Consider the following 55,811-nt stretch of genomic DNA (forward strand, 5'->3'; position numbering starts at 1 on the left):
GCGCCGACCCGGCGACGAACCGATCCACGGACACGGAGGACACATGAGCGAGCAACAGCAGCCACCACAGGAACAGAACCCGCCCGGCCGCACCGACGAGATGACCCCCACACCGCGCGACGAGATGCGCGACTACCGGGGACGCGGCCTGCTCGAAGGCCGCCACGCCCTCATCACCGGCGGCGACTCCGGAATCGGGCGCGCCGTGGCCGTCGCCTTCGCCAAGGAGGGCGCCGACGTCGCCGTTGCCTACCTGTCCGAACACGACGACGCCGAACACACCCTGTCGCTCGTGGAGGCGGAGGGCCGCCGCTGCATCCTGCTGCCGGGCGACCTGGCCGACGCCGCCCACTGCCGCGACGTCGTCGCGCAGACCGTCGACAACCTCGGCGGACTGGACCTACTGGTCAACAACGTGGCCACCCAGCGCCCCGTGGACGCACCCGAGGACATATCCGACGAACAGTGGCGCCACACCTTCGACGTCAACATGCACAGCTACTTCCGGGTGACCAACGCCGCCCTCCCCCACATGGGATCCGGCAGCGCGATCATCAACACCGGATCCGTCAACGGGCTGCGAGGCAACGCCTCGCTCATCGACTACGCCGCCACCAAGGGCGCCATCCACACCTGGACCTACTCCATGGCACAGACGCTCATGTCACGCGGCATCCGCGTCAACTGCGTCGCGCCCGGACCGGTATGGACACCACTGATCCCGTCCACCTTCCCCGCCGAGAAGGTTGCCGAGTTCGGCGCGCAGGCGCCCATGAAACGCGCCGCCGAACCCGACGAGATCGCACCCAGCTACGTGTTCTTCGCCAGCGACACGTTCTCGTCCTACTACAGCGGCGAGGTACTGGCACCGATCGGCGGAGAGATCGCTCCGGGCTGAACCCGAGCGCTCGGCGGCGTCAGTCGCGACGCCGCCGAGCGACCAGGCGCCCCACCGCCCGCTCGATCGCCTCACGCCGCTCCCCCGGTGACATGGCGGCGCGGGAACAGCGACGCAGCGTGGCCGCGATCGTCCTGCCCGACTCGAACGCGGCCACCACCCTGGGGTCCACGTAGGAGTCCCGGGCCACGGCCACGGTGTCGCCCAACGCGTCGGCCACCCGCCGCAACGCCACCTTCACCGCCTCTCCCGGATCCCCGTCACCCGAAGCCTCTCCCAGTGCCACCGCGGCCAGTACCGTGGCGTTCCAGGTACGGAAGTCCTTGGCGGTGAAGTCCTCGCCCGTCAGCTCCTTGAGGCGGGAGTTGATCGCGTCGGCGTGAACGGCGTGCCAGCCGTCGTCGGCCCGGTACGCCAACGCCCGTCCGGTGGGGTTACCGGCGCGGCGGACCGCCCGGAACACCCGGACGATCCGGCCGTCCGCGACACGGTACCGGCCGACGCCGCCGCCCTTGGCGGGGAACTCCAACCGCACCTCCTCGCCCGACAACACGACGTGCGAGTCCCGTAGGGTCGCCAGCCCGAAACTGCCGTTGTCGTCGGTGTACTCCTCGTTGCCCGGACGCAACGCGATCGCATCCAACAACAGCAGGGCGGCGGCCAGCACCCGGTCACGGCCGGGGCCGCGCGCCGCCACGTCGGCGTCGAGCCTGCGGCGCAACGCCGGCAACGCCTTCGCGAACCCGCTCATCCGCGCGAACTTGGCCTCGTCGCGTTCCTCCCGCCACTGCGGATGGTAGATGTACTGCAGCCTGCCCTTCGAATCCCGGCCCACGGCCTGGATGTGCCCCTCGGGATACGCGCAGATCCACACCCGGCGCCACGCCGGCGGTATCACCAGGTCCTCGATGCGGGCCAGCGCGGCGGCGTCGTCCAACGTGGAGCCGTCGGCGTCGCGGTAGCGGAATCCGCGCCCGTACCGTCGGCGGGTGATGCCCGGTTCGGAGGGGTCGCTGCGTCGCAGTTCCATGCCAGGGTCCTACCCCGTGTCGCCGGAACACTCCCCTCGCCGGGTCGCGGTTCCGGGCGGCAGGCGGGGCACCGTCTGCCCGGACGGTGCCCCTTTCCTACCTACCTATCCCCTGGTTGACGCCGATCACGGTGTGAAAAGGCCCGGTTGTCGGTACCGCGATCGTGACGATGACCGGATACCCGGTCCCGCCGGAGATGAAACCTCTCGCGGCGGAATTTCATGTCGGTGCCCGATCCTCCGGGTTTCGGGACCGACAGGAACGCATCGTGGCCGATGTACATCATGTTGGAGCCGGGGCGCGTCGTGTCTCGGCTACCGCCAGCGCGCTCACCGCCGCCAGCAGCAACACCGTCCCGGCGACGGTCGCGCCCGTCAACCGCTCCCCCAGCACGGTCACCGCCAGGATCGCCGCCGACACCGGCTCGATGAGCATCACCACCGACGAGGTCGCCGCCCGCACCACCGCCGCACCCGCGAAGAACAACGGGTAGGCCAGCGCCGTGGGCACCGCACCCAGATACACCAGCAACCCGACCACCTCGGGAAGCCGATCGGTGACGGGGAACAGTCCCTCCCACAACGCCGCCGGGGCCAGCAACAGCGTGCCGACCGCGAAGGACCAGACCGTCACCCGTACCGAATCGCCACCGGCGAGATCGGAGGCCCACCGCGTCAGCAGGGTCGTGGTCGCGTAACCGGCCGCCGACAACAGCGAGAGCGCCACCCCGGCGGGACGTACCGCGCCGATCGGGTCCGCCGCCACCAGTACGACCAACCCCAGTACCGCACCGGCCACGGCGCACACACCCGTGCCGCCCAGCCGTTCCCGCAACAGGAGTCGGCCCCCCAGGGCGGCGATGACCGGTGCCGCGCCCAGGGTGATGACCGTGGCGACCGCGACTCCCGTCGCGGCCACCGCACCGAAATAGGCGGTCTGGAAGACCGCCAGCCCGAGACCGGTCCCCAGGCGCAGTGACACGACCCGGCGGCGTCCCGCCGCGCCTGCGGGCGGTGCCGGCGGCACACCGCCTCGCCGGAGCAGCGACACCCCGGTCAACAGCGTCAGTCCTATGGCGAAGCGCCAGAAGGAGACGGTGAACGGTCCGGTGTCGGACGAGCGGTACAGCAGGTCGACGGCCGCGCCGGTGGTCCCCCAGGTGAGACCGGCTACGGCGAGGAAGGCCAGGCCACGGGACGTGGACGGGCCGGCGGTGGATGTGAACATGAGGTATCGCGCTCTCTCGCGTCAGAGGATGGCCGGGTGGCGACGAAGCCGCGGGCACGGCGCACCGGCCATCGGCGACCGATCACGACGTCGGCCGATGGTCCTCCGAGCGGGGGCCCGCGGTCAGCGGGCCGGCGGGGCGAGAGCGCCTGAGATCATCGCAACAGTGTAGGCGCCGCCGAGGGGTTCCCCGACGCGCGTCTCACGACGTGGAAGGTTCACCGGCCGTCCCAGTGCCCGGGGCGGTCCAACCACTCCGGGATACGTGTCGCGGCGTCACCGGCCGCCGCGTCCAGCTGCGGAGGAGTCAGGAACAACGCGGTGGACAGGTCGGCGCCGCGCAGATCGGCCGCCCGCAGATCCGCGCCGAGCAGGTCGGCGCCGCGCAGATCGGCGTTGCGGAGGTCCGCGCCCAGGAGATACGCGCCCCGTAGCACCCCGTCGCGGAGATTTCTGCCCCGCAGGCGCGCGCCGATCAGGTCGGCGCCCCGGTGGTCGGGACCGCGCCTTCCCGTCCTGACGGCGGCGACGGCCGAGTCCAGCAGTTGCCCGACCCGACGGCGCAACGGTGCCACGTCGAATCCGGTGAGCGCGTCGGCGTCCTGCTCGGTCAGTCGCGCGGCGTGGTCGGCGACGGTGGTGACCTCGCCACGCAGGGGCTCGGGCAGTGCCCACTCCAGGGCCTCGGCCAGATACCAGCGCAGTTCGTTGAGCTGGCGCATCACCCCGAACACCTGGAACATCGCCGCCGAGTCCGCCCCGCTCCGCCAGTCCCGGCCGCCGAAGGTGTGACCGACGACCTGCTGGCCGGCACCGAAACAGTCGAAGACCGTGCAACCGACGAACCCACGCGGCCGCAACCTCTCGTGGATGCCGCAACGGAAGTCGTCACGCAGATTGCCGCAGGCCGTCCCGGCCGGTTTGTCGATCGGGAAGTCCGCCGACTTCGCGAAGGCCGGGGCCACACAGCACAACCCGGCGCACCGTGCGCAGTCGGCACGCAGATGCCGCCGCGCCAGTCGCTCCACGCGCCGCCCCGTCTCCCCCTCGCTCATGAGGCCAACCCTAGCCCGGGCTCTCGGAGTGGTCTGCGACGGCGGCGGCCACCCCGTCCAACAGCATCGACATGCCCCGGCGGTACGCCCTGCGGGCGGGGGCCTCCAGGAACGGGCCGTCGTCTTCGGTGACGGGCTCCGGATCGGCGTGCAACCGCACGGTGGCGGGGAAGCGTTCCACGAAGTCCGGGACGACCTGTCGCAGCGCGGCGGCACGTCGGCTCCACCACTGCCGATCTGTCTGGCCGGTCACCGCCGCGGCGGCTCGGGCCTCGGCGACGGTGGCGGCGGTGCCGCGCACCTGGTGGAACAACGCGGCCACCACGCCGCGACGTGAGGACGGGGGCAGGCCGGTGTCCTCCAGGGCGACCGCGAGTGATTCCAGGGCGGACTGCTCGTGGGGCCCCATCACCGGGCGGGCGAAGGAGACGCGCAGCGTCCAGGGATGACGCAGGTGCATCGCCAGCAGCCGGTCGGCCCAGTCGGAGACCGCGGCCCGCCACGGACGGGACGACCCCGGAGCGGCCGCGAGCTCCTCGTGGACCCGGTCGTACATGAGCTCGGTCAGCGAGTCCCTGCCCGGCACGTAGGAGTACAGCGCCATGCCGGTGCGTCCCAGCCGCTCTCCGACCGCCCGCATCGACACCCCGTCCATCCCGCGCGCGTCCGCCAGCTCGATCGCCGCGTCGACGATCGCGTCGACGGTCAGCGCGGGTTTGGGGCCGGGGCGGGGCGGCGGGTCCTCGCGCCACAGCAGGGACAGCATCCTGCGCGGCTCCGAACGGCCCGCGTAACCGGTCATGTGGCGACTCCTTACTTCGTAAGCTAATATATCGGCTCGACGTTTTTACACCGTAAAGAATTCACTGTGGAGGAATGATGCCCACGGTCCGCCTCTCCGACGACACCCCGCTGGAGGTCACCGTCACCGGCCGCGGCCCCACGCTGCTCCTACCGGAGAACCCCGCCGAGGCCACCCCGGAGACGGCGGAGCGCCTGCGTCCCTGGGGCACCGACCCGCAACTCGGTCACACCCTCATGACCGGCCTCTCCGACCGGTTCACCGTGGCCGCGTTCGACTACGTCGGCCACCTCATGGCCCACCCACGACCCGACGACCTCACACCCGAGACCGTGACAGCCGACATGCTCGCCGTCGCCGACGCCGTGGGCGCCGAACGGTTCGCCTACTACGGGTACTCGTGGCTGGGACTGAGCGGCCTGCAACTGGCGATCCGCACCGACCGGCTGTGGGCCCTGGCGACGGGCGGCTTTCCGCCCCTCGACGGGCCCTACCGGGAGATGCTCGCCGTCACCACCGCCACACACCGCATGGCCGTCGAGAACGCCCGGGCGCCGGAAACCACCACGCGCGCCTCCCGCACCACCGCCGAGGACTCCGGAACGGGTGAGGACTACGACTGGGACGCCGCGGAGGCGACCATGTCCCCCGAGCAGAGCGGCCAGTTCACGACGCTTTACCGGGCGCTGGCCGACTTCGACGACCGCACCGTGCGATACCCGCCGGACCTACCGAGGTTGTGCCTGGTGGGTGAGTCGGACCGGATCGATTACGGCCCCCGGTGGGGTGGCGTCACCGTCGACCTGGCCGGTCCCGTGCTCCGCCACCGCGACACCCTGACCGCCACCGGATGGCGGGTCGCGATCCTGCCGGGACTCGACCACATGAAGGCGATGCAGCCGACCCACGTACTTCCGGTGCTCCGTCCGTTCCTCACCGATGCGGCCCCCTGACGCTCCGGCGATGACGGAACTACGGGCCGGGCCGGGTTCTCGAGTGGACGCCGGGGCCGCCCGGGAACCCGGCCCACGCCGGAAGCGGCCCGACCGGTGCCCGGCCGCCGCCACGACTAGATTCACGTGGTGACCGACTTCGTCATACCCGTGCTCACCGGCCTCGGAGCGGGACTCTCGCTGATCGTGGCCATCGGAGCGCAGAACGCCTTCGTGCTGCGGCAGGGACTGCGCACCGAACACGTCGCCTGGGTCGTCACGGTGTGCGCCGTGTCCGACGCCGTCCTCATCGTCGCCGGAGTGGCGGGCATCGGAGTGCTGATCCAGGCGGCGCCCGGACTGCTGACGGTGACCCGCTACGCGGGCGCGGCGTTCCTGCTCGGATACGCCGCGCTCGCCGCGCGACGGGTCTGGAACCGGCAGTCGATGACGACCCGGGCCGCCGGCGACCGCGCCGGGCTCGGCGCGGTGCTGGCCACCTGTCTGGCGTTGACCTGGCTCAACCCGCACGTCTACCTGGACACCGTGATCCTGTTGGGTTCCATCGCCAACTCCCATCCCGAACCCGACCGATGGCTCATCGGCGCGGGAGCCGTCGCCGGGAGCGTCGCCTGGTTCACGGCACTGGGCTTCGGCGCGCGGCTACTGAGCCCGCTGTTCGCCAGACCGATCGCCTGGCGGCTGCTCGACGCGCTCATCGCCGTCGTCATGACCGTACTGGCGGTGACACTCCTGCTCGGTACGTGACCGTCAACGCGACGGCGCGAACCCCGCGGTCAGCAGATGACCACCGGCACCCCACAGCGACGGCTCCGTCTCGTACCGCCGCAGTTCCCCCAGCAGCCGTTCCCGTGCCGGTGCGTCGTCGAGGACGACTTCGAGGCCGGGTATCAACCACACCGCGCCCTCCACACCGAACTGACGTACGCCGGTCAGGCCCGCCGCGTCACACTCGGCGCGGATCTCCTCGGGCCGGTGGAGATACGCACCGGTGAACAGCTCCCCCGACAGATGACCGGAGGCCGCCACCTCGTCCATCAGCTCCCCGGCCTCCACCAGGGCGCCCCTGCGTGCCATGTCGTGGAAGACCGAGAACCGGTTCACGGTCGCCACCACCACCGGGCCGCCGGGCCGGACGACCCGGATCGCCTCCGCGAGCGCCGACTCCCGGTCCGCGGGTTCCCGCAGGTGGTACATCGGTCCCAACAGCAGTACCGCGTCGACGTCGCCGTCGGGCAGGGGGAGCCGCCGCGCGTCACCGGTGACCGCGGTGACACCCGGCAACCGAGATGCCGCATCCACATGAGACGGCACCGGATCCACCAGGGTCACCCGGTGGCCGTCCTCGGCCAGCCAGCGGGCGTGCACGCCCATCCCACCTCCCACGTCGGCGACCGCCGACGGGGCCTCGGGCAACAACCTGCGCAACACGTCACGGGTACGCAGGAACTCCAACCGGCCCGGACCGTCCCTCTCAAGCCGGTCGGCCTCGCCGCCGCGTTCGTAGTACCGCAGGATCTCGGGTGCGATCGTCAACTCGTCCATGACGGGATTCTCCCGGACCCACAACGGAACACAACCGTTTATCCGGCCTCCACCACGGTCTCTCCCGTGGTCTGCCAGACCGCCGCGCCACCGGTCATCGACGCCAGCCGGGCACCCAGGCGCTCCGGATCGGGTGTGGCCACGTCGAACTCGATGTCGTCGCCGTACCGGACGTCCAGCAACCGGTCGGGTCCGCGCCGCAACTCCGCCTCCAGCCCGCCGCCGTCCCGGTAGTCGGCGACCACCGTCACCACCGGCAACCGCAGCAACTCCACGGTGCCCGCCAGGTCCACGGCCTCGGAGACGACACCTCCGTAAGCGCGGACGAGACCGCCGGCCCCCAGCTTGACCCCGCCGAAGTACCGTGACACCACCGCGACGACCTCGACCAGTTCCCGGTGGCGCAGTACCTCCAGCATGGGCAGTCCGGCGGTGCCACCCGGTTCGCCGTCGTCGCTCGACCGCCTGATCCGCCCGTCGCCGCCCACCACGTAGGCGGTGCAGTGGTGCCCCGCGTTCCAGTGCGCCCTCCGGCGCTCGGTGATGAAGGCGCGGGCCGCCGCCTCGTCGGCGACCCGCGCCAGAGCGCAGATGAACCGGGACCGGTGGATCACCAGTTCATGCACGATGTCGCCGCGGATCGTCCTCATGACGACAGCGACGATACGCCACGACCGGGCGCCGGCCGGTCAGCCCGGCAGCGGGAACCGGTCGGGGGTGATCGCGGCCAGTTCGGTCAGGTACGCGCGCTCCCGGGGGTCGTCCCAGCCGTCGGAGTCGATCAGCGACCACACGCCGTACTCGCTGAGCATGTACTCCACCGCGACCGGCCACAGCCGTCGCTCCTCCTCGGTGAGTGTCACCTGCGACAGGTAGCCCTCCGCGAACTCCCGCCATTCGGACGCGGTGAACAGCCGCGCCGGCGACGTCTCGTGTTCGATGTGGAACTGGATCGCCGCCAGCGCCAGGTCCAGTACGCGGGGGGCCCAGTCGGCGTTGTCGGGATCCACCAGCACCGGCCCCTCGGCGGTGTAGATGAGGTTGTTGGCCTTGTAGTCCATGACGGCGCCCACCTTGGGCAGGTCCGCCGACCGGATCTGCGGCAGGACCCTGGACATGAATTCGCCGACCAGGCGGCTCAACGGCTCCACCGACTCCGGGGCCGGACCGGCCAGGACCTTCGCCAGGCCCTCACGGTCCTCCTCGACCGACTCCTCGTCGTGGTCGGGCCACTGGAACGGCGGCGGCAGTACGGCGGGTCGCACCGCGTGGATGCGGCCCAGGAGTTCACCGGCGGCCCGTGCCTGTCCGTCGGCCGCCCGATACTGTCCACCTTCGATGAACGGGTACGCGACCCAGAAGTCCTCACCGACCTGGACGGGGTTGCGCACCGTGGTCGGCAGGGGCGACACGACCGCCACGCCCGCCTCCGCCAGTCCGGCGGTCCACCCCGCGATGGCGGCGGCGGTCTCGGGTTGGCTGCGGGTGCGTTTGACGACGGCCTCCCGTCCGTCGATCCGGCACGGGAACACCGGTGCGTACGGATATATCGACACCTCGGAGACGTCTTGGGCGTTGAAGTGCGCGAGCACCTCGGCGTGTTTCTCGGACGGTTCGGCGGTCATCGGCACTTCCTCTCAGACGACATACGTTTGCATATGAGAACACGTCGTCCGCGGATCCGGCAAACGGTTTAGGCGATCGCGTGCCGGTCCGGTTCGGATCCGGCCGTTCCGCCGGTCGACTACTGTCGAGTGCTCAGCCGTCAACACCACGCCGGGGAGCCTCCGATGTCAGTTCTGGTCGCCTTCAGTGTCACACCGCTGGGAATGGGCGAACACGTCGGCGAGGTGGTCGCCGAGGCCGTGCGGGTGGTACGCGAGTCGGGTCTGCCCAACCACACCGACGCCATGTTCACCGTGGTGGAGGGCGATGACCTGACCGAGGCGATGGCGGTGGTGACACTGGCCGTGGAGGCGGTCGCCGCCCGGGCTCCACGGGTGAGCACCGTGATCAAACTGGACTACTTCCCCGGGCGGGACAACGGCATCGATTCCAAACCCGCCGCGATCGACGCCTACCTCGCCGACGGACGATGACACGACCCCGGCGGCGGCCGGGTCGGCCGCCGCCGGGGTTCTCAACGGTTCACCTGAGCCGGGTCAACAGGCTCCCAGGCTCTCCCAGACGCCCCAGTCGCCGGTGGTGCCGGGCTCCTCGCCCTGCGTCCACCACTTGGCGCGGTACTCGGATCCGTTGTGGCTGACCACGGTGCCGCCGGTGTAGGTGCCCGAGGGGCTCCACGCCGGGGTGTCGCACTGGCCGGGCTCACCCGGCTCGCCCGGGTTGCCCGGGTCGCCGCCGAAGTTGACGTCGGAGCAGGCGTAGAAGGCGTTGCCGGTGTCGGCGACCGACCACACCGCCAGGATCACGTGGTGCCCGCTCTTGCCGGAGGGCAGCGTGCCGCCGTGGGTGTAGGTGTACGGCGGCTGGCCGCTGAACGGCACGGTCAGGAACGGCGTCAGTTCCAGGTCGGACCGTCCGATCGGGTCGAGCGGGTTCCAGCCGTCCTTGGTGATGAAGTACTCGAACTTGCTGGTGGAGTGCGGGGCGGTGAACTTCCAGCCGAACTGGAACTGGGCGCCCGCGGTGACGTTGGTCTTGGGCCAGTTGCCACCGCGCGGGTTGTCGAGCGGGGCGAAGCCTCCGTTGCCGCCGGCGCAGATCTGGCCGTCGGCCGGGCCGGCCTGCGGGAAGCCCTTGGGACCCTCCACGCTCTGCGGCTCGTACTGGATGGGGCCGCAGTCGGCCACGGTGCGCTGTGCACAGTGGAGCTGGCGGCTGGTCGGACTGGTGGTGTATCCATGCGCCGATACGGGCGTAGCACCGGCGACGGCGAGCAAAACCGCGACGACGCCGCCCACGAAGAGGGAGGACACCGCCTTCACGGTCCGTGAGAGTGCCATGAGGACCACTTCCATACATCGAAATTTATAAAAGGCTCCTTACGGTAACAAACAGCAAGGAATCTTGTCTATGGGTGAGCGCAAGACGAACAACCGCCGAACGACACCACCCGTCGCCCACCACCCGGCCACCGAGGACACGATCCGTCCCGCCACCACGCGTTTCGCACGGCCCGACCGACAAGCGGCCGGTCCCCACCCCAAGAGAGGTTTAAGGACCGCTTAACACGCACTTCAGTTCCCGCCGCACCGTTGCGCGACCGGAACCCGCGTGGCAGGTTCGACGGATGCGCCTGACCTTCCGGCTGTGCCGAGAGGCCGACCTGCCGGTCCTCGACCGCCTCAACCCCTCCCCCAGCGTCGAGTCCTTCCACCACCGGAGGTTCGCGACCCAGCGCGAGGGCGACGGCGACTACCTGATCGCCCGCCACCGGGGCAGACCGGTCGCCAACGCGTTGATCATGTGGCGCGGCTGCACCGCCGAAGAGGTACGGCGACACCATCCCGGCGTCCCCGAGATCAACGGCCTCGACGTCTTCCCTCCCGGACTGCGCGGACGGGGCATCGGCACCGCGCTCGTCGCCGCCTGCGAGCAGCGGGCCCGCGCGGCCGGAGCCGACCGGATCGGCCTGGGCGTGGCCGACGCCAATCCGCGCGCCGCCGCGCTGTACCACCGTCTCGGTTACCGCGGAGACGTGCGCTACATCGACCGGTACACCTGTGTCGACAGTCTCGGTACCCGCCACCGGTTCGCCGACCCGTGCGTGTTCCTGGTGAAAGACCTCGACCGAACGGTGCGTTCTACATCACTGAACGCATGAGCATCCGATCCGAATCCCGTGCAATCCGGACACTTCGCCGGTCCCTCGATTGCCATACACCACATGTGAGATACAGTGAGCGTCATGTCTGATTCCCCCGGACGAACCGAAGACCATCTGCGCCGTATCGGCACCCTCATCCGTGACGCCCGCAAGCACCGCGGCCTCACCCAGGCCCAGCTCGCCGACAGCCTCGGCACGAGCCAGAGCGCCGTGAACCGGATCGAGAAGGGACAGCAGAACCTCAGCGTCGAGATGCTGACCCGTGTCAGCGACGCCCTCGACAGCCAGATCGTGTCGCTGGGCACACCCGGCGCGATGCACCTGCGGGTACACGGCGGGGCCAAGCTCTCCGGCGCCATCGACGTCAAGACCTCCAAGAACGCCGGCGTCGCCCTGCTGTGCGCCTCACTGCTCAACCGCGGCCGCACCGTCCTGCGGCGCGTGGCGCGCATCGAGGAGGTCAACCGCATCCTGGAAGTGCTGGAGAGCATGGGAGTGCGGTACCGGTGGCTCAACGCCGACAACGACCTGGAGATCGTGCCCCCGGCGGAACTCGACCTGTCGCGGGTCAACGCCGACGCGGCCCGTCGCACCCGCAGCATCATCATGTTCCTGGGACCCCTGCTGCACGACCACCCGCAGTTCGCCCTGCCTTACGCCGGCGGCTGCGACCTCGGCACGCGCACGGTCGAACCCCACATGATCGCGCTGCGGCCGTTCGGCCTCGCGGTCAAGGCCACCACCGGGGAGTACCAGGCCAGCGTCGACGAAGGCGTCCGCCCCACCCGGCCGATCGTGCTGACCGAACGCGGCGACACCGTCACCGAGAACGCCATCATGGCCGCCGCCCGGAGCGAGGGCGTGACGATCATCCGCAACGCCAGCTCCAACTACATGGTCCAGGACCTCTGCTTCTACCTGCAGAAGCTCGGCGTGAACATCGACGGCGTCGGCACCACGACCCTCAAGATCGAGGGCGTGCGGCACATCGACCGCGACGTCGACTACTCCCCCGCCGAGGACCCGATAGAGGCGATGAGCCTCATCACCGCGGCCATCGTGACCGACTCCGAGATCACCGTCCGCCGGGTCCCCATCGAGTTCCTGGAGATCGAGCTCGCCGTCCTTCAGGAGATGGGGCTCCAGTACCGGATCTCCGAGGAGTACCTGGCGGCCAACGGCAACACCCGGTTGGCCGACGTCACCGTGCTCCCGTCGGTCCTGCACGCGCCCATCGACAAGATCCACCCCATGCCGTTCCCCGGCCTGAACCTGGACAACCTGCCGTTCTTCGCCCTCATCGCCGCGTGCGCGCAGGGTGCGACCCTGGTCCACGACTGGGTCTACGAGAAACGGGCCATCTACCTCACCGAGCTGGACAAGCTCGGCGCCCGGGTCACGTTGATGGACCCGCACCGCGTGCTCATCGAGGGACCGACCCACTGGTCGGGCGCCGAGGTGATCTGCCCACCCGCGCTGCGCCCGGCCGTGGTGATCCTGTTGGCGATGCTGACCGCCAAGGGGACCTCGGTGCTGCGCAACGTCAACGTCATCCACCGCGGATACGAACAGCTCGCCGAACGCCTGAGCGAGCTGGGCGCCCAGATCGAGACCTTCGGCGACGTCTGAGACCCGCCGCCGCCCGGTGTCTCGCCGGGCGGCGGCGCGGTCACCGGTCGCCCTTCACGGCCTTGCGGCGCGCGGCCGTGACCAGACCCACGACGAGCGTGACCGCGCCGATCACCATCAGGACCACGCCCACCTTGGACAACGTGAACACCGGAATCTCGACGTCTCCGGTGAACAGCCACAGCCCCGCTCCCACCAGGAACAGGAGCACTCCCTCGCCCACGCCCCGATTCATCCTGCCCATCGTCCCGCTCCTCTCCGACACCGTCGGGGTCCAAGACTAGGAACGGCGAGGCGGCGATCCGTCCCACCGGCGGACGAGATCGCCCGCCGCCCGGGTACGCCCTTCGATGTAGCCGGCGCGGGCTCAGTCGTCGAAGGACCATTCGCGCGGCCGGTCGATCCAGCCGGCCGCCAGGACCAGACCACTGTCGCGGTGCACCGCCAGGTACCCGAAGGGGCGCCCGAACGACACGGTGACCTCACGGCGGGTGCCCCGTGGCAGCAGCGCGCCGGCCGCCACCGCGCCCATCGCCGTGACGGCGGCCGCCTCGAAGCCCGCGGCGCTGAACCGGGCGACACCGTTCTGGCGTGCCTGTTCCAGCCGGCACGGCCGGTCGGCCAACCCGGTGAGTGCGAAGTGGTCCGGGCGAAGCAGTTCGGTCAGGCCGAACAGGCCGGCTTCCTCGGTCAGGTCGTGGTCGGCGGACACGTCGAAGGCGACGGTGACGATCGACAGACGCGGAGCCGGATCCGGCTCGGGGTCGGGGACCGTCCGGACGTCGACGCCGGGCGCGTCGGCGCCCTCTGCGAGATCCTCCCCGGTGACCGGTGGCGCGTCGGCGAGCGAGTCCACCGCCGATGCGAGGACGTCGCCGGGCGGGCGGTCCCGTGGTCCGATGGCCAGGACGACGTCCAGGTCCTCGACGGTGGGCACCCGCAGTGTGGACAGTCGGCCGGGCCACACGCGCAGTGCCGACAGGTCGGTGGATACGGCGGTGAGTCCGTGGCAGTCGAGGTCGCGCCACGGGCCCGAGGGGAACCGCCAGGGTGAGTCCGCGAACGGTTCGCGCCACCGGCCGCGCAGGCTCACCGCGGTGGCCAGTATCAGATCCAGCGGCCGTGACGTGTCCACCGGCATCCGGGGGATCATGCCGTCGGTCTGGGTGGCGGCCCAGGCGTCGACGGTCGCCCCGTCGGTGGCGGGGTCGCCGCTGAGCCGGCCCACCAGGCCCGCCGGAAGCGTGGCGAGCCAGTCGGAGTCCAGTGCCAGGTCGGGACTCGCCCACAGGCCGAGCGCGGCCCTCGCACCGTCCATCGTGGCGAGCCGGTCGAACAGCGAGCCCACGGCGGCGGCCGCGTCGGCGGGCGGGACCCCGGTGGCGCTTCGGAGTTCGGCCGCGGCGGTCTCGTCCGACGCGGTGCTCAGTGCCGCCAGCAACGGCCACACACCGGCCGCCGACAGCATCGCCGGAGGCGAGGCCGGGTCGCGCCGCAGCCATTCGCGGGTCAGTGCGTTGATCCCCGAGGTGACGTGTGCTTCCGGTGTGGTGTGCTCCGGTGTCATTCGCCGACTATACGGCCGGCGGGGCCGGCGTGGCCGTCGAATCCATCCAGGGATCGGCAAACCCCTATTCGTATACATCGGCGCCGATATACCGGGTTTCCGCACCAATGACACAGGTCTGGGCCATAATGGCCGCATGTTGAAGCTCGCGATCCTCGGATTCCTCCGCGACCATCCGCTGCACGGCTACGACCTGAAGACCCGGATCGCCGCCCTCACCGGCCATGTCAAGCCGATCGCGGACGGGACACTGTATCCGGCGATCAAGCGCCTCGAGACCGCGGGACTGCTCACCAGACGCTCCGCACCGGGGAAGATCGCCGCCCCGCGACACATGCTGGAACTCACCCAGGACGGCATCGACTACCTGCGGAAGCTGTTGCGAGAACCCGACGAACTGTCCATCACCGACGAGAACCGCTGGTTCACGCTCCTGGCGTTCCTGCGGCACCTGGAGAACCCCCGCGAACAGGCGATCGTGCTGCGCCGCCGCCTCGCCTTCCTGTCCGATCCGGTGAGCTACTTCTACGACGCCCAGGGCCGCCCGATGGCCGCCGACGAGTTCGACGACCCGTTCCGGCAGGGACTGCTCACCATCAGCCAGGCCGCCAACCGCGCCGAGTTCCGCTGGCTGCACACCACGATCGGCGAACTGGAGCGACACTGACCCGGTACCGGTGCCGTCCTCGCACCCGGCCTGGCAGACTGTGGGGCCGTGACCGACGCATCCGCCGAACTCGCCCGCTACACAAGTAGGAAGGGCCGCCGCCTCGCCGAGGACCTGATCCGCGACGGCGGCCTCGCCGACGTGGTCGCCTCGTTCAGCGCCGCGCTCGGAGAGATCCGCAAACGCCCCGAGGCCGCCGTCGTCGTCGACGGCTTCGGCAGGATCCTGTGGCAGCACGCGGTCGGCTTCACCGCCGGCGAGGGCCGGGGACGGGAACTGCCCGGCGACGACGACCGTCCGCTGTACTGGGCGCGGTTGGCCATGCTGTGGGAACTGCACGAGTGGCGGCCCCGCTTCCGGCGCGACGACGCCGAGAGCGCCGCACTGGCGCGCCGCCTGGAGTGGGCGTCCCGGGGAATCACCTCGACCACGTTCGGCGCCGACGACGAGGACGTCGTCAAGGTCCTGGTCAGCGGCTTCGACCCGTTCCGGCTCACCCACGATCCGGCCGCCTCCAACCCGTCGGGGGCGGTGGCACTGCGCCTGCACGGCCGGACCGTCCGGCACGCCGGCCGGGACGTCCGGTTCGCCACGGTCGTACTCCCGGTGCGCTACGCGGACTTCGACGGCGGCGTCGTCGAGAAGGTGTTCGGTCCACACCTTCGCCCCGGTCCACACCTGGTGGACCTGGCGGCGACCGTCAGCCAGGGCAGGCCCGGACGGTTCGACCTGGAACTGTTCAACGGCAGGCGTCGCCACAGTGGTACCACAAGGGACAACTCCGGGGTGGTCGGGGGAGCCGACGCGACCGCACCGGTCGCACCGGATTCTATGCCGCCCGGCCCGGAGTTCACGGCCTCCACGTTGCCCGTCGACGCGATGGCCGAGGCGGAGACCGGTGGTTTCCCGGTGCACCGCAACGCGACCGTCTGCCAACTGTCCGAGGACGGTCGACCGGTCGAACGGCCCGGAGGACCGGAGGGGGACGGGCTCTCGGTCTCCGGCGGAGGCGGCGGGTTCCTGTCGAACGAGGTCGCGTACCGGGTGACACGGCTACGTGACGAACTGGGCGCGGCGGTGCCGTGCGGACACGTCCACACCCCGAGCCTGGCGGGGACCGGCGACGACACCCCGCGCCTGCGCACCGAGATCGTCACTCAGACGACGGCCCTGCTCCTGGCGGCGGTCGCCGCCTCACCAGCCGGCGACCCGGTCACCCTTTAAAGTCGGGGGCCGTCCCTCGTAGGGCGTCGAGAGCACGATGGTCGTCCGGTGCGCGACGCCGGCGCGGGAACGGATGCGGGCCAACAGGTCCTCCAACGCGGCGGGACCGGACACCCGAACCTTCAGCAGGTAGTAGTCCTCACCGGCGACCGAGTGGCAGGACTCGATCTCGGGTAGGGACGCCAGGCGTTCCGGCGCGTCGTCGGGCGCGGCGGGGTCTATCGGCCGGATCGCGATGAAGGCCGTCAGTGACAGTCCCAGCGCCTCATAGTCGATCTTGGCCGTGTAGCCGGTGATGACGCCGCGCTCCTCCAGGCGCTTGACGCGCTGGTGCACGGCCGAGGTGGACAGGCCCACCTGGGCGGCCAGGTCGGTGAACGATATCCGGCCGTCGGCGGTCAGTGCCGCCACGATCGCGAGGTCGAGGTCCTCCACACCACTGAATCTACCGGGTGGGAAGCCCGGCCGGGTCCGCCGTCCCGGCGGCCGGTACGCCACGGCCGCCGGGACGTGCGGTCAGCCGGCCGCCTGCACCGCGGCGATGGTGCCGACGAGGTCGTTGTCGCGGTCTCCGAGCAACTGCCACATCATCATCCCGCCCAAACCGTTGTCGAGGGCGTACCGCGTCTTCTCGGCGATCGTCTGCGGAGTGTCGTACGACCACCAGTCGTCGCCGTCGTACTTGTACGCCGCGACCGCCTGGAAGTCGATGTACACGGCGCCCGGGGCGTCCCGGATCGCGTCGTACAGTTCGGCGTGCCCGTCGGAGCCGGCGGCGGGACCGGTCCCGACCTGGTAGAGCCCGAGGTTCGCGCCGGGCACACCGGTCCAGCCCTCGGCGTAGGCGGGCACGCCGAGCACGATCTTCTCGGCGGGCGCGCCGTGGGCGAGCAGGTACGTCACGGCCGTCGCGGCACTGGAACGCCAGTCGGGGTGCGCCGGATCGTCGGCGGGGCTGAACAGCTGGGCCTGGTGGTTGGTCTGGTAGTTGCCCGGTCCCCAGGCGGCGTGCAGCCCGTATCCCTGGACGGTGGCGAAGTCCACGGCGGCGAATATCTCCGCCACGTCGTAGTCCACACCGGTGGCGGGCAGGTCCACGAAACCCGGGAAGGTCGTGTTGAGACTGAAGTGCCGTCCCACCTCCGCCCCGTACGCGTCCAATGCTGCCCGGAACTCGGTGTGGAGCGCGGCGTAGTCGTCGCGGTTGTCGGGAGTGGACCACTCCCAGTCGATGTCGATGCCGTCGAACACGCCGTAGGCCGCACCGGGACCGCCCCTCGTGTGACCGAGGTTGTCGCCACGCAACGGCAGGTCGCCTCGGAGGAAGGTGTCGACGCAGTCCTCGATGAACCGGGCGCGCAGCGCCGGGTCGGCGGCGATCGCGGTGAACCGGGCGCCGGCGCCCTCACCGCCGACGCCGCCACCGCCGCCCAGCGAGATGGTGACCTTCAGGTCGGGATGCAACTCCTTCAGTTTGGCGAGCTGGTGGAACTGGCCGGCGAGCCGGTCGCCCGGTTGGTCGGCCACCCCGTCCACCGAGTGCTCGGCGGGCACGACGAAGTTGTAGTCACCCCAGTCGGCGGTTCCGCACAGTTCACCGTTCTCGGCCGGGTCCTGATTGTCGAGTTCCACTTCGGCGAAGGCGTACGCGAGGTGCGTCAGGTCGGCCGCGGCACCCGACTCGTGCACCTCCTTCAGGTAGAAGTCGTCGGCGTTTCCGACCACGTTGGACCGCGAGTAGTAGGCGAGGTTGATCGGTTCGGTGGCCGCTTCGGCGTTGGCGGTGGTCACCGCGAGGCCGGAGGCCGCGGTGGCGATCACCGCCGCGACGGCCAACGGGATCCTGGAACGCATCGGGTCTCTCCCTCGACGACATGAGATTCGCATTTGCAACATCATGTCCGCAGGAAGGCCCCGACGCAACGCGGCACCGTTGGCGCGTTTGGCCACATTGAGCACGTGAACTGCCGAGACGACGAAAACGACCGAAGGGGCGAAGCCCCTTCGGTCGTTCGGGTGTTTTGCTAACGCACAGGGAGGTGGGTCATTCGCCCTTCGCGAGACGGCGCGCGATCACCAACCGCTGGATCTGGTTGGTGCCCTCGACGATCTGGAGCACCTTCGCCTCCCGGAAGTACCGCTCCACCGGGTAGTCGCTGACGTAGCCGTAACCGCCCAGCACCTGCACCGCATCGGTGGTCACCCGCATCGCGGTGTCGGTGGCGAACAGCTTCGCCTGCGCCGCCGCCGTGCTGAACGGACGACCGGCGTCCTTCAGGCGCGCCGCGTACAGCGTCAGCTCGCGGGCCGCAGCGATCGACGTCGCCATGTCGGCCAGGAGGAACCCCAGGCCCTGGAAGTCGATGATCGGGCGCCCGAACTGTTCCCGCTGCCGGGCGTACTCGACGGCGTGGTCCAGGGCCGCCTGCGCCAGGCCCACCGCGCAGGCGGCGATGCCAAGGCGGCCGGCGTCCAAGGCCGCCATGGCGATGCGGAATCCGCCGTCCAACTCCCCCACCAACCGGTCGGCGTCCACCATCACGTCGTCGAACACGATCTGCGCGGTGGGCGATGAGTTCAACCCCATCTTGTCCTCCGGGCGCTGCGGCAGCAGGCCGGGTGCGTCACCGGGGACGTGGAGGCAGGAGACGCCGCCGGCACCGGGGCCGCCGGTCCGGGCGAACAGGGCGTAGAAGTCGGCGACCCCGGCGTGGGTGATGAACGCCTTGGTGCCGTTGACCCGGAACCGGTCGCCCTCCCGGACGGCGCTGGTCGACAACGACGCCGCGTCGGAGCCGCCCGCCGGCTCGGTCAGGCAGTAGCCGCCCAGCAGGTCCCCGGCGAGCAACTGCGGCAGGTAGGTGTCGCGTTGCCGGTCGGTGCCGGCGGTCGCGAGCGGGAAACACGCGAGGGTGTGGACGCTGACGGCCTCGGCGACCACGACCCACCGGTACGCCAGCTCCTCCAACACCTGCAGGTACACCTCGTACGGCTGGCCGGCGCCGCCGTCGGCCTCGGGGTAGGGCAGCCCCAGCAGTCCGGCCCGGCCGAGGGTGCGTAGGACCTCGCGGGGGAACTCGCCGCGGGCCTCGAAGTCGGCGACGCGCGGGGCCAGCTCCGCGTCGGCGATCTGGCGGGCCAGGTCTACGACCGCTTCGGCCTCTTCGGAGGGGAGGATGCGCTGCACTGTCATGAAGTGATGCCTCACAGGATGACGAGATCGGTGGACAGGGTGTTGAGTCGCCGGACGCCGGTCTCGGTGCACACGACGATGTCCTCGATGCGCGCACCGAACCGGCCGGGCACGTAGACGCCGGGTTCGATCGAGAACGTCATTCCGGGGGCGAGAACGGTGGTGTCGCCGGCGACGATGTAGGGCGGTTCGTGTCCGTCCAGGCCGATGCCGTGGCCGGTGCGGTGGGTGAAGTACTCGCCGTATCCGGCCGTCTCGATGACCTCGCGGGTCGCCGCGTCGACGGCCTCGGCGGTCGTTCCGGGCGCCACGGCGGCCACACCGGTCTGCTGGGCGTGCCGCAGGATCCGGTAGAGGGCGGTGAACTCGGGCTCCGGTTCGCCCACGCTGTAGGTGCGGGTGCAGTCGGAGCCGTAACCGCTGGCGAGGGTCCCGCCGATGTCGACGACGACCGGTTCACCGGCCTGGACGATCCGGTCGGACACGGCGTGGTGGGGACTCGCGCCGTTGGGGCCGGAGGCGACGATGACGAACGACACCTCGGAGTGTCCGCTCTCGACGATCGCCGCGGCGATGTCACGGGCCACCTGCGCCTCGGTACGTCCGGGCCGCAGCCACTCGCCCATCCGCCGGTGAACGCCGTCGATCGCCGCCGCGGCGGCCGCCAGTTCGGCCACCTCGTCCTCGGACTTCACCATGCGCATCGGCGCCAGGACCGTCTCGGCGAGGGCCATGCGCAGTTCCGGCGCCGCCCCGGTCAGTCCGTGCCAGTGGGCGGCCCACATGCGTTCCGACACCGCGACGAGTGCGGCGGGCCGGCCCAGCCGCTCCCGCAGCAGCGCGGTGACGGCACCGAACGCGTCGGCGCCGTCACCGTGGTCGTACAGCGCCACGCCCGCCGAGTCGAGGCCGAGCAGCTCGGCGGCGGGTCGTTCCAGCGTCGGCACGATCAGCACCGGCGCCCCTTGACGCGGCACCACCAACGCCGTCAGCCGTTCGGAGGGGTGCGCGGCCGACCCGGTGAGGTAGCGCAGTTCGGCGCCCGGCGTGATCACGAGAGCGTCGATGTCGGTGTGGGACAAGGCGGAGCGGACCGACTCGATGCGCGCGGCTGCGGAGTTCACGCTCGGAGCTTAACGGTTGTTCAGGTCGGCCGTGTGGCAGGCTGGCGGAATGCTGATGCTGGTAGACGCCCCCGGCCTGTGGTACCGGTCCTTCTACGGACTCCCCTCCTCGATGCGGGCGCCCGACGGCACCCAGATCAACGCGGTGCGCGGGTTCTGCGACGGCCTGGCGACCCTGATCCGCAATCGGCGGCCGGAGCGGCTGGTGTGCGCGGTCGACACCGATTGGCGTCCACCGTGGCGCGTCGAGCTGGTGCCGTCCTACAAGGCGCACCGCGCCAACCCCGACGGGACCGAGGAGGAACCCGAGGCGCTCGGTCCGCAGATCGAGATCATCCGGGAACTCCTCAGGTGCATGGGGGTCGCGACCGTCGGCGCGACCGACTTCGAGGCCGACGACGTACTGGCCACCCTCGCGGCGCGCAGCCCCGACCCGGTGGAGGTCGTCACCGGCGACCGCGACCTGTTCCAGTTGGTGGACGACGGGAAACCCGTCAGGGTCGTCTACATCGGGCGGGGCATCGCCAAGGCCGAGACCTTCGACGAGGCCGCGGTGGCCGCGCGTTTCGGCGTCACCCCTGCGCAGTACGCCGACTTCGCGGTCCTGCGCGGCGACCCCTCCGACGGGCTCCCGGGAGTCAAGGGCATCGGGGACAAGACCGCCGCGCGACTGGTCACCGAGTACGGTGACCTCGCCGGCCTCCAGGCGGCGGCGGCCGACCCCCGCAGCCGCCTCACGCCTCGGGTCCGCGGCGCGCTCGACGACGCCGCCGAATACCTGGCGGCGGCACCGCAGGTGGTGAGGACCGTGTCCGACATCCCCCTCGGCGAGGTCGACTCCGCGCTACCGGAGGGCCCGGCCGACGCCGACGGACTCACCGAGATCACCGCCCGCTACGGGTTGGCCAACCCGGTCACCCGGCTGGGCCAGACGATCACCGAACCGGAGCAGGCGGGCTGACGGGCCGGAGGTGGCCGTCCGCCCATGGGCATCATGGGAACATGACCGACACCTGGCCCGACCGGATCGAGATCCGCCCGCTCACCGCCGACGACGCCGCCCTGATCACGCGGTGGCGCTATGACGGGCCCTGGCGGGTCTACGACTCCGGGGAGGAGGCGTTGACGGCGGAGGACGGCTACCTGGCCGTCACCGGCGCCGACGGCGGCCCGCTCCTGGGCTTCTGCTGCACCGGCGTCGAGGCCCGCGTACCGGGTCTGACCGGGGAACCGGGACTGCTCGACGTGGGTGTGGGCATGGACCCCGCGCTGGTCGGGCGCGGCCACGGCCGGGCCTTCGGCGAGGCCGTGCTCGGCCACCTGCACCGGCTCGCGGACGGGCGTCGCCTGCGCGCGGTCGTGCAGAGCTGGAACGTCCGGAGCCTGCGCCTCGCCGCCGCGCTCGGTTTCGTCGCCACCGGTGTCCACACCTGTGAACAGGGTGGCCGTGACGTCGAGTACACGGTGCTCGTCACGACCGCGCGGGAACCGGGCCCGGACACGCCGCCGGGGACCGGTCGGTGAGACCGGTCCCCGGCGGGTCGTCGTCCGGCTAGACCTTCACCGGCTCCGGTGCGGTCTCCTCCTCCGTGACGTCCTCCTCGGCCGCCGCCGGGGCGACCGGCTTGCGGCGGAACCTCTCCTTCGTACGCTCCACCACGGCGTACAGGGTCGGCACCAGCAGCAACGTGAGCAGCGTCGACGAGACCAGGCCGCCGATGACCACGATCGCCAGGTCCTGGGCGATGAACCCGCCCGAACCGGTCAGGCCGATCGCCATCGGGATCAACGCGAAGATGGTCGCGATGGCCGTCATCAGGATCGGACGCAGTCGCCGGCGCCCGCCCGCGATCACCGCCTCCTGGATCCCCATGCCCTGCGCCCGGTACTGGTTGATCAGGTCGATCAACACGATGGCGTTGGTGACGACGATCCCGATCAGCATGAGCAGACCGATCATCGCCGGGACGCCCAGCGGCGTGTCGGTGACCAGCAGCAGGCCCAGCGCGCCGGTCGCGGCGAACGGGATCGACACCAGCAGGATCAGCGGCTGCACGAAGCTGCGGAACGTCGCGACCATGATCATGAAGACCAGGGCGACCGCGACGGCCATCGCCAACCCGAGGTCGGCGAACGCCTCCTGCTGATCGGCGCTGGATCCGCCCACCCGGTAATCGGTTCCGGCGGGCAGGTCCAGTTCGGCCAGCCGCTCGGTCAGCGTGCCCGAGACCGCGCCGAGGTCGTTGGGGTCGACTCCGGCGGTCACGGCGGCGCTGCGTTCACCGTCGATGCGGCTGATCTCGGTGGGGCCGTCGACGACGGCCACCTCGGCCACGTCGGACAACTCGACCATGCCGGTCGCGGTCGCCAGCCGCAGCTCCTCGATCTCGGACACGTCGGCGGGCGCGTCGCCGCTGGAGAGGACGATCTGGTTGGTGGTGCCGTCGATCGCGATCTCACCGACGGGTGCGCCCTGGAACGCCTGGGCCACGTACTGGCCGATCGCGGCCTCGGAGAGTCCGGCCTCGGCGGCGGCCTGCCGGTCCACCGTCACCTCGATGCGGGGAGCGGCGTCGGCGAGGTTCGACGAGACGTCCCGCAGTTCGGTGATGTCGGACATCGCCGACTCGACCAGCGCGGTGGCCTCGGCCAGCGACTCGGCGTCGCCACCCTGCACGATGACCTCGATGCCGTTGCCGCCCATGGCCTCCGCGCCGGCCTGCATGCCGACGACCACTTCGCCGACGTCGGAGAGTTCCCCGATGCGGTCCCGCAGTTCCTCCTCGACGACCGAGGCGTCGGCGTCGGTCTCCAGGGTCACGTTGAAGTTCGCCTTGTGGGAGTTCCCGCCCATTCCGCCGAACATCGGGTTGCCCGAGCCGATGTTGACCTGGTAGGCGGCCACGCCCTCGGTGTCGGCGAGGACCTGCTCGATCTCGGCCGCCGCGGCGTCGGTGGTCGCCAGGTCGGTGCCGGTGGGCAGGGTCTGGCTGATCGCCGTGGTGTCCTGGCCGCTGGAGTCGAGGAAGTTGGTCTTCAGGTTCGGCGCCAGCGCCATGGTGCCGCCCAGGACGACCAGGCCGATGAGGACCGTCACCAGCTTGTAGCGGGTCGCGAACCGCAGCACCGGCACGTACATCCGCTGGAGCGGGCTGCGCAACTCCTTGGCCTCGGCCTCCCGCCGCACCGCCTCGCGTTCGGCGGCGTCACCCCGGGGGGCGCGCAGGAACCAGTAGGCGAGCACCGGGATGACCGTGAGCGACACCAGCAGCGACGCCAGCAGCGCAACGGTCACGGTGACCGCGAAGGACGAGAACAGTTCGCCGACCATGCCGCCCACCAACGCGATGGGCAGGAAGACGGCGACCGTGGTCAGCGTCGAGGAGGTGACCGCGCCGGCGACCTCACGGACACCGTTGACGACGGCGTCCGACTTGGCCTCGCCGTACCCGAGGTGGCGTTTGATGTTCTCCAGGACGACGATCGAGTCGTCGACGACCCGGCCGATGGAGATGGTGAGCGCGCCGAGGGTGAGCATGTTGAGCGAGTAGTCGCCGACCCACAGCGAGATGAGGGCGATGACGACCGACAACGGGATCGACACCGCCGTCACCAGCGTGGACCGCAGCGACAGCAGGAACACCATGATCACGATCACCGCGAAGATCAGGCCGAGGGCGCCCTCGGTGGTCAGGTCCTCGATCGACCGTTCCACGTAGGGCGCCTGGTCGAAGATGACGGTCATCTCCGCGTCCGCGCCGACCTGTGCGGTGAGGTCCGGGAGCAGGTCCCTGACCTCGTGGGAGATCGCGACGGCGTTGCCGTCGCCGAGCATGGTGATCGACAGGCCCAGACTGGGTTCACCGTTGGTGCGGGTGACGGCGGTGGCGTCCTCGGTGACGAGTTCGACGGTGGCCACGTCGCCCAGCGCGACCGGTTCCGGCGCGGCGGGCGGCGTCTGTCCGGGCTGCTGGCCGCTCGAGGGGGGCGCCGAGGGTGTGAGGTGGATGGACTCGATGTCCTCCAGCGAGGTCAACTGCGCGCCGACCTGGACGGTCAGTTCCCGGCCGTCCTCGACGACGCTGCCCGCCGGCATCGCCACCCCGTTGCTGCGAAGCGCCTCGATGACGGTCGCGGGGCTGACCCCGGCCGCGGCCATCTCGGCGGCGTCGGGGGTGATCACGACCCGTTCCTCGCGTGCCCCGGTCACCGCGACGTCCTTGACGTCGGCGATGCCCTCCAGTTCGGGCACGACCGAGGTCTCCAGCGCCTCCTTCAACGCCGCCTCGTCCTCACCGCCACTGACGGCCAGGGCCATGATCGGCAGGTCGTCGGTGCTGCCGGCGACGACCCGGGGGTCGGTGTCGGCGGGTAGACGGGATTCGATCTCGCCCACGGCGGACTCGATGTCGCCGGTGATCTTCTCGGTGTCCATGTCGTAGTCGAAGGACACCCGGATGTTCGCGAGGCCCTCCGCGGACGTGGAGGTGATCTCCTCGACTCCGTCGAGTCCCTGGATCGCGGCCTCGATCGGCTCGGTGACCTGCTGCTCGACGATCTCCGGGGAGGCGCCGGGGTACGTGGCCACGACCGAGACCATCGGCAGGCTCAACGAGGGGAGCAGCTGCTGGTTGAGCTGGGGTATGGCGAAGACGCCGACACCGCTGAGCACCAGCGCGATCATGATGACGAGACTGCGGTTGGCAAGGCTGAGCCTGGCCAGTGCGGTCATGGTGGATCCCTTCGGGAGGAACGGGGGTGGCGAGAAAAGTTCAGCCAAAGCTAACATTTAGCCTCGACCGTACTTTCCGGGTCTCAGGTGGATCTCAGCTTCACCGTCTCCCGGCCCCATGCCCGCCGAAGGAGCGCACCGCAGTTGTCGACCGACGCCGAACGCGATCAGATCATCGAGAGGATCAAGGGGGCGCAGGAGGACATGGCGAGAGTCTTCGCCGAGGACCGCACGAGTTCGCTGTTGGCGTCGACGTTGACGATGCAACAGCTCAAGGTGGTGGTGATCCTGTCCCTCGACGATTCGCTCTCCGGGCAGGATCTGAGCCGCCGGCTGGGAGTCGGCCTGGCGACAGTCACCGGGATCGTGGACCGGCTCGTGGCACAGGATATCGTGCGGCGCTTCGAGGACCCCCGGGACCGGCGGGTGCGCAGGGTCACACTGACGCCCCACGGGCGCCGCGTGCTCGAGGAGCTCGACGAGACGGGCACGGCACGGATGCAGCGCATACTCGCCAGGCTCGACACCGAGACCCTGCGGGACTTCGAGTCGATCCTGCGGCGCATCCTGGCGGTGATCGACGAGACCCGGGAGGAACAGGTGTAAAAAGGGCGTGGTGCGTGCCGGACGGCCGCGCACGTCGACCGGCAGGCGGTGCCCACATGACATCCCGATCAGTCACACCGTTGACCCTCCCGTTGGCGGACGACCGCGCCGCCCCGGCGCTCGTCGGAGGTAAGGGGGCCTCCCTGGCGATCGCCGCGCGGGCGGGCCTGCCCGTACCCGACGGTTTCCACGTCACCACCTCCGCCTACCGGGAGTTCGCCGAGGAGACCGGGATCGCGCGCCGGCTGGACGCGCTGATCGAGGGGACCGACCCCGCCGACCCCACCTCCTCGGCCACGATCGAACGGGGGGTGAGGGAACTCTTCGAGGCCCACCGCCCCTCCCCCGCCCTGGTGGCCGCGATCGGAGAAGCCCTCACCGCACTGTCCGGACCGGTGGCCGTACGGTCGTCGGCCACCGCCGAGGACCTGCCCGAGCACTCCTTCGCGGGCCAGTTGGAGTCCTTCCTGCACCTCACCGAGCCCGCCGCCGTGGTGGCGGCGGTGCGCGCGTGCTGGGCGTCACTGTGGACGGCCAGGGCGGTGGGATACCGGGCACGCACCGGACTCGACGGCCACCCGCCGGACATCGCCGTCGTCGTGCAGGAACTGGTGCCCGCGGAGTGCTCGGGCGTCCTGTTCACCGCCGACCCGGTCACCGGTGACCGGGACCGGATGGTCGTCAACGCGACCTGGGGACTCGGTGAGTCGCTGGTGGGTGGATCCGTCACGCCCGACGAGTACACCGTCAGCGGGGACGGCCGCCGCGTGCTCGCCCGGCGGATCGGTGACAAGGCGGTGGAGACGGTCACCGTCGAGGGCGGCACCGTCGAACGCCCGGTGCCCGCCGAACGGCGCGGCGCCCCCACACTGGACGACGCGCGGCTGCGGCGGCTCGCCGACCTGGGCCGCCGGGTCGCACGCGAGTACGGCCGCCCCATGGACGTCGAGTGGGCGTGGCACGACGACCGGCCGTACCTGCTCCAGGTCCGGCCCGTCACCGGTCTGCCCACCCGGCGGGAGGTGTGGAACGACACCCTCCACGGCGACTTCCTGTGGTCGGCGGGGAACCTCGGGGAGGCGCTTCCCGGCGTCATGACCCCGGTGACCTGGGCACTGGTACAGCGCACCATCGCGGGTGCGATGGCGATACCCGAGGACGGGCCGTACCGCCTGGCGGGCAACATCGGCGGCCGGCTGTACGTCAACCACACGTTCCTGTTGGGGGCCGCGCGGGCGCTCGGCGTGGGAAGGGTGATGGCCCAGGCCGCCGACCTCGCGTTTGGTGAGATCCCCGCCGACATGTCACGTCCGGACCTGCCGGTGCCCTGGTGGCGGCTGCTGCCACGGTTGGCGCCGGGGGCGGCGCGCTTCCAGATCGTCGTGGGCCGCCTGCAACGGGACCTCCCCGGCCACGTGCGGCGGTACCGCCGGCGGTGCGAGGTGGCGGTCGCCGCCGTCGACGCGGCCGACACACCCGCCGCGCTGATCTCGCTGTGGCACGAACAGTGCGCACCGCTGCACCGCGACGGCCCGCGTCTCCTGGCGGCGGGCAGCCGCGTCAACGGGATGGAACTGGCACGGCTGCGGCCGTGGCTGCGGTCCCTCGTGGACGACGCCGACGCGACCACCCTCAGCGCGGGCGTCTCCGCCGACGGTGAGCTCGCCAGCCTGGGGCCGCTGCGGGGCCTGTACCGACTGGCCGCCGGCGAGATCGACCGCGACGCCTTCGTCGCCGAATGGGGTCACCGCTGCCCCGACGAACTGGAACTCGCCGCGCCACGGCCCGCTGAGGACCCCGCCTGGATCGACCGGCAACTCGCCGGACTGTCCGACGCACCCGACATCGACTCCCTGCTGGCCCGTCGCCGGCGCGACCACGCCGAGGCGATGGAACGGTTCGGCCGGGCGCATCCGGGCAGGGTCACCGAGTTGCGTCGCCGATTGCGCAAGGCCTCCGAGGCGGTGCGCGCCCGGGAGGCGACCCGTTCGGAGTCGGTGCGCGGGCTGTGGCCGGTGCGTCGATGGCTGTTGCGCACCGGTGAGCTCACCGGACTCGGCGACGACGTGTTCATGCTCCGGCCCGAGGAGCTGCTGGCGGTCCTGGCGGGCGACGACTCCCCCCGCGAGCTGATCCCGGCGAGGCGCGCCGCGTACGACCACTACCGTGCGCTCCCGGCGTATCCGGTGCTGATACGCGGCCGGTTCGATCCCGAGGCGTGGGCCGCCGACCCGGACCGCCGGATCGACCGGTTCGACCCGGGCACCGGGCGGCCCGCCGACACCGATCCGCGCCGCATCGTCGGCACCGCCGGGTCCTCCGGTGTCGCCGTGGGCACGGCGCGGGTCGTCGGCGACCCCACGGAGGCCGACCGGCTCGGCCACGGCGAGGTACTGGTCACCCGGATCACCAACATCGGTTGGACGCCGGTGTTCCCCCGGGTGGCGGCGGTGGTGACCGACATCGGGGCGAGCCTGTCCCACGCCGCCATCGTCGCCCGGGAGCTCGGCGTCCCGGCCGTCGTCGGCTGCGGCGACGCGACGGCCCGGATCCGCACCGGTGACCGGGTCCGCGTCGACGGGGACACCGGCACCGTGGAGATCCTGACGGAGCGGTGAGAAGGTCCGCAGGACGCCCAACCGTGGTTGTTCGCCCGATTGACCGGTGAGGTCACGACCGCTATAACTCCAATATGGAGACCATGGTGTTCGTTCACCCCCTCGGCCACGGCTCCCGGGTCTGGCGGCGGCAACGTGAGGCGCTGGCGGGCCGCTACGAGGTGATCACCGTGGACCTGCCGGGGCACGGGGGGACTCCCGGGCCGTTCACGTTGACGGCCGCGGTCGGCGCGCTCACACCGCACCTGTCCCGGGGAGCGCACCTGGTGGCGATGGGCGACGGCTGCCTGGTGGCCGTGCTCGCCGCGTTGGCGTGCCGGGACCGGCTGCCCGGGCTGGTGTTGTCGTCGCCGCGGATCCGCCCCTCACTGCCGCCGCCGCTGTACCGGGTCGCCGCCGCGATCACGCCCACGCCGGTGTTGCGGTTGTTCGCGGCGGCACGGAATCTGCGGTCGCGCGAGGTCCGGGAGGCGGTCGACGCGGGACTGCGTGAGGTCGGCGGGGACATCCGGCGACAGATCGCCGTCAAGGTCGCGCACACCGATCTCACGCCACGGTTGCGGCACCTGACCGTACCCACCCTGGTGCTGTGCGGGGAACGGGATCCGGCGGGGTGCCGGGAGAGCGGCGTGATCGCCGGGATGCTGCCGGCGGCACGCCGCGAGACCGTACCCGGCGCGGGCGCGTTCCCGAACCTGGAGGCCGCCGCCGCGTTCGACCGGATCGTGACAGGATTCGTTGATGGCCACTCCCGCCCACAGCGGCATGACCCTTGAGGACGCCGACCGGATCGCCGCCCGGTATCACCTCGGCCAGGCCGACAAGAGCGGCATGCCGTACATCAGGCATCCTCGCGCCGTGGCCGCCTCGGTGGCCGCCGCCGGCGGTTCGACCGCCCAGCAGGTGGCCGCGGTGTTGCACGACGTCGTCGAGGACACCGAGGCCACACTGGAGAAGCTGGCCGACCTGGGCGTACCCGACGAGGCGCTCGTCCTCGTCGACGCGATGACGAAACGGGACGGCGAGTCCCATGAGGACTATCTGGACCGGTTGGCCTCGGTCCCCGGTGCGATCCTGATCAAGCGTTGCGACATCGCGCACAACACGTCACCGGAGCGGATGGCCAAACTGCCGCCGAGACTGCGCGGTCGGCTCACCGCCAAGTACGAACGCGCGCTGCGTCGACTGGACGCGCTGGAGTCCGGCCGTTCCGGTGCCGTGGACTGATCACCACCACGGTGGCGGCCCGGTGACCACCGCCACGACGCGGCTGCCCGCCGGTACGAGCGGCGACCCGGCCGTGCCGTACACCGCCGCGAGCGACTTCGCCACGTACACCGGTTCCAGCCGGATACCGTGCCGCGCCCGGAAGTCGGCCATGAACCCGTCGAGTTCGGGGGTCCGCCTGGCGTAGCCTCCGAAGTGGTGCCGGTAGTCGATCGACCAGTCGCCCCGGCGGCCACCGAATGCCTCCCGCTGCAACCGGGTCACCTCCGGGTCCAGGAAGCCGTCACCGCGCAGCACCGACACTCCGAGGACCCGCCACGACGGCGGCACCCCCGCCGCCACCCCCGCGATGGTGCCGCCGCTGCCGACCGGTACGCACACCAGGTCGGTGCCGGGCAGCTGGGCGGCGATCTCGGCACCCAGGTCCCGGCAGCCGCGCACCCCCAGGTCGTTGCTGCCTCCCTCGGGCACGTGGTGGAAGTCCCCGAAGCGTTCCCGCAGCGGATCGAGTACCTCCGGCAGGTGCTTGCGGCGGTAGCGTTCCCGGTCCAGATAGGTCAGGGTCATGCCGTCGGCGGCGGCGCGGCCCAGCACCGGGTTGAGGGGACGGTGCGCCTCGCCCCGGATGACGCCGACGGTGTCGATCCCGAGGAGCCGCCCGGCGGCGGCGGTCGCGGCGATGTGATGCGAGTAGGCGCCGCCGAAGGTCAGCAGGGTCCGGTGGCCCTCGTCGGCCGCCCGCCGGAGGTTGCCGACGAGTTTGCGCCACTTGTTGCCGGGCAGGTCGGGATGGATCAGGTCGTCGCGTTTCAGCCACAGCCGTACACCGTGACGCCGCAGCCGTTCGTCGTCCAGTTCGACCACCGGTGAGGGGATCCGCGGCGTCAGCCGTTCCCACCCGGTGCGCGCGGACTCCGGCGTGACCGGGTCACCGTCGGAGGCGGGCTGGTCGGCGGCGGACACGCCGCCACCATACCGGCGGCCGATGTGGGGATTCCGCTCACAGGGTCTCGTCGCCGGCCCGGACGAAGGCTAGCGTGGCCGTGGTGGACTTCCGGGTGAGGCGTGCGACGACGTCCGACGTCGAGGCGGTCGCGGAGTTGCGTGCCGTGGTGATGCGGCCGGACCTGGAGCGACTGGGACGGTTCGACCCGCACCGCGTGCGACAACGGTTGCGTGACGGTTTCACCGCCGCACACACCTGGGTGCTGGAGGTCGACGACGCCCTCGCCGGGTGCGTCGCGCTGCGGCCGGCCGGAGACTTCCACCGGTTGGAACACTTCTACCTGGCTCCACGGGTCCAGGGCGCCGGAATCGGTGGGGCGGTGCTCCGGGGCCTGCTGAGGCGTTGCGACCGCGACGGCACGGTCGTCCGGCTCGAGGTGTTGCGGGGCAGCCCGGCGCGCCGGCTGTACGAACGGCACGGGTTCCGGGTGGAGTACGAGGACGCGGTGGACGTGTCCATGGTGCGTGAACCGCGCGGCCGTGACGCCGCCGGTCTCCCGCCGCGGCGAGGTGATTCCACGCCCGGCTAGCGGGCGCCCTCGTCCCAGTCCAGGCCGAACAGTCCACGGTCGTCACATCGGCGGTCCGCGAACCGCCGTTTCTCGACGCGGTATGACGGGCACGGCCACCGGTGCCGACACGCGAGGCAACTCCTCACCACCAGTCCCACGGCGTGGTGTATCGCCCGACCGGTGTCGAAACCGTTCACCCGTACCATCCCCTCCCGTCGTCGGCCCGTCACCGGCCGTTCCCGCCGGACGGTATCCGACACGAGCCGGTTACCCTCCGGTAAGACGTCCATCCGACAGTTCCCGGCCACGACGGCGGTACCGGTGACGCCGGATGTCAGGGCACTATGCAGAACGGGCGGCGCCGCGTAGCATCCGCGTCCATGACGGACAGGCTCCCCACCGGCACCCGGGCCGGGTACGCGATGGGATCCCTCGCGACCGGTGCGTTCGGTACGGTCCCGGGGCTGCTGCTACTCCCCTATCTCACCGACGACCTCGGTGTCACCGCCGGTGTCGCCGGTCTCCTGGTGCTCGGGCCGAAGGCGTGGGACGTGCTGGTGAATCCGCTGGCGGGCCGGATGTCCGACCGGACGCAGAGCCGGTGGGGGCCTAGGCGGCCGTATCTGTTGTTCGGTGGAGTCGCGATGGCGGTGCTGTTCGCCGCCATCTTCGCCGCCCCGGTGTCCGGCCCGGCCGCCGCCGCGTGGTGCGCGACCGCGTTCCTGCTCACCGCGACGGCGTTCGCGTTCTTCCAGGTGCCGTATGTGGCCATGCCCGCCGAGATGACGAGGGACTACGGGGAACGCACCCGGTTGATGACGTGGCGCGTCGCCGTGCTCGCCGTGGCGATCCTGGTGTCCGGTGCGGTGGCGCCGATGGTGGTGACCTGGGGTGGCGACGGCCTGGCGGGGCACCGCTGGATGGGCGGTTTCGTGGCGCTGCTGATCGCGGTGGGCGCGGTCGGCGCGTTCCTCGGCACCCGCGCGGCGTCCTCGGCGTCCTCGGTCCAGAGTGAGCCCTCGTTGCGCGCGCAACTGTCCGTAGCGGCCGCCAACGGCCCCTTCCGGGTGCTGCTGGTCGTTTTCGTGGTGCAGACGGTCGGCATCGCCACGATGCTGGCCGGGGTCAACTACCTCGCCGAGCACGTCCTCCGCCGCCCGGACGACGGCCCGACGTTCCTGTTCGCGTGTTTCGTGGGTCCGGCGATCCTGGTCATGCCGCTGTGGACGCGACTGGGGCGGCGGCTCGGGAAGCGACGTGCCCTGGTGGTCGCGTCCGGTCTGCTGACCGCCGGTGCTCTCGCCATGTCCGCCGCGGGGTCGGTGCCGCCCGCCGTCGTCTACCTGACGGTGACGCTGGCCGGGGTGGGGTACGCGGGCCAGCAGGTGTTCGCGCTGGCGATGCTCCCCGACTGCATCGCCTACGACGACGCACGCACCGGCCGGCGGCAGGCGGGCGTGTTCACCGGCCTGTGGACCGCCGGCGAGACCCTGGGACTGGCGTTGGGCCCCGGTGTGTTCGCGCTCGTCCTGGCCGTCGGTGACTACCGGTCGGCGACGAGCGGGGTCGAGGTCGTCCAGCCCGACTCGGCGCGGACGGCGATCCTGCTCGGCTTCACCGTGGTACCCGCCCTGCTGATCGGCCCGGTGACGGCGTTGTTGTCGCGGTACCGGCTGACGGAGGCGGCACTGGCCGAGGCACTGCGCGAGACCACCGGTCACGCCGCCCCGCAGGCGGAACGGCTCGGCTAGGTTTGGGCGGGTGATCAACGCCCTCCCCGACCACGGTGTCCCCGCCGACCGGATCCTCGCCGAGCTCTCGGCACTTCGTGAACTGGACCTGCCGACCCACGGCGGCACGCTGTTCAGCTACGTCTACGATTCCGGCCTGCCGGACCTGGACGCGCTCACCCGCTCGGCGCACGCGTTGTCGTCCCACGTCAACGGACTGGACCCGACCGCCTTCCCGTCGCTGCTGGCGACCGAGAACGCGCTGGTGTCGGCGGCGGCCCGCCTACTCGGCGGCGGTGTCCCCACCGTCGTGGGGAACGTGACGAGCGGGGGCACCGAGTCGTTGATCCTGGCGGTCAAGGCCGCCAGAGACTCCCGGCCCGAGGTCGCACAGCCCCGGATGGCGGTGCCCATGACCGGGCACGCGGCGTTCGCGAAGGCCGGGCACTACCTGGGGGTGGCGCTGGACTCCGTGCCGGTCGACCCGCAGACGTTGGCCGCCGACGCCGACGCGATGGCGGCCGCCGTCACCCCGGACACGATCCTGATCGCCGCCTCGGCACCGTCCTACGCGCACGGTGTGGTGGACCCGGTCACCGACATCGCGGCGGCGGCGGCCGAACGCGGGGTGCGCTGCCACGTGGACGCCTGTTTCGGGGGGTGGGTCCTGCCGTACCTGCGCCGGCTGGGGGTCCCGGTGCCGCCGTTCGACTTCTCGGTCCCCGGCGTCACCAGCCTGTCGGTGGACCTGCACAAGTACGCCTACTGTCCCAAGGGCGTGTCGGTGCTGCTGCACCGGGACGACCGGCTCCGGCTGCCGCAGTACTTCGGATACGCCGACTGGCCCGGCTACACGATGGTGAACTCCGGGGTGGCGTCGACCCGGTCCGGCGGCCCCATCGCCGCGGCGGTCGCGGCGATGCGCCACATCGGCGACGACGGATACCTGCGCCTGGCGGAACGCACCCGCGAGGCCGTGGCGGTGCTCGCCTCCGACGTGGCGGCGGTGGAGGGCCTGCGGCTGATCGTGCCCGCCGGGAACACGGTCGTGTGCTTCACCTCCGACGACCCCGGGCTGGACCTGTTCGTGCTCGCCGACGCGCTCGCCTCGCGCGGTTGGCACACGCAGCCGCAGTTGCCGTTCGGCGCGATGCCCGCCGGGGTCCACATGACGGTCACGGCCGCGGTCGCCGACCGGGTCGACGAGTTCGCGCCGGTGCTGGCCGAGGCCGTCGCGGCCACCCGGGAGGCGGGGCCGGTGCCGCTGCCCGACGAGCTCAAGGCGCTGGTGTCGCAATCGCCGCCGGAACACCTGACACCGGAGCTGATCGCGGAACTCGCCGATCGACTGGGACTCGGCGGCGGCGAACCGGTCACCGGCCGGATGGCGGTGGTGAACTCACTACTGGCGATGGCTCCGGCGCGGACCCGGGAACGCCTGCTGGTCGAGTTCGTCAGTCTGCTGCAACGACCGGCGCCGGCATGACCGGGTCGATCGCCGACACCGTCCCGGTCGACGCGGCGCACGCCGAACGCCTGCAACTGCGGTGGCGGGAGCTGGTCGCTCCGGGCGAGGGGCGACTCGCCCCCGAGACCGCCACCGGCGTCGACATCGGATACCACCCGGCGTCGGACCGGTTGGTGGCGGCCGCGGTCACCATCCGCCTCACCGATCTGTCCACCGTGGAGACGGCCGTGACGTCCGGCCGGGCGGAGTTCGACTACTCGCCCGGTCTGCTGGGCTTCCGTGAGGTGCCCGTGCTCGTGCGGTTGCTGGACCGGTTGCGTCACCGGCCCGAGGTCCTCGTCTGCGACGGACACGGGATCGCGCACCCCCGGCGATTCGGGATGGCCAGTCACCTCGGGGTCGCCACGGGCATCCCGTCGATCGGGGTGGCGAAGAACCCTCCGGCGTTCCACGTCGGGGAGCCCGGCCCCACACGCGGTGACCGCACCGAGATGCGGCACGACGCAGAGGTCGTCGGCCACGTACTGCGGACCAGGACGGCGGTCAAGCCGGTGTACGTGTCACCGGGACACCGCATCGGCCTCGACGAGTCCTGCGAACTGGTCCTGGCACTCACTCCCGCGTTCCGCCTGCCCGAGACGACCCGGCGCAGCGACCGGCTGGGGCGGGACACCCTGCGGCGCCTCGACACCACGTGACGACGCGGAACACCGGCGCGCGAATCCGCCGAACCGACCGCATCCGTCCTTTCGGGAGGTTAGCGTCATGGCGGACCGGACACGGTGTCCGGTCGTGTGGAGGGGGGACACCGTGTCGGCACACCGGATCCGGATCGCGGCCGTGACCGCGGCGGCGGGTATGGCGATCCTGGCGGGAGCGGAGGCCGCCGCCGCGACCGAGACCACCACGGCGACCGAGGCCGCCGAATCCTGCCCGCAGGGCTGGTTCTGCGGCTACGACGAGGTCGGCTACCAGGGCGAATGGTTCGGAGGCGCGGAGACCGACGTGTGTTACACCCCCATGAACGGTGTGCGGTCGGTCGCCAACCGCATGGGCCGGGAGATCCGGTTCTACAGTGAACCGAACTGTCTCGGGGAGTTCTTCGACGTGCCGCATGAACACGGTGTCACCGGCACCGCCTTCCCCGTCGCCAGTGTGAGCACCGCCAGGTACTGACCGACACACCGAGACGTTCCGAATGCCCCGTACCGGGACGGTGCCGGCGTAACGTGCGGTCGGCCGATCCGAAGGGGCACCCATGGCACGTCCGACCACGATCCACTGTCGCCGCCGCGCCGTCCTACGGGAAGCGGTGGGGGCACTCGGGCTGCTCGCGGTGGGCGACGCCGCGTCCGCGGCGCCCGGCGGCGACGGGCCCGGCCGGTGCCGGGCGTGGTGCCTGCGATACGCCGACGACTCCTGTCGCGGCGGTGACCGGCCGGCCTGTCCGTCCACGGCCGGGTGAACACCGATGGGCCGCGCGCTCGGGGACAATGACCGGATGAGACTGGTGACCCTGGCCGACATCGAACGTGCCGCCTCGGCGGTGGCCGAGGTGGCGGTGCGGACCCCGCTGCTGCCCGCCGACTGGGCCGGACGCCTGCGACTGAAGCCGGAGAACCTGCAACCGGTGGGCGCGTTCAAGATCCGGGGAGCGGCCGCGGCGATCGCCGCGCTGCCGGAGTCGGCGCCGGGAGTCGTCACGCACTCCTCGGGCAACCACGGCCGTGCGCTCGGACACGTCGCCGCGTCACGCGGACTGCGTTGTGTCGTCGTCGTGCCCGACTCCGCGCCGAAGGTCAAGACCGACGCGATGCGGGCGACGGGTGCCGAGCTGGTGATCGTTCCCGGTTCCCAGCGGGAGAGCACGGCCGAACGGCTCCGTCACTCCGAGGGCCTGCTGCTGGTCCCGCCGTACGACCATCCCGACGTGATCGCCGGACAGGGGACGGTGGGGCTGGAGATCCTGTCCGAGGCCGAGGCCCCCGACACCGTGCTGGTCCCGGTGGGCGGCGGCGGACTGGCGTCGGGTGTGGGGGCGGCCGTGAAGGCGCTGTCGCCACGCACCCGCGTGATCGGCGTCGAACCCGAACTCGCCGCCGACGCTGCCGACAGCCTGCGCCAGGGCCACCGGGTGGTCTGGTCGACCGAGGCCACGTACCGGACGATCGCCGACGGCGCCCGCACCACGTTGTCCGAATTGACGTTCGCCCATCTCGACGCCTTCGTGGACGAGATCGTCACGGTCACCGAGGCCGAGATCAGGGCCGCGGTGGGCCTGCTGGCACGGCGCTCACGACTGGTGTCGGAACCCACCGGAGCGCTCACCACCGCCGCCCATCTGAAGTACGGCGACTCCTGGGGCGACACGGTCGCCGTCGTGTCCGGTGGCAACGTGGAACCGACGCTGTTGGCCGAGCTCCTGATGGCGGCCACCTGACGGTCCGGGTGGTCACCCGGATTGTTCGGCGTCGCACAGTTCGTCGACCTGTGCCGTGCCCGCCTCGTCGAAGAACACCGCGACGCCGAGCTCACGGCAGGCGGGTAGATCGGTCTCGGTGAACCGCACCGCCCATTCCCGTCCGGGGCCGAAGCTGAGTTCGGGCGCGGCGAGCCGCGGCCCGGCGGCCGCACCCGCCGCCTCCGGCAGGCCGAACCTGGCCGGATCGGTGGCCACCGCCCGTCTGGTGGCGGCGTCGGCCGTCGCGAGGTGCTCCGGCAGGCGGGCGACGACCTCCGCGATGAACGCGGTGTCGACGTCGTCGGTCGAGTCGGGTTCCTCCAGCAGCAGACTCAGGACGATCCGTCCGTACGGTGGCTCCCCGGGAAGTGACGCACTCCAGCAGCGGACTCCCGGTGGTGCCGGCGCGGAACTCAACAACGCGACACCCGGAATCCGGAGCGATGACATTGCGAGATTGTATCGCCGCCGGCGACGGGGACGGTGTGAGCAGCCCGAACGTCCACGGGCGGCACTGCGCGAGTGTCGATGCCCCACCGGTCACGGTGGAGGCCGCCGGGATGGTCTGGGCACCACCATCCGGAGGCGTCGACCGCTCCGCCGGGGGCGGGCACCGACCGTGGCGCCGGCGGTGCTTGCGAACTCCTCACCCGATCCAGTGACACGTCGACCGTGCGCGCCGACGTCGTAGTGGTCCGGTGGGAGGGAAACCACTCCGAAACTCCCACCGGACCACTCATCCTCGGAGTAACGGTGACCACGTCACCAACGGAAGCCGAACTCGTCGGCCTGCGGCTTGGGGCGGATGACCCCCGGGGTTGTCTTGGCGGTGTTCCAGGGGCCGCTCGGCAGCGCCTGGTCTCCGTCGGGTTTGTCGGCGCGGTGGGCGAGACGATCGATGTTCGCCGCCTCGTCGACGTCCTGCGACTCCGGCGCGGACAGGTCGGGAACCGCGGCGGCGGCGTGTTCCCGGTCGTCCCAGCCGGGACCGCCCGAGATGACCGCCGGCACGGTGTCGCCCTCGGCACGCCACACGTAGTCGCCGCCCTCGGGGACGTACCGTCCCTCCTGCTCCTTCTCGTCACGGCGTTTCGGCGCCGCCGGGGCGGCGGGCCCACCGAACGCCTGCCGCACTCCGGACACGACCGAACGGTTCAGCCGGTCGCCGCCGGAGTGGAGCTTGGAGCTGCGCATCCCGGGCCTGCGGGGCCTGCCTCCGACCACTCCGTTGCGCCCGATCAACGGCCGTGTGGAGCCGCTCCCGCTGCGGGGCGTGCCGTTGGCGCCGGCGCCGGGCGGCATACCGGGTCGGAGGCCCGTCGTGCCCGGGCCACCCGTCGCCGGCATTCCGGGACGCCAGCCTGGGCCGCCGGGGGCCGTCCCCGGACGCCAGCCGGGGCCCGTACCGGTGCCGGGCGGCCGGTTGCCGATCACGGGGCGAGTGACGCCCGTCCCGTTGTACCGGGACGGGTTGGTGGGGGCCATGCCGGTGGTGCCCGGCCGGGAACCGATTACCGGCCGCACCGTCGTCTGCGGCGGTCGCGGCGTCACGGGGCCGGTACCCGGCGGCTTCAGGCCGGGTGTCGGTTTGGGGAGCTGCGGGGTGGGCAGTCCGGTGCGCGGCGGCGGGACCGGCTTCGTGCCGGGCGGCACGTGGGGCGGCGGAGCGGGGGGCTTGAGTCCTCCCCACGGCGGGGGTGTCCCCGGCGGGATCGGCGGGATGCCCGGCGGTGGCGGCGTCGGGCCGGGCATCCCGGGTGACGGCAGGGGGCCCGGTGTCGTCGGGGGAGGCTGCGGCAACGGCGTCAACGGCGGTCCCTGCAGGTCCGGTCCGTCGGGTGAGAACCCGCCGTCCGTACCGGGAGAGAACGCACCGGAAGGCGGTGCCGCCCCGTTGGGATCGGTGACGGAACCGGTGGGGCCGGTGCCGGTGGGGCCGCCCGTCCCGGTCCGGTCGTCGCCGGGAAGGTCGACCGGCGGCATCGGGCGGTAGTCCGTGGGCGACTCCAGGAGGAGCCCCTGCGCGCCCACCGCCTGGGTGGTGGTCCACAGTGCGTCGGCGGCGATGTCGTAGGACCAGCGCTTCTGCTCCCACTCGTCCTTCGGGGTGCTCGCCTTCACCGCCTCCCACTGGCTCATCAACTCGGCGGCCTCGATCTTCGCCGAGTCCAACCCGTCGGCGACCTGTTGCCACAGCACGCTGTTGCCCTGCGCGGTCTCGGCGACGGTGCGCAGTTGCAGCGCCTGCGACTCCAGTTGAGACAGGTACGCCTCACTGCCGTCGCTGGTCCACGCACCGCGGGCGTCGGCCATCCGGGATTCGAGGACCCCGGCCTGTGTCGCCAACGCCGTCGCCACCTCGGCCCATCTCGCGGCCTCCTCGGCCAGGGTCTCGGGCCGGTCCTGGCTGAGCGCGGCGTGCAGCTGTCCCAGGGGACCGTCTTCGGGTTTCGACGTGGTCATGGGGAGCCCTCCTAGTCGAGGTGTGCCTCGGTCGACGGCGACGGAAGGTTCGCCGCCTTCCGGATCTGGTGGATGTCGGCCCCGTTGACGGCGTCCATGTCGCCGAAGGTGTTCTTGATCGCCAAGGTCGTGCGCGACATGTTCTCGAAGTCGCGGGTGACGGTCTCCAGTAGATCGTCGGCCGATCGCATCGTGGTACGCAGTCGGGTGACGACGTCTCCGAGCCCGAGGAACTCCGCCGACTTCCAGCCCGCTCCCGGGCTTCCGGTCAACGCCTGCCGGGTGGGCGCCACCCAGTCGCCGAAGTCGGCCGAGTCGCGGCTGAGCTTTCGGGCGACGTCCGACAGGTCGTCGGGTCGCAGCGAGAACTCCTTCTCGACACGGTCGGGAACCGGCTGATTCATGTTCACTCCTGGTCGACTCTCGTCGCGGCGTCGGCCGCGCGTGATCGCTTGTCACAAGTCTGGTCAAGCCCGGCTAGGTCGCGGCTAGGTCGGAGTTTGGCGGCCGGAGCCTGCTGGAACACTTGCCGCAGAGCCGAAGCCGACACGCCATTCCAGGAGCCGAAGCGATGCAGTTCGGAATACTCGGGCCGTTGGAGATCCGCACCGAGACCGGCACCGTCGACGTGGCCGCCGCCAAGCAGCGTTCCCTGCTGGCGGTGTTGATCAGCCGGGCCGGGGACCCGATCACCGCGGACGGACTGATCGAACGGGTGTGGCACGGTGACGCGCCCAAGGCGGCGAGGAAGGCGTTGGCGTGGCACATCCTGCAGTTGCGGAACCTGCTGGGCGATCGGGATCTGATCCGGTTCGCCGGGGGCGGGTACCGGCTCACCGCCGCTCCGGGACGGCTCGACCACGTGCGGTTCGCGACGTTGTCGGCGGAGGCGGAGTCGCTGACGGAGACGCACCCGGAGCAGGCGCTGTCCAGACTGGACGAGGCGCTCGCGTTGTGGCGTGGTGAACCGTACTCCGACATCGTGGAGGGTTCGCCACGGGAACACGCCGCGCGACTGCTGGAACAGCGTCTCCACGTGGTGGAGAGGCAGGCGGCCCTGCGGCTGCGGCTCGGCCGTCACGCGGAGCTGGTGCCCCGGTTGACCGGTTGGCTGGCCGAGTACCCGTTCCAGGAGTCACTGCGTGGGCACCTGATGCTCGCGCTGTACCGGTCGGGCCGGCAGGCCGACGCCCTGGAGGTGTACCGGGAGGGCCGCCGCCGTTCGACGACGGAACTCGGGCTGGAACCCGGTGCGGCGCTTCGGGAGTTGGAGCGCCGCATCCTGGGCGCCGACCCCCTGCTGGATCCACCGGAGCGGACCGAACCGGTGGCGGCCGCCCCGCCCCGTCCCGCCCAGCTCCCCTCCGACACCGGCGCGTTCACCGGGAGGGACGCGGAACTGGCCGTGATCGCGGAGGCGTTCGGGCGCCCCCGGCCGGGCGGGACCGTCGTCGTCGCGGTGGACGGCATGGCCGGTGCGGGGAAGACCACCGTGGCGTTGAAGGCGGCCCACGGGCTGGCCGACCGTTTCGGCGACGGGCAGTTGTTCATCGACCTGCACGGCTTCTCCCCCACCTCCCGCCCCGTGTCACCGGAACAGGCCCTGGAACGCCTGTTGCGGAGCCTGGGCGTGTCCTCGGCCGCGATGCCCGCGGATGTCGACGACAAGGCGGCACTGTGGCGCAGCACCCTGGGCGACCGGCGGATCCTGGTGTTGCTCGACAACGCGGTGGACGAACGGCAGGTCCGTCCCCTGTTGCCCGGCAGTCCCGCACAGGGCGTCTTGATCACGAGCCGGCGCCGGCTCGCCGGCCTGGACGACGCCCGTCTACTGTCGATCGGGGCGCTTCCCGAACCGGAGGCGTCCCGGATGTTCGTGGCCTGCGCGGGACTACATGGGGAATCCGTCGACCCGGATGCCGTCCGCGCCGTCGTGACGGTGTGCGGCGGCCTGCCGTTGGCGTTGCGGATAGCCGCCGCCCGGGTCCGCCGCAACCCCCACCGGGACGTCGGAGTCCTGGTGGAACGGTTGTCGAGGAGACACGACGCCCTCGCCGAACTGGACCTGGGTGACCGCAGCGTCTCGGCCGCGTTCCAGGTCTCCTACGACGAACTCCCCGAGACGGCGCGACGGGTGTTGCGGTTGACGGCGTTGCTGCCGGGCGCGGGCTTCGGCACCGAGGTGGTGGCGGCCTTGGCGGACCTCTCGGTCGACGAGGCGGCACGTTCCCTCGACACCCTGACCGACGTCCACCTGCTCGAACAACGCGACGACGGAAGATACGGGCGACACGACCTGATCGGGCGGTTCGCCCGCCTACTGCTGGACCGCCTGGAGTCGCCGGAGGCCCGGGAGGCGGCGCTCGGCAGAGCGATCGGTCACCACCTCTTCCACGCTCACGAGGCGGTGACCATGATCTACGGGCAACCGCCGCACCTGCCCGAGCCACCCCGGATCGACCCGAGGTGGCGACGCGACTTCCCCGACACCGACGCCGCGATCCGCTGGTGCGAGCGGGAGGAGGCCGACGTCCTGGCGTTGCTGGAGGGCCTCGCCGACTCCGGGCGGGCACGCGACGCCTGGCCGCTGGCGGCCTGCTTCGCCGGGTACATGTTCCTGTACGAGTACCGGCGCGTCCTGCACGACCTGGCGTCGCGGCTCACGGAGTCACTGCGGGGCGACGAAGGCGCCGACTTCGGATTCGCGTCCATGGCACGCATCACCGGTATCTGCAAGGTGTTGCGCGGCGACCGGCGCGAGGCGGCCGACCTCTTCGAGGCGGCACTTCGCCGGTGGCGGCACCTGGGTGACCCGGTCGGCGAGGCGTCGGTGTTGGGGAACCTGGGAGTCCTGTGCCATGAACTGGGCGAATTCGACCGGGCGGTGCGGCTGCAACGCGAGACGATCGACCTGGCGCGACGCCTCGACCAGCCCAAGACGCTCGCCTCCGCCCACTCGCATCTGGGGAAGGCGCTGTGGCTGCTGGGTGACCTGACCGAGGCCGTACGGCAGCTCCGCATCGCCCACGACGTCTTCACCGGCCTGGGGGTGCGGATCGGTGCCCTGGCCGCGTTGAACGACATGGGCGCGGTGTACCTGGCCGCCGGTGACCCCGATGAGGCCGCCGGGTGTCACCGCGCCGCGATGCGCCTGGCGGAGCAGGACGACGAGGTCACCGGCAGGGTCACCGCCCACCTGGGGCTCGGCCGGGTCCATCGCGCGACCGGACGCCACACCGAGGCCGTCGTCCACCACCGTCGCGCCGCCGAACTGTCCGCGGTGGGCGGTGGCGCCATGCACATCGGCTCACTGGTCGAACTCGGTGTGACCGAACGGGAGGCGGGCGACATGTCCGGGTCACTGCGGCGGCTGACCGAGGCCATCGCCCTGGCCGAACCGGCCGGCGACCACGCCTCCCTCGCCAAGGCGCTGCGGGCGCTGGGCCACTGGCACCTCGCACACGGAGACCCGGACTCCGCGGTGGTGACACTGGAGCGCGCCGCGTCGCTACGGGAGGCGCTGCCGCCGAAGGACGCCGCCGCGATCCCCGCGGAGCTGGCGGACGCCCGCCGCGCTCAGTCCGAGGGCAACCGGTAGGCGGACGCGATCAGCTCGTACGACCGTAGCCGGGCCTCCCGGCCCCACACGTTCGTGGTGATCATGAGTTCGTCGGCGCCGGTCCGGCCGACGAGGTCGTTCAGTCCCGACGTCACCTCGTCCGCCTCACCGTAGACGACGTCGGCGAGCCACCGGTCGAGGAAGTCCGCCTCGGCCGGACTGTAGGGGTACGTCTCGGCCTCCTCCGGAGTCGGCATGAGCTGCGGCCGGCCGGACCTCACCCGCAGCATCGCCAGCCCCATCGTCCGGGCCGACCGGTGGGCGTCGCGGGCGGTGTCGGCGGCGACCGCGCTGGCCGCGATCATCGCGTAGGGCGCGTCGAGGACCGCCGAGGGCGTGAACGTGCGCCGGTACAGGTCCAGTGCGGGGATGGTGTTCCGGGCGGAGAAGTGGTGCGCGAACGCGAACGGCAGCCCCAGTGCCCCGGCCAGTTGCGCACTGTAACCGCTGGAGCCCAACAGCCACACCGGTGGCCGGGAGACCCGGCCGGTACCGCCCTCGACGGTCGCCTGCACCGGGCCGGGGACCGCGTGGATCCGCCGGTACGGGTGGTCCTCGGGGAAGCCGTCGTCGAGGAATCCGATCAGCTCGGCGACCTCGGCGTGGAAGTCGTCGGCGGCGGTGTCCGACCGTCGTAGCGCGGCGGCGGTCGCCCGGTCGGTACCCGGCGCCCTGCCGAGTCCCAGGTCGATGCGTCCGGGTGCCAGCGCCTCCAGGGTGCCGAACTGTTCGGCGACGATCAGCGGGGCGTGGTTGGGCAGCATGACGCCACCGGAACCCAACCGGAGACGCCGCGTGTGGGCGGCGAGGTGCGCGATCAGCACCGCGGGCGAGGACGACGCGATGCCGGGCATCGAATGGTGCTCGGCGACCCACAGCCGGTGGTATCCCCACCGTTCCGCGGACCTGGCCACCTCGGTCGTGGTCGCCAGGGCGTCCACGGCGTCACCGCCGGTGCTGACCGTGGCGAGGTCGAGCACCGACAACGGGACGGGCGCGACCCCGTGCGCGGTGCCACGCACGGGGTCGGTCGGGGTTCGGGCGTCCGGCACGGGGTTCTCCGTTCAGCTCGCGAAGGCGGGTCGCCTGTGGCGAACCCGCCCGAGGACCGGATCATTCCGGCCGGTACGCGAGTGCGATCGGTGACACACCGATCCGTGCCGGGGTACGCGTGTCGGTTTTCGGGAGGAGTGGTCAGGCCAGGACGATGTCGGTACCCGACACCTTGATCGGGACCTCGGTCAGGCCGGTCTGGGCGGGCCCCTCGATCAGCGAGCCGTCGGCCGCGGTGAACTGCGACTGGTGCAGTGGGCAGGTGATGACGCCGTCCACCGGCGCGTCCAGGGGGTTGGCCTGGTGGGGGCAGGCACGGTCGAACGCGACGAACCTGCCCTCCTCGGGTTGCACGATCACCAGGTTCTCGGTGACTATCCCACCGCCGACCGGTACCTCGTCCACCGTGGCGAGGACCTCGCCGTCCGCCGGCGGGGTGTCGGAGGACGCGGCCTCGGATCCGTCGCCGCCGGTGGCCGGTTCGTCTTCGCCGGAACCGCAGGCGGCCAGCACCGCCGCCGCCGAGATCCCCATCGCACCGCACAGCAGTCGCCGCCGGGTCGTCTTCAGTACGCCCATCGCAAGTCGTTCGTCCGCATCGGACATATAACGTCACCTCATCTAGAGATCCTGCAGTGCCGCGCGCATGTGAGCCTCCGGCGCGGCCACGCCGGTGAACAGCACGAACTGCCGCACCGCTTGCGCCAGCAGTAGATCCCGCCCGGTGACGACCGGGCGGCCCGCCGCCATCGCGGCGGCTGCCAACGGGGTTGGCCATGGATCGTATAGGACGTCGAACACTATGGTCGAGTCCCGGAATCGCGGCCGCAGGCCGTCGGCGACACCGGCGGGGACCGTCGAGACGACGACGTCGGCGTCCCCGCACGCCTCGGCGGCGTCCCACGCCGCGGGCCGGACCCGGACTCCCAACCGGTCGCCGATCGTGGCCAGATCCGCCACCGCCTCCGGCCGCCGGGCGTACACGGTCACCTCCGCGGCGACGAGGTCGGCGGCGGCCCCCAGCGCGGCCCGCGCGGTGCCGCCGGCGCCCAGGACCGCGAACCGTCCGCCCGGCCGGGCGCCCGCCCGGCGCAGGACGTCGACCATCCCGGGCGCGTCGGTGTTGTCGGCGTACCAGCCGTCGCCGCGCCGGATCAGGGTGTTGGCGGCACCGAGCGCGACCGCCGTGGGGGTCGCGTCGGCGGCGTGGGCCAACGCGGTCTCCTTCAACGGCATCGTGATCGACAGGCCGCGCCACTGCGGCCCGAATCCCGCCAACAGCTCCGGGAACTCGGCCTCACCGCATTCGATCGCGGTGTACTCCCAGTCGGTGAGCCCGGCGGCGAGATAACCGGCCCGGTGGATGACGGGGGACAGCGAGTGCCGGATCGGTCGCCCCAGCACGGCCGCGCGTCGTGTCACAGGATGCCGTTGTCCCGGGCGATCTGTTCGTTCTCCGCGTGTTCGTCGGCGGTCTCGGCGAAGGCGGAGTTGCCCTCCTTGTCGATCGCGACGAAGAACAACCACTCGCCGGGCGGCGGGGACACCGCGCCCTCCAGGGCGAGCAGGCCCGGGCTGTTGATGGCGGTCGGCGGAAGCCCCGCGTACGCGTGGGTGGACCACAGGTTGTCCGGGTCGTCCATCTCGGCGTCGGTCAGCTCCCCGGAGGGCTTCTTCTCGCCCCCGGCGACCATGAGGCCGTAGTTGGTGGTGACGTCGAACTCCAGGCAGTTGAAGAGTTCCCCACTGCAGGCGAAGTCCTTGTACAACCGGTTGTAGGCGACCCGGGCGATCTTGCCGATGTCTCCGGGGACGCCGGCCTCGGCCTGCGCCAGTGAGGCGACGATCAACGCCTCGTAGGGGCTGATGTTGAGGTCGTTCTCCGCCTTCTCGATGAAGCCCATCTCGGTGACCACCGAGTTGAACTGGGCCACCATCATCGACAGGATTTCGGCGGCGGTGGCATTGGGCGGGAACGTGTAGGTCTCGGGGTAGAGGAAGCCCTCGATGGACTTCATGACCTCTTTACCGTCGGTGCGGGTGAACCAGAAGTCGGCCACCCCCAGCGCCTCCGGGTCCTCCGCGGCGGCCTCGAACTCCTCCACCGGGATGCCGGTGGCCTCCTCCAGCCTCTCGTAGATGGTGAAGGTCTCCAGGCCCTCGGGAATGGTGAAGCCGTTCGTCTCGCGGTTCTCCGGATTCAGCAGCGCGAGGACCGCCGCCTCCCCCGACATCTCCTCCTGGAGGGTGTAGATGCCCGGTTGGATCCCCTTGGAGTCGGAGTTGGCCTCGGCGGCCTCGATGAACGCACCCGTGCTCGCGACCACGCCCTCGTCGAACAGCACCGTCGCGATGTCGGCGAGCAGGGCACCCTCGGGGATCTCGACGGCGACCTCGGTGCCGTTGCCGTCGCCCTCGAAGTCCTCGGACCCGAACATGTCCTGGACCTTCTGGTAACCGAACCAGCCGCCCACGCCCAGGGTGCCGAGCAGCACGACCACGAGGAGCAGGGTGAGACCGGACCTGCCACGCCGGCGACGGCGGTGGCTTCGGGGTTTGGCGGCGTCGTCGGCTTCGAACGGCAGTTCGTCCAACATCGTCGTCTATGCCTTCCGCTGTCGCTCCAGCCACTGCTGGAGAATCTCCACTGCGGCCGCCTGGTCGACCACCGCGCGCCTGCGTCTTCCCTTGACGCCGCGCTCCGCCAACCTACGTGACGCCACCACCGTGGTCAACCGCTCGTCGAGCAGGCTTACCGGGATGGGATTCACGTTGTCGCGCAACGTTTCCGCATAGTCACGGACCTCCGCGGCGGCGAAGCTCTCGGCACCCGACAGCGTAACGGGAAGCCCCACCACTATCTCGACCACGTCGTGTTCGTCGGCGAGTTCGGCGATGCGCCGGATGTCCCGGGGCACCTCCCCCTCGGGTGCGCGGGTGTCCCGCGGCACCGTCTCCAGCGGCGCGGCGAGGATGCCGTCGGGGTCGCTCCAGGCGACCCCGACGCGCACCTTTCCCACGTCGACGCCCAATCGGCGGCCACGTACCGGCGGGGTGCCGGTCACGCGGGTCCGATCTGGGCGGTGACCGACTTCAACAGCTCGTCGGCCTGCGCGGCGGGCACGCCGCCGCCCTGCGCGAGGTCGGCGTTGCCGCCGCCGCGTCCGGACAGGGCCGCCTTCACCAACGCCTGAGCGGACAGGCCGTGCCCGACTCCGGCCTTGTTCACGGCGACCACCAGGCTCGCCTTGCCGCCGGCGGTGGCGACGACCGCCGCCACGCCGGGCTGGTCCTGCGGCAGGTGTCCCCGCACCTCCTGGGCGAGGTTACGGACGTCGCCGCCCGAGGTGCCGGGGGGAGCGATCAGCGCCGCGACCCGCACGCCACCGACGAGGGCCGCACCGGCGGCCTGTCCGGCGGCGTCGTCACGCAGCTGCTTGGCGCGCAGCGCGGCCAGTTCCCGTTCGGCGTCCTTGGCGCGCTGCATGAGCGCGGCGATCCGGTCGGGCAGTTCGTTGCGGGGCGCGCCCAGTTCGTCGGCGATCTGGCTGACCAGGTCGCGTTCCCTGGCGAGGTACTGGTACGCCTCCAGTCCGGTGACCGCCTCGACGCGGCGTTGACCCGACCCGACCGACGCCTCCGCGGTGATCACGACGGGACCGATCTGGGCGGCGTGCTCCACGTGGGTGCCGCCGCACAGTTCCCGGGACCACTCGCCGCCGATCTCCACGACCCGGACGGTCTCGTCGTAAGTCTCGCCGAACAGCGCCAGCGCGCCGATCTCGCGCGCCTGCGCCAACGGCATGTACCGCACCGCGACCGGCAGGTCCCTGCGGACCGCCCGGTTGGCGACCTCCTCGACCTCGCTGCGGGTCGAGTCCGACAGCTTGGAGCGCCACGAGAAGTCGAGTCGCAGATAGCCGGGACGGTTGAACGAACCCGACTGCAACGCCGACGGTCCCAGCACCTCGCGCAGCGCGGCGTGCACCACGTGGGTGCCCGAGTGCGCCTGCCGGGCGCCGAGCCGCCACTCGGGGTCGACCGCGGCGTCGGCGGTGTCGTCCACGCCGATCTCGCCCTCGGTGACCCTGATCTGGTGAACCACCAGTCCCTTGACGGGCCGCTGGACGTCGACGACCTCGGCGGTGCCGCCCGGTGTCGTGATGACACCGGCGTCGGCGTGCTGGCCACCGGACTCCGCGTAGAACGGCGTCTTGTCGAGCACGATCTCCGCGACCTGGCCCGCGACCACCACCGGGACGGGAACCCCGTCACGCAGGAGCGCCAACACCCGCGAATCGGTGCGCAGCGTCTCGTAGGCGAGCCACTGGCCGGGGCCGTTGCGGTCGATGATGTCGCGGTAGGCGGACTTGTCGGCGTGCCCGGTCTTGCGGGCCTGCGCGTCGGCCTTGGCGCGCCGGCGCTGCTCGGCCATCAACTGCCGGAAACCGTCCTCGTCGACGGACAGTCCCTGTTCGGCGGCCATCTCCAGGGTCAGGTCGATGGGGAAGCCGTAGGTGTCGTGCAGTTCGAAGGCGCGGGCGCCCGGCAGCACCGTGGACCCGGCCTGCTTGGTCTGGGTGACCGCGGTGTCGAGGATCGTCGTGCCCTGCCGCAGGGTCGCGCGGAACGCGTCCTCCTCACCGTAGGCGTAGGCGGAGATCCGTTCGAAGTCCTTCTCCAGCTCCGGGTACGACGGGGCCATGCAGTCCCGGGCGACCGGCAGCAGTTCCGGCAGCGCCTTGTCCTCGTACCCGAGTAGCCGCACCGCGCGGATCGCGCGCCGCATGATGCGCCGCAGCACGTAGCCACGTCCCTCGTTGGAGGGGACGACGCCGTCGCCGATCAGCATCAGGCTGGTCCGGACGTGGTCGGCGATGACCCGGAACCGCACGTCGTCGGGGTGCGCGGACTCGGCGGTCCGGCCGGAGGAGACCCCGTACCGCTTGCCGGTCAGCTCGCTCGCCTTGTCGATGAGCGGGCGCACCTCGTCGATCTCGTACATGTTGTTCACGCCCTGGAGCATGTACGCGACCCGCTCCAGGCCCATGCCGGTGTCGATGTTCTTCTTCGGCAGCGGGCCGAGGATCTCGTAGTCCTCCTTGTTGGTGCCCTCGCCGCGGAGGTTCTGCATGAACACGAGGTTCCAGAACTCCATGTACCGGTCACCGGCGTCCCAGTCACGGTCGGCGCCGAACTCGGGGCCGCGGTCGATGAGCAGTTCCGAACAGGGACCGCACGGACCGGGGATACCCATCGACCAGTAGTTGTCCTTCTTCCCCAACCGGACGATGCGGTCGTCGGGGAGACCGGCGACGCGCTTCCACAGCTGCACGGCCTCGTCGTCGTCGTGGTAGACAGACGCGTACAGGGCCGACTCGTCGATGCCGAAACCACCGTCGGACTGGGCCTTGGTCACCAGTTCCCACGCGAGCGCGATCGCGCGCTCCTTGAAGTAGTCACCGAACGAGAAGTTCCCGTTCATCTGGAAGAACGTGCCGTGACGGGTGGTCTTGCCGACCTCGTCGATGTCGGGGGTGCGGATGCACTTCTGCACCGACGTGGCACGCGGATAGGGCGGTGGCACCTGCCCCAGGAAGTAGGGCACGAACTGGACCATCCCCGCGTTGATGAACAGCAGGTTCGGGTCCTCGATCGCGGGCAGCGGTGCGCTCGGTACCACCGTGTGGTCGTTGGCCTCGAAATGGGCCAGGAACCGCCGCTTGATCTCGGCCGTCCTCATCGAATGACACCTCCGTCTCCGCGCTCGTACCAGTCGTCTTCATCGTCGTCGAGCAGTTCGCCGACCGGACGCCCCTCGGCTATCGCCTGGTGCAGTTCGGCCTCCTTGACCGCCATGCCCTCCGACACGTCCGCCATGAAACTACGCAACGAACCGCCCGCTGTCACGGCGGTATTCCGCAGCCGGTCGGCGATGCCCGCCGGGGACATCGCCTCGGCGCCCCTGGCCAGTCTCCGCACCACGATCACGCCGACGGCCACGCCCACGCCGAGCCACAGGAGTCGCTTCACCATGGTCGTCCCCTACTTCCCGGCCGAGTGGCGGCCGCGGCGGCGGGACGTCTTCAGGGTCTGCCGGATCTCGGCCTCCTCGGTCTCCCGGCGCCGCTTGGCGGCGGCCCGCCGGACACCGAAGCCGAAGGCGGCGACCTTCACCAGCGGGTTGGTCGCGGCGGCGGCCACCAGGGTGGACACGTTCGCGACGTTGCCGGTCACCTGCTGGGCGTGCTCGGTCATGGTGTCGACCTTGACGAGCTGTCCGTTGACCTCGTCCAGTGTGAGGTGGCTCTTCACCAGTGCCGTGTTGACGTGCTCGACGGTCACGTTGATGTTGTCCAGCATCACCGAAGCGCGTGCGTCCACGTTCTCGATGGTCTTCGTGGTGCGCTTGAGCAGAGTGCTCAGCTTGGTGACCAACAGGTACGACAGTGCCAGTGCCAGGATGAGGAAGGCGGCCGCGAAGACCAGCCCCACCACGTTGCCACCGGTCAATACTATGTCGCTGCTGGCCGCCGAGTACCGGGCTGACACGTCAGCTCCCCCTTGTCAGGTCGATTTGCCGGAATTCCGAGGCGTGAACACGCAGGCTCGACCTTACCGCCGACGTCCACGGGCTCCCCGCTCACCCCGGGGCGTCCGCCACCTCCGACGCGGCAGTCACGACGGCCGCCACCGTGGCGAACCGGCATTCGGCCGTGTCGGGATCGCACCCGGCGCCCCGCATCCACAGGTCCAGGAAGAACTCGTCGCGCCGAAGGCACTGCCGCACCGCGTCGTCCGTCGCGGGGCAGTCTTCCGGTACCGGCCGCCAGCCCGCCGTCCGCAGTGCCACCGCGTAGGCGTCGGCGGTCTCGGCGACCGGCCGACCGGACTGCCAGACCCGTTCCCGGATCCGGCACCTGTGGAGGCACCAGCGGCTCCCGTCGGCGGCGTCCTCCGGTTCCGACGCCGCCCACTCGGGCAGCTCCAGTTCGTCCAGTGCCGTGAAGGCCGGGTCGCGCGTCAGGGCGTCGAACCCGGCCACGACCACCGTGCAGGCCGCGGCGGCGAGCAGGACGGTGGCGAGGGTGGCCAACCTCAGCCGGCGGATCCGGACGTACTGCCGGACCAGTTCGGCCCGGCCGTGGCCCCGGGGTCCGGCGCCGTCCCGATGCGTCACCGGTCGCCCTCCAGCCCGTCCCACACGATCGCCCTGAGCCGCGGAAGCCGGTCGGCGATCCCGGCCTCGGCGCCGTGCCGGGTGGGTTCGTAGTAGACGCGGCCCGCGACACCGTCGGGCGCGTACTGCTGGCTGACGACGCCCTTGGGGTCGTCGTGGGGGTAGCGGTACCCGGTGGCGTGTCCGAGTTTCCGGGCGCCCGCGTAGTGGCCGTCCCGCAACGAGGCGGGCACGGCTCCGGTGGCGCCGTCGCGGATGTCGGCGATGGCGGCGTCCACGGCGGTAACGACCGCGTTCGACTTCGGACTGGTCGCCAGGTGCACGACCGCCTGCGCGAGGTTGATGCGCCCCTCCGGCATGCCGATGAACTGCACCGCCTCGGCGGCCGCCACCGCGATCTGCAACGCCGTCGGGTCGGCCATCCCGACGTCCTCGCTGGCGAAGATCACCAGCCGTCGCGCGATGAACCGGGGATCCTCCCCGGCGACGATCATGCGGCCCAGCCAGTGCAGTGCCGCGTCGACGTCCGACCCGCGCAGGCTCTTGATGAGCGCGCTGGCGATGTCGTAGTGGTTGTCGCCGTCCCGGTCGTAACGCACGGCGGCCACGTCGATGGCGGCCTCGGCGGTGGACAGCGCGATCGTGTCCAGGCCGGCGGCGTCCGCCGAGGCGGCGGCGGCCTCCAGCGCCGTCAACGCCTTGCGGGCGTCGCCCGCGGCCAGCCGGATCAGGTGGTCCCTGGCGTCGTCGGCCAACGCGAACCGGTCCGCCAGGCCCCGCGGGTCGGTCGTCGCCCGGTCCAACAGCGCGCCGATGTCGTCGTCGCCCAACGGTTCCAGGGTCAACAGGACGCACCGGGACAACAGCGGCGCGACGACCGAGAAGTACGGGTTCTCGGTGGTGGCGGCCAGCAACGTGACGGTGCGGTCCTCCACCGCGGCCAACAGCGCGTCCTGCTGCGTCTTGGTGAACCTGTGCACCTCGTCGATGAACAGGACCGTCTGCCTGCCCCCCCGGCGGCGGGTGGCCCGGGCGGCGTCGATGACGGCACGCACGTCCTTGACTCCGGCGTTGAGGGCCGACAGCGGGACGTAGTGGCGGTCGGTCGCCGAGGCGACCAGGTGCGCCACGGTGGTCTTCCCGCAACCAGGCGGCCCCCACAGGATCACCGACAGCGGCGCGTCACCGCCGACGAGTTGCCGCAGCGGCGATCCAGGTGACAGCAGGTGACGCTGACCGACGAGTTCGTCCAGCGACGCCGGGCGCATCCGCACCGCCAGCGGCGCGTCCGCCGGTGTGTCGCCCCGCCCCGCCGGTTCGGGCTCCTCGATGTCGAACAGTCCGGGCCCCTCCATGTCGGAACACGTTACCGGCAGCCTCCGACGGCGGTGGAGCGGCCGAGCTCAGCCCGGTTCCGGGGGTTCGGCGGGCGCCACCCTGACGAAGTCGAACCGCGACGGGAACGGGGCGGTGTCGATGCCGTCGCCGGTGATGCGCACGACGCGGCCCCGCGCGTCGCACTCGAACGCGGTGGCGGTGTAGGTGGGACTCCAGTCGACCTCCGCGCCGGTGCCGAGCCGGTTGACGCCGTCCAGCCGCCACACGACGTGACCGTCCTCGGTGACACGCCAGGTCCCCGAGCCGGTGGCGCGGTAGGGCGAGTCGAGTGTCGTGGCGGTGCCGTCGGCCGCCTCGGAGTCGGACAGCGTGACGGTGCTGTCGGTGCCGGGGCCGGCCTCCTGCCGGAAGGTGCCGAGGTAGTCGCCCCGCCAGGGGTGGCACTCGGGCGGTTCGTCGGCCCCGCTCGCCCCCATCGCGGCGGCGGCGACCAGGACGACCGCCCCGGCGGCGACGGCAGTGGCCCGTTTCATGACACCTCCGTGGCACGGTGGGGCGGGACCGGTCCACAGTCCACATGCGGCACCGGACGGATCGACCATAGCGCAGCCGGGGCGCCGGGGTGAGCAACCGCACAACGCCGTGTCGGGATGCGTCCCGGGGCCGGTATTAATGTGATCCGACATGAGTTCGCCCCACCCTCGTCGTCTCCACGGTTTCCGCCGGTTCCTCGGCTCGGTCGTCGTGGACACCCGGCCGCTGCGGATCCCGGCGTACCGGCGACTGTGGGTGTCGGGGGCGGTGACCGCCATCGGCAGTCAGTTGACGGCGGTGGCGGTGCCCAAGCAGGTCTACGACCTGACCGACTCCTCCGCGATGGTGGGCGTGTCGGGCGCGGTGGCGTTGGTGCCGTTGCTGGTGTTCGGGCTGTGGGGCGGGGCGATCGCCGACACCCTCGACCGGCGTCGCCTCATGGTGTTCAGCAACGTCGGGGTGGCGGCGACGTCGGCACTGTTGTGGCTGCAGGCGTGGCTGGATCTGCGGTCGGTGTGGCTGGTCCTGTTGTTGCTCGGCCTGAACCAGGTCTTCTTCGCCATAAACTCGCCCGCGCGCAGCGCCGCCATCGCCCGGCTGGTGCCCGACGAGCTGGTGCCGCCCGCCGTCGCGCTGGGCTCCACCACGATGCAGTTCGGCGCCGTGATGGGACCGATGGCCGCCGGGGCGCTCATGCCGTTCGCGGGACTGTCGACGCTGTACCTCGTCGACACCGTCGCCCTGGCACTCGCCGTCGTCGCGGTGTGGCGGTTGCCCGCGATGCCGCCGCTGAACGGGCCGTCGCGTCGCGCCGGGTTGCGCGACGTGTGGGAGGGCTTCCGGTACCTGCGACTGCAACAGGTGTTGCTGGCGTCGTTCCTACTGGACGTCATCGCCATGGTGGCGGGGATGCCCAGGGCGTTGTTCCCCGAGATGGCCGAACGGACCTTCGGTGACCCGGCGGGCGGCGGGATCGCACTCGGCTGGTTGTACGCCGCCATACCGTTGGGCGCCCTGTTGTGCGGTCTCATGTCGGGGCGGCTGTCCCGGTTGCGACGGCACGGTGTGGGCGTCACGGTGAGCGTGTGCCTGTGGGGCGCGGCGATCGTCGGGTTCGGACTGTCCGGTTCACTGTGGGTCGCGGTGGCGTTCCTGGCGCTCGCCGGGGCCGCCGACTTCGCGAGCATGGTGTACCGCGGCAGCATGTTGCAACAGGCCACCACCGACGAGATGCGGGGCCGGTTGCAGGGCGTGTTCATCGTGGTCGTGGCGGGCGGTCCCCGGCTGGCGGACCTGACCCACGGGTGGGTCGGCGAGACCGCGGGCACCTCGGTGTCGGCCTCGGGGGGCGGCGTGCTGGTCATCGTGCTGACGATCGTGGCGGTGGCGTTGATCCCGTCGTTCTGGCGGTACCGGACGGGTTCCGGTTCGCGATCGCCGGAGGCCGCCTCGGCGGGATGACCGGTGAGACGGTGACCCCGCCGTCCGTGGCCGTGCGACGAGGTCTCGCGGCGGTGGTCGTCGCCCGATCGACACACCGGTCGGGTGGTCAGCGGTCGTGGCGTTCGACCAGCGCGGTCAGCTCAGCCACCTGCCGTGAATCCGACAGCGCCGAACCGAGGGCGACCACCTCGGCACCGGCGGCGAGGAAGTCCGGAGCCGTCGCCACCGAGACGCCGCCGGTCGCCACGAGTCTCAACCCGGGGAAGGGGCCGTGCATCGCCTTGAACCACGCCGGCCCCAGGGTCGTCGCCGGGAACGCCTTGACCCAGTCGCAACCGGCCGCCAGCGCGCGCTGCACCTCGGTCGCGGTGGCGACACCGGGCAGGTGCGGCAGGCCCGCCGCACGGCTCGCGGCGGCCACCGTCGTGTCGAGGCCGGGTGCGACGGTGTACCGGGCTCCGGCGTGCGCCGCGGCCCGCACCTGGTCCTCGGTGACGACCGTTCCGGCGCCCACCGTCTTCCCTCGCTCGGCGCCCGCCGCGACCGCGGCGGCGAGCGACGCGACCTGATCCGGTTCGCCGATCGGCACCTCCACGAGTTCGACCCCGGCGTCCCAGGCCGTGGTGGCCAGTTCCACCGTGCGGGCGGCGGGCAGTCCACGCAGGATCACCATGATGCGGTGCCCGGCGAAGAGTTCGTCGAATCCGGTCATGTCGGTTCCCCTTCCGAGAGAAGACGTGCGACGGTGTCGGGACCGGGCGGCGGGCCGATGTCACCCGGCACCGACAGCGCCGCCGCGGCGGTCAGGTGTCCCAGTCGCAGGGCGGTCGACGGGGAGGCTCCGCGCAGGGTCCCGTACAGGTAACCGGCGGCGAAGGCGTCACCGGCGCCGACGGGTTCGACCACGGTGACCGGTGGCGTCGCGGCGAACACCTCGGTGTCGCCGGTGAAGGCGGTCGCGCCGATGTCGGCGTCCTTGACCACGAGGGTCGCCGGGCCGGGAAGCAGTCTGCGCACGGCGGCGGGAGTCGTGGTGCCCCAGAGGGTTTCGGCCTCGTCGCGTCCCACGAACACCAGGTCGCTGCCCGCGGCGAGGCGGTGCAGGGTGTCGGCGGCC

General features: G+C 71.3%; 55 protein-coding genes and 2 pseudogenes (2 of these 57 running past the window's edge). 24 read left to right on the forward strand and 33 right to left on the reverse strand.

The window, feature by feature from the left end:
* Positions 1-47, forward strand: partial view of a TraR/DksA family transcriptional regulator gene (locus LX16_RS08350; protein WP_147135554.1) — the 3' portion only. 313 nt of this gene lie to the left of the window's left edge; the window shows 47 of its 360 coding nt (coding positions 314-360); its start codon lies beyond the left edge, outside the window; its stop codon occupies positions 45-47.
* Positions 44-898: an SDR family oxidoreductase gene (locus LX16_RS08355; protein ID WP_147135558.1), complete on the forward strand. Its 855-nt coding sequence runs from the start codon at positions 44-46 to the stop codon at positions 896-898. Before LX16_RS08350 ends, LX16_RS08355 begins: the two co-directional genes overlap by 4 nt.
* 19 nt (positions 899-917) lie before the next feature.
* Here LX16_RS08355 and LX16_RS08360 read toward each other — a convergent pair whose 3' ends face one another.
* From LX16_RS08360 to LX16_RS08375, 4 genes are all read right to left on the reverse strand, one after another.
* Complete coding sequence (locus LX16_RS08360) at positions 918-1,928, reverse strand: DNA topoisomerase IB (RefSeq protein WP_147135561.1); 1,011 nt, start codon at positions 1,926-1,928, stop codon at positions 918-920.
* A gap of 283 nt (positions 1,929-2,211) precedes the next feature.
* Positions 2,212-3,156 carry a DMT family transporter gene (locus LX16_RS08365; RefSeq protein WP_147135564.1) on the reverse strand — a complete coding sequence of 315 codons (945 nt, stop codon included), beginning with the start codon at positions 3,154-3,156 and terminating at the stop codon, positions 2,212-2,214.
* A gap of 218 nt (positions 3,157-3,374) precedes the next feature.
* Positions 3,375-4,211: a pentapeptide repeat-containing protein gene (locus LX16_RS08370; protein ID WP_147135569.1), complete on the reverse strand. Its 837-nt coding sequence runs from the start codon at positions 4,209-4,211 to the stop codon at positions 3,375-3,377.
* A 10-nt stretch (positions 4,212-4,221) separates the two neighbouring features.
* Entirely contained in the window at positions 4,222-5,013 is a 792-nt protein-coding gene (locus LX16_RS08375; RefSeq protein ID WP_147135572.1) for a TetR/AcrR family transcriptional regulator, read from the reverse strand.
* A gap of 77 nt (positions 5,014-5,090) precedes the next feature.
* Between LX16_RS08375 and LX16_RS08380 the strand changes: the two genes are divergently transcribed.
* Positions 5,091-5,966 carry an alpha/beta fold hydrolase gene (locus LX16_RS08380; protein ID WP_147135575.1) on the forward strand — a complete coding sequence of 292 codons (876 nt, stop codon included), beginning with the start codon at positions 5,091-5,093 and terminating at the stop codon, positions 5,964-5,966.
* Between the two features lie 129 nt (positions 5,967-6,095).
* Entirely contained in the window at positions 6,096-6,713 is a 618-nt protein-coding gene (locus tag LX16_RS08385) for a LysE/ArgO family amino acid transporter (RefSeq protein WP_147135578.1), read from the forward strand.
* A 3-nt stretch (positions 6,714-6,716) separates the two neighbouring features.
* Here the strand turns inward: LX16_RS08385 and LX16_RS08390 are convergent, their stop codons facing one another.
* Genes LX16_RS08390 through LX16_RS08400 form a run of 3 tightly spaced genes read right to left on the reverse strand, consistent with a single transcriptional unit; the run spans position 6,717 to position 9,136 of the window.
* Entirely contained in the window at positions 6,717-7,511 is a 795-nt protein-coding gene (locus LX16_RS08390; RefSeq protein WP_147135580.1) for a class I SAM-dependent methyltransferase, read from the reverse strand.
* 38 nt (positions 7,512-7,549) lie between these two features.
* A complete protein-coding gene (locus LX16_RS08395; RefSeq protein WP_147135583.1) occupies positions 7,550-8,161 on the reverse strand; it encodes a YigZ family protein in 612 nt (203 codons plus the stop codon).
* 39 nt (positions 8,162-8,200) lie between these two features.
* On the reverse strand, positions 8,201-9,136 hold the full coding sequence (locus tag LX16_RS08400) for a phosphotransferase enzyme family protein (protein ID WP_147135586.1): 936 nt from the start codon (positions 9,134-9,136) through the stop codon (positions 8,201-8,203).
* Between the two features lie 165 nt (positions 9,137-9,301).
* Between LX16_RS08400 and LX16_RS08405 the strand changes: the two genes are divergently transcribed.
* Positions 9,302-9,610 carry a thiamine-binding protein gene (locus LX16_RS08405; protein ID WP_147135589.1) on the forward strand — a complete coding sequence of 103 codons (309 nt, stop codon included), beginning with the start codon at positions 9,302-9,304 and terminating at the stop codon, positions 9,608-9,610.
* A gap of 63 nt (positions 9,611-9,673) precedes the next feature.
* Here the strand turns inward: LX16_RS08405 and LX16_RS28205 are convergent.
* Positions 9,674-9,805: pseudogene (locus tag LX16_RS28205) on the reverse strand (carbohydrate-binding protein); the annotation flags it as partial.
* Between the two features lie 69 nt (positions 9,806-9,874).
* Positions 9,875-10,477: pseudogene (locus LX16_RS08410) on the reverse strand (lytic polysaccharide monooxygenase auxiliary activity family 9 protein); the annotation flags it as partial.
* Positions 10,478-10,764: 287 nt separating this feature from the next.
* Between LX16_RS08410 and LX16_RS08415 the strand changes: the two are divergent.
* Together LX16_RS08415 and LX16_RS08420 are read left to right on the forward strand one after the other, a co-directional pair.
* On the forward strand, positions 10,765-11,298 hold the full coding sequence (locus LX16_RS08415; protein WP_147135595.1) for a GNAT family N-acetyltransferase: 534 nt from the start codon (positions 10,765-10,767) through the stop codon (positions 11,296-11,298).
* A gap of 84 nt (positions 11,299-11,382) precedes the next feature.
* Positions 11,383-12,930: a helix-turn-helix domain-containing protein gene (locus LX16_RS08420; protein ID WP_147135600.1), complete on the forward strand. Its 1,548-nt coding sequence runs from the start codon at positions 11,383-11,385 to the stop codon at positions 12,928-12,930.
* A gap of 40 nt (positions 12,931-12,970) precedes the next feature.
* Here the strand turns inward: LX16_RS08420 and LX16_RS08425 are convergent, their stop codons facing one another.
* A complete protein-coding gene (locus LX16_RS08425; protein ID WP_147135603.1) occupies positions 12,971-13,174 on the reverse strand; it encodes a DUF5708 family protein in 204 nt (67 codons plus the stop codon).
* Between the two features lie 123 nt (positions 13,175-13,297).
* Positions 13,298-14,497 (reverse strand): serpin family protein, encoded by a 1,200-nt coding sequence (locus LX16_RS08430; RefSeq protein WP_158645526.1) that lies wholly within the window; start codon positions 14,495-14,497, stop codon positions 13,298-13,300.
* A 136-nt stretch (positions 14,498-14,633) separates the two neighbouring features.
* Here LX16_RS08430 and LX16_RS08435 point away from each other — a divergent pair, with 136 nt between their 5' ends.
* On the forward strand, positions 14,634-15,164 hold the full coding sequence (locus LX16_RS08435) for a PadR family transcriptional regulator (protein WP_147135609.1): 531 nt from the start codon (positions 14,634-14,636) through the stop codon (positions 15,162-15,164).
* Positions 15,165-15,212: 48 nt separating this feature from the next.
* Entirely contained in the window at positions 15,213-16,388 is a 1,176-nt protein-coding gene (locus LX16_RS08440; RefSeq protein WP_147135612.1) for a C15 family peptidase, read from the forward strand.
* On the opposite strand, the gene LX16_RS08445 is transcribed toward LX16_RS08440, so the two are convergent.
* From LX16_RS08445 to LX16_RS08460, 4 genes are all read right to left on the reverse strand, one after another.
* Positions 16,359-16,823: an Lrp/AsnC family transcriptional regulator gene (locus LX16_RS08445; protein ID WP_147135615.1), complete on the reverse strand. Its 465-nt coding sequence runs from the start codon at positions 16,821-16,823 to the stop codon at positions 16,359-16,361. The two genes, LX16_RS08440 and LX16_RS08445, sit on opposite strands and share 30 nt — an antisense overlap.
* An 81-nt stretch (positions 16,824-16,904) precedes the next feature.
* Positions 16,905-18,242 carry a glycoside hydrolase family 18 protein gene (locus LX16_RS08450; RefSeq protein ID WP_158645527.1) on the reverse strand — a complete coding sequence of 446 codons (1,338 nt, stop codon included), beginning with the start codon at positions 18,240-18,242 and terminating at the stop codon, positions 16,905-16,907.
* Between the two features lie 190 nt (positions 18,243-18,432).
* Positions 18,433-19,581, reverse strand: a complete 1,149-nt coding sequence (locus LX16_RS08455) for an acyl-CoA dehydrogenase family protein (protein WP_147135621.1) — start codon at positions 19,579-19,581, stop codon at positions 18,433-18,435.
* 11 nt (positions 19,582-19,592) lie between these two features.
* Complete coding sequence (locus LX16_RS08460) at positions 19,593-20,705, reverse strand: M24 family metallopeptidase (protein ID WP_147135624.1); 1,113 nt, start codon at positions 20,703-20,705, stop codon at positions 19,593-19,595.
* Between the two features lie 49 nt (positions 20,706-20,754).
* Here LX16_RS08460 and LX16_RS08465 point away from each other — a divergent pair, with 49 nt between their 5' ends.
* Entirely contained in the window at positions 20,755-21,666 is a 912-nt protein-coding gene (locus LX16_RS08465) for a 5'-3' exonuclease (protein WP_147135627.1), read from the forward strand.
* A 41-nt stretch (positions 21,667-21,707) separates the two neighbouring features.
* Positions 21,708-22,229 (forward strand): GNAT family N-acetyltransferase, encoded by a 522-nt coding sequence (locus tag LX16_RS08470; protein WP_147135630.1) that lies wholly within the window; start codon positions 21,708-21,710, stop codon positions 22,227-22,229.
* Positions 22,230-22,257: 28 nt separating this feature from the next.
* Here the strand turns inward: LX16_RS08470 and LX16_RS08475 are convergent, their stop codons facing one another.
* Positions 22,258-25,437 (reverse strand): efflux RND transporter permease subunit, encoded by a 3,180-nt coding sequence (locus tag LX16_RS08475; RefSeq protein ID WP_147135633.1) that lies wholly within the window; start codon positions 25,435-25,437, stop codon positions 22,258-22,260.
* 144 nt (positions 25,438-25,581) lie between these two features.
* Here LX16_RS08475 and LX16_RS08480 point away from each other — a divergent pair, with 144 nt between their 5' ends.
* The 4 genes from LX16_RS08480 to LX16_RS08495 all read left to right on the forward strand — a co-directional run bounded on the left by LX16_RS08480 (position 25,582) and on the right by LX16_RS08495 (position 29,888).
* Positions 25,582-26,043, forward strand: coding sequence for a MarR family winged helix-turn-helix transcriptional regulator (locus LX16_RS08480; protein ID WP_211354345.1), 462 nt, complete (start codon positions 25,582-25,584; stop codon positions 26,041-26,043).
* Positions 26,044-26,099: 56 nt separating this feature from the next.
* Positions 26,100-28,661: a PEP/pyruvate-binding domain-containing protein gene (locus LX16_RS08485; RefSeq protein ID WP_147135636.1), complete on the forward strand. Its 2,562-nt coding sequence runs from the start codon at positions 26,100-26,102 to the stop codon at positions 28,659-28,661.
* Between the two features lie 74 nt (positions 28,662-28,735).
* Positions 28,736-29,437: an alpha/beta fold hydrolase gene (locus LX16_RS08490; RefSeq protein WP_147135639.1), complete on the forward strand. Its 702-nt coding sequence runs from the start codon at positions 28,736-28,738 to the stop codon at positions 29,435-29,437.
* Positions 29,403-29,888 (forward strand): HD domain-containing protein, encoded by a 486-nt coding sequence (locus LX16_RS08495; RefSeq protein WP_147135642.1) that lies wholly within the window; start codon positions 29,403-29,405, stop codon positions 29,886-29,888. Before LX16_RS08490 ends, LX16_RS08495 begins: the two co-directional genes overlap by 35 nt.
* Here LX16_RS08495 and LX16_RS08500 read toward each other — a convergent pair whose 3' ends face one another.
* On the reverse strand, positions 29,889-30,776 hold the full coding sequence (locus LX16_RS08500) for a pyridoxal-phosphate dependent enzyme (RefSeq protein ID WP_147137336.1): 888 nt from the start codon (positions 30,774-30,776) through the stop codon (positions 29,889-29,891). It lies immediately after the preceding gene.
* Positions 30,777-31,003: 227 nt separating this feature from the next.
* Between LX16_RS08500 and LX16_RS08505 the strand changes: the two genes are divergently transcribed.
* From LX16_RS08505 to LX16_RS08535, 7 genes are all read left to right on the forward strand, one after another.
* On the forward strand, positions 31,004-31,423 hold the full coding sequence (locus tag LX16_RS08505; RefSeq protein ID WP_425304420.1) for a GNAT family N-acetyltransferase: 420 nt from the start codon (positions 31,004-31,006) through the stop codon (positions 31,421-31,423).
* 362 nt (positions 31,424-31,785) lie between these two features.
* Positions 31,786-33,156 (forward strand): MFS transporter, encoded by a 1,371-nt coding sequence (locus tag LX16_RS08510; RefSeq protein WP_147135644.1) that lies wholly within the window; start codon positions 31,786-31,788, stop codon positions 33,154-33,156.
* Positions 33,157-33,166: 10 nt separating this feature from the next.
* A complete protein-coding gene (locus LX16_RS08515) occupies positions 33,167-34,621 on the forward strand; it encodes a pyridoxal phosphate-dependent decarboxylase family protein (protein WP_147135647.1) in 1,455 nt (484 codons plus the stop codon).
* Entirely contained in the window at positions 34,618-35,301 is a 684-nt protein-coding gene (locus tag LX16_RS08520) for an endonuclease V (protein ID WP_147135651.1), read from the forward strand. Before LX16_RS08515 ends, LX16_RS08520 begins: the two co-directional genes overlap by 4 nt.
* A gap of 112 nt (positions 35,302-35,413) precedes the next feature.
* Entirely contained in the window at positions 35,414-35,779 is a 366-nt protein-coding gene (locus tag LX16_RS08525; RefSeq protein WP_158645528.1) for a peptidase inhibitor family I36 protein, read from the forward strand.
* An 82-nt stretch (positions 35,780-35,861) separates the two neighbouring features.
* Positions 35,862-36,068 carry a hypothetical protein gene (locus LX16_RS26545; protein WP_158645529.1) on the forward strand — a complete coding sequence of 69 codons (207 nt, stop codon included), beginning with the start codon at positions 35,862-35,864 and terminating at the stop codon, positions 36,066-36,068.
* Between the two features lie 36 nt (positions 36,069-36,104).
* The gene (locus LX16_RS08535; RefSeq protein WP_147135660.1) at positions 36,105-37,043 is read left to right on the forward strand and encodes a threonine ammonia-lyase; all 939 of its coding nucleotides are present in this window, start codon (positions 36,105-36,107) and stop codon (positions 37,041-37,043) included.
* A gap of 12 nt (positions 37,044-37,055) precedes the next feature.
* On the opposite strand, the gene LX16_RS08540 is transcribed toward LX16_RS08535, so the two are convergent.
* From LX16_RS08540 to LX16_RS08555, 3 genes are all read right to left on the reverse strand, one after another.
* The gene (locus LX16_RS08540; protein ID WP_147135663.1) at positions 37,056-37,514 is read right to left on the reverse strand and encodes a hypothetical protein; all 459 of its coding nucleotides are present in this window, start codon (positions 37,512-37,514) and stop codon (positions 37,056-37,058) included.
* A gap of 312 nt (positions 37,515-37,826) precedes the next feature.
* Positions 37,827-39,527, reverse strand: coding sequence for a hypothetical protein (locus LX16_RS26550; RefSeq protein WP_158645530.1), 1,701 nt, complete (start codon positions 39,525-39,527; stop codon positions 37,827-37,829).
* An 11-nt stretch (positions 39,528-39,538) separates the two neighbouring features.
* Complete coding sequence (locus tag LX16_RS08555) at positions 39,539-39,931, reverse strand: hypothetical protein (protein WP_147135670.1); 393 nt, start codon at positions 39,929-39,931, stop codon at positions 39,539-39,541.
* Positions 39,932-40,098: 167 nt separating this feature from the next.
* On the opposite strand from LX16_RS08555, the gene LX16_RS08560 reads away from it, so the two are divergent.
* Positions 40,099-43,125 carry an AfsR/SARP family transcriptional regulator gene (locus LX16_RS08560; RefSeq protein ID WP_147135674.1) on the forward strand — a complete coding sequence of 1,009 codons (3,027 nt, stop codon included), beginning with the start codon at positions 40,099-40,101 and terminating at the stop codon, positions 43,123-43,125.
* Here LX16_RS08560 and LX16_RS08565 read toward each other — a convergent pair.
* The 11 genes from LX16_RS08565 to LX16_RS08615 form a co-directional block, all read right to left on the reverse strand.
* Positions 43,104-44,198, reverse strand: a complete 1,095-nt coding sequence (locus LX16_RS08565) for an LLM class flavin-dependent oxidoreductase (RefSeq protein ID WP_147135677.1) — start codon at positions 44,196-44,198, stop codon at positions 43,104-43,106. The genes LX16_RS08560 and LX16_RS08565 overlap by 22 nt on opposite strands.
* Before the next feature lie 142 nt (positions 44,199-44,340).
* Positions 44,341-44,805, reverse strand: coding sequence for a Rieske (2Fe-2S) protein (locus LX16_RS08570; protein ID WP_147135680.1), 465 nt, complete (start codon positions 44,803-44,805; stop codon positions 44,341-44,343).
* 15 nt (positions 44,806-44,820) lie between these two features.
* Positions 44,821-45,621, reverse strand: a complete 801-nt coding sequence (locus LX16_RS08575; RefSeq protein ID WP_211354347.1) for a shikimate dehydrogenase — start codon at positions 45,619-45,621, stop codon at positions 44,821-44,823.
* Complete coding sequence (mltG, locus tag LX16_RS08580) at positions 45,618-46,796, reverse strand: endolytic transglycosylase MltG (RefSeq protein WP_147135685.1); 1,179 nt, start codon at positions 46,794-46,796, stop codon at positions 45,618-45,620. The genes LX16_RS08575 and mltG overlap by 4 nt, the downstream gene beginning before the upstream one ends.
* Before the next feature lie 6 nt (positions 46,797-46,802).
* Positions 46,803-47,264: a Holliday junction resolvase RuvX gene (ruvX, locus tag LX16_RS08585; protein WP_147135688.1), complete on the reverse strand. Its 462-nt coding sequence runs from the start codon at positions 47,262-47,264 to the stop codon at positions 46,803-46,805.
* Positions 47,261-49,942, reverse strand: coding sequence for an alanine--tRNA ligase (gene alaS / locus LX16_RS08590; RefSeq protein ID WP_147135691.1), 2,682 nt, complete (start codon positions 49,940-49,942; stop codon positions 47,261-47,263). The genes ruvX and alaS overlap by 4 nt, the downstream gene beginning before the upstream one ends.
* On the reverse strand, positions 49,939-50,235 hold the full coding sequence (locus tag LX16_RS08595) for a DUF6167 family protein (protein WP_147135694.1): 297 nt from the start codon (positions 50,233-50,235) through the stop codon (positions 49,939-49,941). The genes alaS and LX16_RS08595 overlap by 4 nt, the downstream gene beginning before the upstream one ends.
* Positions 50,236-50,244: 9 nt before the next feature.
* Positions 50,245-50,712, reverse strand: a complete 468-nt coding sequence (locus tag LX16_RS08600; protein ID WP_147137345.1) for a DUF948 domain-containing protein — start codon at positions 50,710-50,712, stop codon at positions 50,245-50,247.
* A 130-nt stretch (positions 50,713-50,842) separates the two neighbouring features.
* Positions 50,843-51,379, reverse strand: coding sequence for a hypothetical protein (locus LX16_RS08605; protein ID WP_147135697.1), 537 nt, complete (start codon positions 51,377-51,379; stop codon positions 50,843-50,845).
* Positions 51,376-52,734: a replication-associated recombination protein A gene (locus LX16_RS08610; RefSeq protein WP_147135700.1), complete on the reverse strand. Its 1,359-nt coding sequence runs from the start codon at positions 52,732-52,734 to the stop codon at positions 51,376-51,378. Before LX16_RS08610 ends, LX16_RS08605 begins: the two co-directional genes overlap by 4 nt.
* 48 nt (positions 52,735-52,782) lie before the next feature.
* Positions 52,783-53,250, reverse strand: a complete 468-nt coding sequence (locus LX16_RS08615; protein ID WP_147135703.1) for a hypothetical protein — start codon at positions 53,248-53,250, stop codon at positions 52,783-52,785.
* A 151-nt stretch (positions 53,251-53,401) separates the two neighbouring features.
* Here LX16_RS08615 and LX16_RS08620 point away from each other — a divergent pair, with 151 nt between their 5' ends.
* On the forward strand, positions 53,402-54,712 hold the full coding sequence (locus tag LX16_RS08620) for an MFS transporter (protein ID WP_147135707.1): 1,311 nt from the start codon (positions 53,402-53,404) through the stop codon (positions 54,710-54,712).
* An 88-nt stretch (positions 54,713-54,800) separates the two neighbouring features.
* Here LX16_RS08620 and LX16_RS08625 read toward each other — a convergent pair whose 3' ends face one another.
* Both LX16_RS08625 and LX16_RS08630 read right to left on the reverse strand, forming a co-directional pair.
* Complete coding sequence (locus LX16_RS08625; protein ID WP_147135710.1) at positions 54,801-55,406, reverse strand: bifunctional 4-hydroxy-2-oxoglutarate aldolase/2-dehydro-3-deoxy-phosphogluconate aldolase; 606 nt, start codon at positions 55,404-55,406, stop codon at positions 54,801-54,803.
* Positions 55,403-55,811, reverse strand: the final stretch of a protein-coding gene (locus LX16_RS08630; protein WP_147135713.1) for a sugar kinase. Its footprint extends 530 nt past the window's final position; 409 of the gene's 939 nt are visible here — the last part of the coding sequence; its start codon lies beyond the right edge, outside the window; the stop codon is at positions 55,403-55,405. The genes LX16_RS08625 and LX16_RS08630 overlap by 4 nt, the downstream gene beginning before the upstream one ends.

Origin of the sequence: Stackebrandtia albiflava, from assembly GCF_007994225.1 — a bacterium.
Lineage (GTDB): Bacteria > Actinomycetota > Actinomycetes > Mycobacteriales > Micromonosporaceae > Stackebrandtia > Stackebrandtia albiflava.

What these genes read in the sequence shown, in the direction of transcription:
- LX16_RS08355 (WP_147135558.1), top strand. Translation starts at nt 44, where the DNA reads ATGAGCGAGCAACAGCAGCCACCACAGGAACAGAACCCGCCCGGCCGC.
- LX16_RS08360 (WP_147135561.1), bottom strand. Translation starts at nt 1,928, where the DNA reads ATGGAACTGCGACGCAGCGACCCCTCCGAACCGGGCATCACCCGCCGA.
- LX16_RS08365 (WP_147135564.1), bottom strand. Translation starts at nt 3,156, where the DNA reads ATGTTCACATCCACCGCCGGCCCGTCCACGTCCCGTGGCCTGGCCTTC.
- LX16_RS08370 (WP_147135569.1), bottom strand. Translation starts at nt 4,211, where the DNA reads ATGAGCGAGGGGGAGACGGGGCGGCGCGTGGAGCGACTGGCGCGGCGG.
- LX16_RS08375 (WP_147135572.1), bottom strand. Translation starts at nt 5,013, where the DNA reads ATGACCGGTTACGCGGGCCGTTCGGAGCCGCGCAGGATGCTGTCCCTG.
- LX16_RS08380 (WP_147135575.1), top strand. Translation starts at nt 5,091, where the DNA reads ATGCCCACGGTCCGCCTCTCCGACGACACCCCGCTGGAGGTCACCGTC.
- LX16_RS08390 (WP_147135580.1), bottom strand. Translation starts at nt 7,511, where the DNA reads ATGGACGAGTTGACGATCGCACCCGAGATCCTGCGGTACTACGAACGC.
- LX16_RS08395 (WP_147135583.1), bottom strand. Translation starts at nt 8,161, where the DNA reads ATGAGGACGATCCGCGGCGACATCGTGCATGAACTGGTGATCCACCGG.
- LX16_RS08400 (WP_147135586.1), bottom strand. Translation starts at nt 9,136, where the DNA reads ATGACCGCCGAACCGTCCGAGAAACACGCCGAGGTGCTCGCGCACTTC.
- LX16_RS08405 (WP_147135589.1), top strand. Translation starts at nt 9,302, where the DNA reads ATGTCAGTTCTGGTCGCCTTCAGTGTCACACCGCTGGGAATGGGCGAA.
- LX16_RS08415 (WP_147135595.1), top strand. Translation starts at nt 10,765, where the DNA reads ATGCGCCTGACCTTCCGGCTGTGCCGAGAGGCCGACCTGCCGGTCCTC.
- LX16_RS08420 (WP_147135600.1), top strand. Translation starts at nt 11,383, where the DNA reads ATGTCTGATTCCCCCGGACGAACCGAAGACCATCTGCGCCGTATCGGC.
- LX16_RS08425 (WP_147135603.1), bottom strand. Translation starts at nt 13,174, where the DNA reads ATGGGCAGGATGAATCGGGGCGTGGGCGAGGGAGTGCTCCTGTTCCTG.
- LX16_RS08430 (WP_158645526.1), bottom strand. Translation starts at nt 14,497, where the DNA reads ATGACACCGGAGCACACCACACCGGAAGCACACGTCACCTCGGGGATC.
- LX16_RS08435 (WP_147135609.1), top strand. Translation starts at nt 14,634, where the DNA reads ATGTTGAAGCTCGCGATCCTCGGATTCCTCCGCGACCATCCGCTGCAC.
- LX16_RS08450 (WP_158645527.1), bottom strand. Translation starts at nt 18,242, where the DNA reads ATGCGTTCCAGGATCCCGTTGGCCGTCGCGGCGGTGATCGCCACCGCG.
- LX16_RS08455 (WP_147135621.1), bottom strand. Translation starts at nt 19,581, where the DNA reads ATGACAGTGCAGCGCATCCTCCCCTCCGAAGAGGCCGAAGCGGTCGTA.
- LX16_RS08465 (WP_147135627.1), top strand. Translation starts at nt 20,755, where the DNA reads ATGCTGATGCTGGTAGACGCCCCCGGCCTGTGGTACCGGTCCTTCTAC.
- LX16_RS08470 (WP_147135630.1), top strand. Translation starts at nt 21,708, where the DNA reads ATGACCGACACCTGGCCCGACCGGATCGAGATCCGCCCGCTCACCGCC.
- LX16_RS08475 (WP_147135633.1), bottom strand. Translation starts at nt 25,437, where the DNA reads ATGACCGCACTGGCCAGGCTCAGCCTTGCCAACCGCAGTCTCGTCATC.
- LX16_RS08485 (WP_147135636.1), top strand. Translation starts at nt 26,100, where the DNA reads ATGACATCCCGATCAGTCACACCGTTGACCCTCCCGTTGGCGGACGAC.
- LX16_RS08490 (WP_147135639.1), top strand. Translation starts at nt 28,736, where the DNA reads ATGGAGACCATGGTGTTCGTTCACCCCCTCGGCCACGGCTCCCGGGTC.
- LX16_RS08495 (WP_147135642.1), top strand. Translation starts at nt 29,403, where the DNA reads ATGGCCACTCCCGCCCACAGCGGCATGACCCTTGAGGACGCCGACCGG.
- LX16_RS08505 (WP_425304420.1), top strand. Translation starts at nt 31,004, where the DNA reads ATGCGGCCGGACCTGGAGCGACTGGGACGGTTCGACCCGCACCGCGTG.
- LX16_RS08510 (WP_147135644.1), top strand. Translation starts at nt 31,786, where the DNA reads ATGACGGACAGGCTCCCCACCGGCACCCGGGCCGGGTACGCGATGGGA.
- LX16_RS08520 (WP_147135651.1), top strand. Translation starts at nt 34,618, where the DNA reads ATGACCGGGTCGATCGCCGACACCGTCCCGGTCGACGCGGCGCACGCC.
- LX16_RS26545 (WP_158645529.1), top strand. Translation starts at nt 35,862, where the DNA reads ATGGCACGTCCGACCACGATCCACTGTCGCCGCCGCGCCGTCCTACGG.
- LX16_RS08535 (WP_147135660.1), top strand. Translation starts at nt 36,105, where the DNA reads ATGAGACTGGTGACCCTGGCCGACATCGAACGTGCCGCCTCGGCGGTG.
- LX16_RS08540 (WP_147135663.1), bottom strand. Translation starts at nt 37,514, where the DNA reads ATGTCATCGCTCCGGATTCCGGGTGTCGCGTTGTTGAGTTCCGCGCCG.
- LX16_RS26550 (WP_158645530.1), bottom strand. Translation starts at nt 39,527, where the DNA reads ATGACCACGTCGAAACCCGAAGACGGTCCCCTGGGACAGCTGCACGCC.
- LX16_RS08555 (WP_147135670.1), bottom strand. Translation starts at nt 39,931, where the DNA reads ATGAATCAGCCGGTTCCCGACCGTGTCGAGAAGGAGTTCTCGCTGCGA.
- LX16_RS08560 (WP_147135674.1), top strand. Translation starts at nt 40,099, where the DNA reads ATGCAGTTCGGAATACTCGGGCCGTTGGAGATCCGCACCGAGACCGGC.
- LX16_RS08570 (WP_147135680.1), bottom strand. Translation starts at nt 44,805, where the DNA reads ATGTCCGATGCGGACGAACGACTTGCGATGGGCGTACTGAAGACGACC.
- mltG (WP_147135685.1), bottom strand. Translation starts at nt 46,796, where the DNA reads ATGTTGGACGAACTGCCGTTCGAAGCCGACGACGCCGCCAAACCCCGA.
- alaS (WP_147135691.1), bottom strand. Translation starts at nt 49,942, where the DNA reads ATGAGGACGGCCGAGATCAAGCGGCGGTTCCTGGCCCATTTCGAGGCC.
- LX16_RS08595 (WP_147135694.1), bottom strand. Translation starts at nt 50,235, where the DNA reads ATGGTGAAGCGACTCCTGTGGCTCGGCGTGGGCGTGGCCGTCGGCGTG.
- LX16_RS08610 (WP_147135700.1), bottom strand. Translation starts at nt 52,734, where the DNA reads ATGGAGGGGCCCGGACTGTTCGACATCGAGGAGCCCGAACCGGCGGGG.
- LX16_RS08615 (WP_147135703.1), bottom strand. Translation starts at nt 53,250, where the DNA reads ATGAAACGGGCCACTGCCGTCGCCGCCGGGGCGGTCGTCCTGGTCGCC.
- LX16_RS08620 (WP_147135707.1), top strand. Translation starts at nt 53,402, where the DNA reads ATGAGTTCGCCCCACCCTCGTCGTCTCCACGGTTTCCGCCGGTTCCTC.
- LX16_RS08625 (WP_147135710.1), bottom strand. Translation starts at nt 55,406, where the DNA reads ATGACCGGATTCGACGAACTCTTCGCCGGGCACCGCATCATGGTGATC.